The organism is Pectobacterium versatile, assembly GCF_020166435.1.
Taxonomy (GTDB): domain Bacteria; phylum Pseudomonadota; class Gammaproteobacteria; order Enterobacterales; family Enterobacteriaceae; genus Pectobacterium; species Pectobacterium versatile.
The window spans coordinates 461,371-519,041 of record NZ_JAINZP010000001.1 but is presented as its reverse complement, the minus strand read 5'-3'; the positions used below and the strand labels follow the sequence as shown (position 1 = coordinate 519,041).

Annotated in this window: 43 protein-coding genes and 5 pseudogenes (1 of these 48 running past the window's edge); 28 read left to right on the top strand and 20 right to left on the bottom strand. The window is 48.6% G+C overall.

The features are described from left to right. The 5 genes from K7X24_RS02280 to K7X24_RS02260 form a co-directional block, all read left to right on the top strand. On the top strand, window positions 1–689 hold the 3' portion of the coding sequence (locus tag K7X24_RS02280; RefSeq protein WP_411961328.1) for a site-specific integrase. It extends 712 nt beyond the left edge of the window; only the last 689 of its 1,401 coding nucleotides appear in the window; the start codon falls outside the window, past its left edge; the stop codon is at window positions 687–689. After that, a complete protein-coding gene (locus tag K7X24_RS02275; RefSeq protein WP_224552648.1) occupies window positions 673–2,241 on the top strand; it encodes a site-specific integrase in 1,569 nt (522 codons plus the stop codon). Before K7X24_RS02280 ends, K7X24_RS02275 begins: the two co-directional genes overlap by 17 nt. Beyond that, the gene (locus K7X24_RS02270) at window positions 2,225–4,591 is read left to right on the top strand and encodes a hypothetical protein (RefSeq protein ID WP_224552646.1); all 2,367 of its coding nucleotides are present in this window, start codon (window positions 2,225–2,227) and stop codon (window positions 4,589–4,591) included. The genes K7X24_RS02275 and K7X24_RS02270 overlap by 17 nt, the downstream gene beginning before the upstream one ends. Next, window positions 4,591–5,022, top strand: a complete 432-nt coding sequence (locus K7X24_RS02265) for a hypothetical protein (protein WP_224552644.1) — start codon at window positions 4,591–4,593, stop codon at window positions 5,020–5,022. The genes K7X24_RS02270 and K7X24_RS02265 overlap by 1 nt, the downstream gene beginning before the upstream one ends. 68 nt (window positions 5,023–5,090) lie before the next feature. After that, the gene (locus tag K7X24_RS02260) at window positions 5,091–5,792 is read left to right on the top strand and encodes a hypothetical protein (protein ID WP_224552642.1); all 702 of its coding nucleotides are present in this window, start codon (window positions 5,091–5,093) and stop codon (window positions 5,790–5,792) included. A gap of 96 nt (window positions 5,793–5,888) precedes the next feature. Here K7X24_RS02260 and K7X24_RS02255 read toward each other — a convergent pair whose 3' ends face one another. Beyond that, entirely contained in the window at window positions 5,889–6,563 is a 675-nt protein-coding gene (locus K7X24_RS02255) for a hypothetical protein (RefSeq protein WP_224552640.1), read from the bottom strand. Window positions 6,564–6,854: 291 nt separating this feature from the next. On the opposite strand from K7X24_RS02255, the gene K7X24_RS22130 reads away from it, so the two are divergent. After that, window positions 6,855–7,064: a type II toxin-antitoxin system MqsA family antitoxin gene (locus K7X24_RS22130; protein WP_052238992.1), complete on the top strand. Its 210-nt coding sequence runs from the start codon at window positions 6,855–6,857 to the stop codon at window positions 7,062–7,064. An 84-nt stretch (window positions 7,065–7,148) separates the two neighbouring features. Here K7X24_RS22130 and K7X24_RS02245 read toward each other — a convergent pair. From K7X24_RS02245 to K7X24_RS02230, 4 genes and pseudogenes are all read right to left on the bottom strand, one after another. Then, window positions 7,149–7,343 (bottom strand): annotated as a pseudogene (locus K7X24_RS02245) (DNA helicase UvrD); the annotation flags it as partial. Window positions 7,344–7,430: 87 nt separating this feature from the next. Further along, the gene (locus K7X24_RS02240) at window positions 7,431–8,858 is read right to left on the bottom strand and encodes a hypothetical protein (protein WP_224552638.1); all 1,428 of its coding nucleotides are present in this window, start codon (window positions 8,856–8,858) and stop codon (window positions 7,431–7,433) included. Beyond that, window positions 8,855–13,807 carry an AAA domain-containing protein gene (locus K7X24_RS02235; protein WP_224552835.1) on the bottom strand — a complete coding sequence of 1,651 codons (4,953 nt, stop codon included), beginning with the start codon at window positions 13,805–13,807 and terminating at the stop codon, window positions 8,855–8,857. The genes K7X24_RS02240 and K7X24_RS02235 overlap by 4 nt, the downstream gene beginning before the upstream one ends. Window positions 13,808–14,029: 222 nt before the next feature. Continuing rightward, on the bottom strand, window positions 14,030–14,995 hold the full coding sequence (locus K7X24_RS02230; protein ID WP_224552637.1) for an SMEK domain-containing protein: 966 nt from the start codon (window positions 14,993–14,995) through the stop codon (window positions 14,030–14,032). A gap of 834 nt (window positions 14,996–15,829) precedes the next feature. On the opposite strand from K7X24_RS02230, the pseudogene K7X24_RS02225 reads away from it, so the two are divergent. Beyond that, a pseudogene (locus K7X24_RS02225) lies at window positions 15,830–16,248 on the top strand (transposase); the annotation flags it as partial. Here the strand turns inward: K7X24_RS02225 and K7X24_RS22125 are convergent. Further along, a pseudogene (locus K7X24_RS22125) lies at window positions 16,245–16,340 on the bottom strand (Tn3 family transposase); the annotation flags it as partial. The pseudogenes K7X24_RS02225 and K7X24_RS22125 overlap by 4 nt on opposite strands. 128 nt (window positions 16,341–16,468) lie before the next feature. Further along, on the bottom strand, window positions 16,469–17,734 hold the full coding sequence (locus tag K7X24_RS02215; RefSeq protein ID WP_224552633.1) for a 4-aminobutyrate--2-oxoglutarate transaminase: 1,266 nt from the start codon (window positions 17,732–17,734) through the stop codon (window positions 16,469–16,471). A 585-nt stretch (window positions 17,735–18,319) separates the two neighbouring features. Between K7X24_RS02215 and K7X24_RS02210 the strand changes: the two genes are divergently transcribed. The 6 genes from K7X24_RS02210 (at window position 18,320) to K7X24_RS02185 (ending at window position 23,639) form a co-directional block, all read left to right on the top strand. Further along, entirely contained in the window at window positions 18,320–19,126 is an 807-nt protein-coding gene (locus K7X24_RS02210; protein ID WP_224552631.1) for an SDR family oxidoreductase, read from the top strand. 153 nt (window positions 19,127–19,279) lie between these two features. Then, window positions 19,280–20,095: a TauD/TfdA family dioxygenase gene (locus K7X24_RS02205; RefSeq protein ID WP_224552629.1), complete on the top strand. Its 816-nt coding sequence runs from the start codon at window positions 19,280–19,282 to the stop codon at window positions 20,093–20,095. A gap of 13 nt (window positions 20,096–20,108) precedes the next feature. After that, window positions 20,109–21,158 (top strand): sulfotransferase family protein, encoded by a 1,050-nt coding sequence (locus K7X24_RS02200; protein WP_224552627.1) that lies wholly within the window; start codon window positions 20,109–20,111, stop codon window positions 21,156–21,158. Then, complete coding sequence (locus K7X24_RS02195; RefSeq protein ID WP_203471146.1) at window positions 21,142–22,386, top strand: aspartate aminotransferase family protein; 1,245 nt, start codon at window positions 21,142–21,144, stop codon at window positions 22,384–22,386. Before K7X24_RS02200 ends, K7X24_RS02195 begins: the two co-directional genes overlap by 17 nt. A gap of 54 nt (window positions 22,387–22,440) precedes the next feature. Beyond that, window positions 22,441–23,094: a 2OG-Fe(II) oxygenase gene (locus tag K7X24_RS02190; RefSeq protein WP_224552625.1), complete on the top strand. Its 654-nt coding sequence runs from the start codon at window positions 22,441–22,443 to the stop codon at window positions 23,092–23,094. Continuing rightward, window positions 23,091–23,639 carry an AAA family ATPase gene (locus tag K7X24_RS02185; RefSeq protein WP_119880331.1) on the top strand — a complete coding sequence of 183 codons (549 nt, stop codon included), beginning with the start codon at window positions 23,091–23,093 and terminating at the stop codon, window positions 23,637–23,639. The genes K7X24_RS02190 and K7X24_RS02185 overlap by 4 nt, the downstream gene beginning before the upstream one ends. 47 nt (window positions 23,640–23,686) lie before the next feature. Here the strand turns inward: K7X24_RS02185 and K7X24_RS02180 are convergent, their stop codons facing one another. After that, entirely contained in the window at window positions 23,687–23,935 is a 249-nt protein-coding gene (locus K7X24_RS02180; protein WP_010300843.1) for a GlsB/YeaQ/YmgE family stress response membrane protein, read from the bottom strand. A 347-nt stretch (window positions 23,936–24,282) separates the two neighbouring features. Between K7X24_RS02180 and K7X24_RS02175 the strand changes: the two genes are divergently transcribed. Beyond that, window positions 24,283–24,930, top strand: a complete 648-nt coding sequence (locus tag K7X24_RS02175) for a hypothetical protein (RefSeq protein ID WP_224552623.1) — start codon at window positions 24,283–24,285, stop codon at window positions 24,928–24,930. On the opposite strand, the gene K7X24_RS02170 is transcribed toward K7X24_RS02175, so the two are convergent. Both K7X24_RS02170 and K7X24_RS02165 read right to left on the bottom strand, forming a co-directional pair. Beyond that, window positions 24,896–25,477, bottom strand: coding sequence for a biosynthetic peptidoglycan transglycosylase (locus K7X24_RS02170; protein WP_224552621.1), 582 nt, complete (start codon window positions 25,475–25,477; stop codon window positions 24,896–24,898). The genes K7X24_RS02175 and K7X24_RS02170 overlap by 35 nt on opposite strands. Before the next feature lie 149 nt (window positions 25,478–25,626). Further along, window positions 25,627–26,250 carry a transcriptional regulator gene (locus K7X24_RS02165; protein WP_224552619.1) on the bottom strand — a complete coding sequence of 208 codons (624 nt, stop codon included), beginning with the start codon at window positions 26,248–26,250 and terminating at the stop codon, window positions 25,627–25,629. Window positions 26,251–26,472: 222 nt separating this feature from the next. On the opposite strand from K7X24_RS02165, the gene K7X24_RS02160 reads away from it, so the two are divergent. Genes K7X24_RS02160 through K7X24_RS02150 form a run of 3 tightly spaced genes read left to right on the top strand, consistent with a single transcriptional unit; the run spans window position 26,473 to window position 29,559 of the window. Further along, on the top strand, window positions 26,473–27,447 hold the full coding sequence (locus K7X24_RS02160) for a threo-3-hydroxy-L-aspartate ammonia-lyase (RefSeq protein ID WP_224552617.1): 975 nt from the start codon (window positions 26,473–26,475) through the stop codon (window positions 27,445–27,447). A 10-nt stretch (window positions 27,448–27,457) separates the two neighbouring features. Further along, window positions 27,458–28,399 carry an ornithine cyclodeaminase family protein gene (locus K7X24_RS02155; protein ID WP_224552615.1) on the top strand — a complete coding sequence of 314 codons (942 nt, stop codon included), beginning with the start codon at window positions 27,458–27,460 and terminating at the stop codon, window positions 28,397–28,399. Beyond that, on the top strand, window positions 28,396–29,559 hold the full coding sequence (locus K7X24_RS02150; RefSeq protein ID WP_224552613.1) for a DSD1 family PLP-dependent enzyme: 1,164 nt from the start codon (window positions 28,396–28,398) through the stop codon (window positions 29,557–29,559). Before K7X24_RS02155 ends, K7X24_RS02150 begins: the two co-directional genes overlap by 4 nt. 104 nt (window positions 29,560–29,663) lie before the next feature. Here the strand turns inward: K7X24_RS02150 and K7X24_RS02145 are convergent, their stop codons facing one another. Both K7X24_RS02145 and K7X24_RS02140 read right to left on the bottom strand, forming a co-directional pair. Beyond that, window positions 29,664–30,131, bottom strand: coding sequence for an OsmC family protein (locus K7X24_RS02145; RefSeq protein ID WP_224552611.1), 468 nt, complete (start codon window positions 30,129–30,131; stop codon window positions 29,664–29,666). 44 nt (window positions 30,132–30,175) lie between these two features. Then, window positions 30,176–30,721, bottom strand: a complete 546-nt coding sequence (locus tag K7X24_RS02140) for a MarR family winged helix-turn-helix transcriptional regulator (RefSeq protein WP_224552609.1) — start codon at window positions 30,719–30,721, stop codon at window positions 30,176–30,178. 62 nt (window positions 30,722–30,783) lie between these two features. Here K7X24_RS02140 and K7X24_RS02135 point away from each other — a divergent pair, with 62 nt between their 5' ends. Continuing rightward, entirely contained in the window at window positions 30,784–31,656 is an 873-nt protein-coding gene (locus K7X24_RS02135; RefSeq protein WP_224552607.1) for an EamA family transporter, read from the top strand. A 214-nt stretch (window positions 31,657–31,870) separates the two neighbouring features. Here the strand turns inward: K7X24_RS02135 and K7X24_RS02130 are convergent, their stop codons facing one another. The 5 genes from K7X24_RS02130 to K7X24_RS02110 all read right to left on the bottom strand — a co-directional run bounded on the left by K7X24_RS02130 (window position 31,871) and on the right by K7X24_RS02110 (window position 39,691). Further along, a complete protein-coding gene (locus K7X24_RS02130) occupies window positions 31,871–32,668 on the bottom strand; it encodes a hypothetical protein (protein WP_224552605.1) in 798 nt (265 codons plus the stop codon). A 280-nt stretch (window positions 32,669–32,948) separates the two neighbouring features. After that, window positions 32,949–33,626 carry a respiratory nitrate reductase subunit gamma gene (narI, locus tag K7X24_RS02125; protein ID WP_048257273.1) on the bottom strand — a complete coding sequence of 226 codons (678 nt, stop codon included), beginning with the start codon at window positions 33,624–33,626 and terminating at the stop codon, window positions 32,949–32,951. A gap of 26 nt (window positions 33,627–33,652) precedes the next feature. Next, window positions 33,653–34,372: a nitrate reductase molybdenum cofactor assembly chaperone gene (narJ, locus tag K7X24_RS02120; RefSeq protein ID WP_039471805.1), complete on the bottom strand. Its 720-nt coding sequence runs from the start codon at window positions 34,370–34,372 to the stop codon at window positions 33,653–33,655. Beyond that, window positions 34,365–35,930 (bottom strand): nitrate reductase subunit beta, encoded by a 1,566-nt coding sequence (gene narH / locus K7X24_RS02115; RefSeq protein ID WP_039471803.1) that lies wholly within the window; start codon window positions 35,928–35,930, stop codon window positions 34,365–34,367. The genes narJ and narH overlap by 8 nt, the downstream gene beginning before the upstream one ends. Beyond that, window positions 35,930–39,691 (bottom strand): nitrate reductase subunit alpha, encoded by a 3,762-nt coding sequence (locus tag K7X24_RS02110; protein ID WP_224552603.1) that lies wholly within the window; start codon window positions 39,689–39,691, stop codon window positions 35,930–35,932. The genes narH and K7X24_RS02110 overlap by 1 nt, the downstream gene beginning before the upstream one ends. A gap of 414 nt (window positions 39,692–40,105) precedes the next feature. On the opposite strand from K7X24_RS02110, the gene K7X24_RS02105 reads away from it, so the two are divergent. Continuing rightward, window positions 40,106–40,324 carry a hypothetical protein gene (locus tag K7X24_RS02105; protein ID WP_224552601.1) on the top strand — a complete coding sequence of 73 codons (219 nt, stop codon included), beginning with the start codon at window positions 40,106–40,108 and terminating at the stop codon, window positions 40,322–40,324. Between the two features lie 52 nt (window positions 40,325–40,376). On the opposite strand, the gene K7X24_RS02100 is transcribed toward K7X24_RS02105, so the two are convergent. Further along, entirely contained in the window at window positions 40,377–41,765 is a 1,389-nt protein-coding gene (locus K7X24_RS02100; RefSeq protein WP_103861084.1) for a NarK family nitrate/nitrite MFS transporter, read from the bottom strand. Between the two features lie 336 nt (window positions 41,766–42,101). On the opposite strand from K7X24_RS02100, the gene narX reads away from it, so the two are divergent. The 4 genes from narX to K7X24_RS02080 all read left to right on the top strand — a co-directional run bounded on the left by narX (window position 42,102) and on the right by K7X24_RS02080 (window position 47,431). Next, window positions 42,102–43,910, top strand: a complete 1,809-nt coding sequence (gene narX, locus K7X24_RS02095; protein WP_224552833.1) for a nitrate/nitrite two-component system sensor histidine kinase NarX — start codon at window positions 42,102–42,104, stop codon at window positions 43,908–43,910. Continuing rightward, window positions 43,903–44,553 (top strand): two-component system response regulator NarL, encoded by a 651-nt coding sequence (narL, locus tag K7X24_RS02090; protein WP_011093590.1) that lies wholly within the window; start codon window positions 43,903–43,905, stop codon window positions 44,551–44,553. Before narX ends, narL begins: the two co-directional genes overlap by 8 nt. A gap of 262 nt (window positions 44,554–44,815) precedes the next feature. Next, a complete protein-coding gene (locus K7X24_RS02085; protein ID WP_224552599.1) occupies window positions 44,816–46,093 on the top strand; it encodes an acyltransferase family protein in 1,278 nt (425 codons plus the stop codon). A 297-nt stretch (window positions 46,094–46,390) separates the two neighbouring features. Then, complete coding sequence (locus tag K7X24_RS02080; protein WP_224552597.1) at window positions 46,391–47,431, top strand: DUF481 domain-containing protein; 1,041 nt, start codon at window positions 46,391–46,393, stop codon at window positions 47,429–47,431. A 78-nt stretch (window positions 47,432–47,509) separates the two neighbouring features. Here K7X24_RS02080 and K7X24_RS02075 read toward each other — a convergent pair whose 3' ends face one another. Continuing rightward, window positions 47,510–48,193, bottom strand: a complete 684-nt coding sequence (locus tag K7X24_RS02075) for a gamma-glutamylcyclotransferase (RefSeq protein WP_103860557.1) — start codon at window positions 48,191–48,193, stop codon at window positions 47,510–47,512. Window positions 48,194–48,801: 608 nt separating this feature from the next. On the opposite strand from K7X24_RS02075, the pseudogene K7X24_RS02070 reads away from it, so the two are divergent. The 5 genes and pseudogenes from K7X24_RS02070 to dauA all read left to right on the top strand — a co-directional run. Beyond that, window positions 48,802–49,002, top strand: a pseudogene (locus K7X24_RS02070) (resolvase); the annotation flags it as partial. Window positions 49,003–49,045: 43 nt separating this feature from the next. Then, window positions 49,046–52,792, top strand: a complete 3,747-nt coding sequence (locus K7X24_RS02065; protein ID WP_224552595.1) for a putative adhesin — start codon at window positions 49,046–49,048, stop codon at window positions 52,790–52,792. 349 nt (window positions 52,793–53,141) lie between these two features. After that, window positions 53,142–53,945 carry a siderophore-interacting protein gene (locus tag K7X24_RS02060; protein WP_224552593.1) on the top strand — a complete coding sequence of 268 codons (804 nt, stop codon included), beginning with the start codon at window positions 53,142–53,144 and terminating at the stop codon, window positions 53,943–53,945. 347 nt (window positions 53,946–54,292) lie between these two features. Next, the gene (gene chaA, locus K7X24_RS02055) at window positions 54,293–55,387 is read left to right on the top strand and encodes a sodium-potassium/proton antiporter ChaA (RefSeq protein ID WP_224552591.1); all 1,095 of its coding nucleotides are present in this window, start codon (window positions 54,293–54,295) and stop codon (window positions 55,385–55,387) included. A gap of 163 nt (window positions 55,388–55,550) precedes the next feature. Then, a complete protein-coding gene (gene dauA, locus K7X24_RS02050; protein WP_224552589.1) occupies window positions 55,551–57,254 on the top strand; it encodes a C4-dicarboxylic acid transporter DauA in 1,704 nt (567 codons plus the stop codon). 38 nt (window positions 57,255–57,292) lie between these two features. Here the strand turns inward: dauA and K7X24_RS22120 are convergent. Beyond that, window positions 57,293–57,481, bottom strand: a pseudogene (locus tag K7X24_RS22120) (hypothetical protein); the annotation flags it as partial. Window positions 57,482–57,671 lie beyond the last annotated feature (190 nt).

The following is a 57,671-nucleotide window of genomic DNA, read 5'->3' as shown; positions in this document are numbered from 1 at the left end:
AATTATTGTTGTTAGAGTGTCGCTCTATAAAGTCAAATATAAAAGGTGATAAGTTTAGTTTGATCATAACTATTGCTGATGACGGATGTGATCCCAGAAGGAATTCGCCTTCACTGAAGAATGTTTGGGCGAATCGCGTATTAGAACTTGAACGGCAGGATTATAGTTTCCTTAAGATTTACATAGAAAGAATTCGACCTAGAAATGACAGCCACAACTTTATATTTACATCATTTCAAGGGATGGCGAAACCATTGTCCTATACTTCGATTCATTCAATATTTTCAAAAATTGATGATGCATTTGATAAAAATCATCCTGACTATAAATCACAACTATATTTTGACGCAATACAACGCTTAACTCCACACGTGACTCGGCACACTTGGGCTTACCTGACTCTAAAGCGGCTATATTATACAAAGTATTCAGAAAGGAAATTAACAGAAAAATACCCTCATTACCCTCCTATTGACTTACCTGTTGCAGGATTGATGGAAGAAGCTAAATCTGAATTACGCTTGATGGGTGGATGGAGTTCGACCAGTCAAATGCCTGACTTTTATGCAAAAAGATTTCTTTCCGAACAGGCTAATACAGCAAATACCCAACGCATTACTCAGGATGATATTGATATGAATGAAATTTTCAACGTTATGATGGAGGGGTGTAATGACGAAACCGAATAAAGGCGATATTGTTCCTGACAATAGAACACCAACCTACTCTTCCGAGTTGACTAATTTCATTCGTGAACTACAAATTCCCAATAAGATTTTTCTAAAGACAGCAAGGGAATTTGACGATGGCTATATCACCAATGCAGTAAATAAATGGACTTTCGATTATTCTGGTAGTCGTCGTTATCTATGCTTTAATCAGGATGATACATCAAACAAATTAACCAAGTATTTTTGCTTTAAGTATGCATCAACAAGATTTCCAACACATATACCCTTGCTTCTTCTTGGCTGGAAATATGCTATTGATTACTGTAAAGAGAATGGTGGTTTTTCTATTACAGGGCTGCGCAGTTATCTTGGGACTGAAAATATCAGTATAAACACCTTTTATTCCGTATTGTTCGGTCTAAAAATACTCTGCGCAGAAGAATTTCCCGGTTTCACCATCGACGATTACGAAGACCTTGAATTCATCCCGCGCCCGCATTCCAACTCCTGGGGAATCTATCAGGAAATTGATAATGTCTTAGATCCACTTGAAAAAAGCATGATCAGTAAAAGTCTGTTCGAAATGGGTTCTGACATACACGATGGTAAGCTTTACCAGCTAAAAGCTTTACGCGATGCTGCCATACTTGGGTTGACTTATGTCACTGGCGCTCGCCCGGTTCAACTGGCTAAACTTGCAGTAAGGGATTTCCGCCTTGATACCCGCAGCCTCAATACCGGACTAATTCGCTATAGTATTCTCCTGCCCTATGCGAAGCAGCGTCGTGTAACAACTGAACGATTGTTTTTAGCGATCCCACCGGAAATTGGTGGACTTATTATGCATTATATTGAACGTACTCAACTTGCACCAGACGACAAGTTATTTGAGATGGGCAGTTCCGCACCTGAATTTGTTTCTAATGCTATCAACTGCGCCATACTTACTTTCAGTCCGCCAGATTATCAGGCTGCTGTTGCACGCGGCGAGGCCGCAATTCCAATAATAACGCCCACTGATTTGCGTCATAACGTTGGTCACTCTCTGGCTATGCAAGGTGCAAGCGCTGAGGAAATAGCCCATATACTTGGGCATTCCTCATTGGTGGCCGCAAAGCACTATATTTTAGCTACACCAGCGCTGGCATTGATCAGAGCCAAAGCACTCGGTGTTAATCCTGTCTGGCAAAATATGGTCGCCATGATGCTGACAGGAAAACTGACATCTGCTCAAGAGTGGCAAGGTTACCGAGTGACAGGAGTGGTTGGTGACCAGTTCCATTATGATATAGGTGGTTGTTCTAGAACTGATGGTGAGTGCCCTTTCTTCGAGGTGCGTTGTTGCTATAGTTGCTTGTATTACCGCCCTTTTACAGATGGCGATCATCAGGCTGTCTTGGAGAGTGTAATCAAAGAAGTCGACGAGTTAATTGCTATTTCAGATAGCGTTGGCGACGCGCGTAACCCACTGATTTCCGTTCATGAAACCACGCAATTTGAGATCCAGTCTGTTATTGCTCGTTGCCGTTTTCATCAGAAAAAAAGGGTATATGATGAAAAAACACTATGAGCAATTTCAAACGTTCATTACCGATCAACAAACCTGGTTTGAACAACATCTGGCGGCTGATTTCGCCCAATCATGGGACGACTCTGCCTGGGCATGTGGTACCAAAGGCAGCGGCTGGTTGAGGGGAAATGGTAAAAACTCGTTGCGATTTGATGAAATCAGTCGTTTCAAAGGCATTGAAGGTTTCCATACAATTGACAATGCTTATATCAAATTCATGAAGTCCATGCTGGTACTTGTATACCAAAGGAGAAATCAAAACATCTCCCCTGCTGTGGCTATAGCAACCTTGATGATTTTAAAGCGCTGGTACCACGCATTGGTGGAAACTACCGGACAAACTCACCCAGTCTATTTGACTACAGACGTTATTCGCCGTGCAATGGATATCCTCAGTGCCGCATCAACACCCGGCGATCCTAATACGGCTAATTACAAAGGTCGCAGTGTCAGTCTTCAAAAGCTTATAAACCATCAGGCATTTACCCTCGTTACTTTGCAATATGTTTCTGATAATCAATATACCAACCAAACGAACTTGACCCGTAAAGCTCAGGAAACCATTGCGCTAAAACGCCAAGATAAACTGGCTGATATGGCTACTGAGGGTGAGGATTCATTGATTACGATTCGTGGTTTCTTAAACATTGTTGCTTTAATCCATCGAGTAGAAAGCGATGCTGAGAAGATCGCTCTGAATTGTTTGTTATTACTCATTATTACTGGTTTTCGTTCTGTTGAAGCATTCAATCTCAGACAGGATGCACTGGTCAAGCGTCAGATTGACGACCCTGCGGTACGCAAACGACTTAAGTCTAAGGGACTTCCTGATTATTTCCTCGGTATACGCTATGTCGGTGTTAAAGGTGCAGGAGAACGCACGCACTGGGTAGAGCCGCTAGCTGTACCGCTGGTTGAGAACATATTCAAAGTGGTCAAAAAGCTGACCACGCCGATGCGTCGCCGTCTGATCTATTTGCGGGAAAAAGCGTTTAGCGATTACTTGCCAATAGGCATCAACGCCCTGTCTGATGAATTAATTGAGTTGGATAATGTGGTCGAGCATATGATTCAAACCACATCAAGTTCTCGAGGCCGTGGTGGGCGGCGGGAGCACGCCTCAAAAGCTTTGGCAAGTCGTGGCATTCTGCCTACAAAAAAAGTATTGGGACCGCAGCACTCAAAATCCATTTATTTTGCAAAAACTCATCTTAATCATTTCATAAAAACCGAATTCGGTATAACCGATGTTAACGTGCCTTGCACTCACGCCTGGCAAGAGAGTGGAAAAAAATACACAGTCAATTATGAAGATTTACTATTTTTACATGTAAAAGGCTCATTAGCATTACGACGCACTTTACTATTAATAGCTGTGCCCATACCGCTCAATAACCAGGTAATGAGTAAATTCTTGGGTAATTCTGATCCTGCTGGATCTGTATTCAGTAAATACAAATTACTAGAAGATGACGGCACTCCTACACAAATGCGTACCCATATTCCCCGGCATAATATTAATACCTTCCTCGCTATTGCGGAGGTTTCTGATCATTTACAGGCTATGCTGATGGGACGCGTAGATATTACGCAAAACCGTCATTACCAACACCTGGCACTTGCTGAACGTAGAAAAGCGGCTTCACTGATTGGCTTTCAGTCAACATCCACAGCATTAGCCACTGAACCTCATTCCCCCTCAGTTACAACGCCGCTGGATATCGTAAAACACACGGGACATATGGTGGTCACAGAAAGTATGTCGCTTGATAACAACATTAAAACCAACCTACACACCTTTGATGATCGCAATGATGTAGCTGGGTTTATAGAGGCGTCATTTACTGATGGCTTATTTGAGGATATTGCCGCAGCTTTTGAAGAAATCAGTAACAATGAAGGCCCAGAACAAGCAACCGAGATGGTGGAAAGACATGCTGTGCTACATCCCCTGAAATTCGGTTCCTGTACGCGTGCAGTTAATCTCTGGGGGTGTCCTTATCGGCTGAAATGCCAGAGTGTGGCGTTTTGCGAGCATTTCACCCTTACAGGACGCATTGATGAGCTGCCCAATCTCTTCGCGAAAAAACAGGCACTACTGCAATCACACGCAAAACTGACTCAACTTGCTAAACACCAGGCGGATTACCAGTCCAAACTGGCTCAGATCGAGCAAAGTTTGCAACATCTGGATGCTATCCAATCACAATGGTTGAGTCGCGCTGAAGCACGACGGTTAGTCTCAACAGAATATGTTCTGTCAGGAGAGATAAAAGTTGAAGGAGAAATCAAGACATTGGCACAGCTTTTTGCTTTAGAGCACAAAAAACTGACTAGGGGGAACCTCTGATGCGCGGAAAGGAACTGGACACACTGATTGAACACGAACTACAACTGATGATGATTGAAGGCTTTGATAAATCCCCTATTTCTGCCAAAGCTTTGCATACCCGCCTTAAGGAAAAGGGTATTCTCAACGGAGGTTTAAGCACACTGAGCAGCTTGGAGCGAAAACGGCTGATCGCAGCCTATGTTGATCAGCAACTCAATCCACTGAACTTACGCCCTAAAGAAAAACAACAATATGTCAACCGAAAAACTCGGCAGGCACTGTTGGCTAGAAATCAGCAGTTGCAGACGGAAATCAGCGAGCTACGCGATCAACTGACACAAAATACAGTTGCCTTAATTGCAATTGTTAAAGCGGTAAAAGTTAATACGGCAATTCCTGTAGAAAGTTTGCTTGCACCTCATGTGATCAGAGAGCTACATAAGTCGTAACGAAGCCCCTGTCGATGGCCATTTTCTAAATCTGTGTCAATCGGATAGATTCTTACTAGGTGATTTTTATGTGGGATATTTTTCTTAAAGTGTTGCAGCTGTTGCCAGTTCCCCTAGTCACGCTGATTGTTGCCAATATTATTCCTTATCTGTCTTACAGGCAGAATGCCGATAAAAATAAAGTAGCGCTGATGGATACAGTGGCCCGAGAGCTGGACAGAGAGCAGCCTTGTGCCTACCTGGTCGAGTCCTGCGTGGCTCGCCTGCACAACATCCGTCCCCTTTCCTGGGCATTTCTACGGGTGGTGCTGCCGTGCAACCATTCGCTGGAAATTATTCGATTGGTTTCATCCGGGCGGCGAGTCCTTGATCTGTTTGAGGTGTCGGTGGCCAGTGGCCGTCCGGTGGTGCAGTATGCTGCTGCATTAAGCGACTCGTCACGACGTAGGAATACGATGTTTGCATGCTTTTTGTTAAGTGTGTGTTTTCTCGCCCTCCTGACGTATACAGAATGGCAACTGCGGAACCTGTTGTTTGAAAGCAGTTTGCGGGATAACGTCAGTGCCGCAGTGTATGGAGAGGTAATGTATAAGCTGCTGCAGATGCTGTTGTGGGTCGCGGCCGTCTTCGTCTTTACATTTCAGGGGGTGATCCTCAAACGCGCTGATAAACGGCTGTCACAGGTCAGGATGCTAATTGCCTCCAATTTCTCAGCTCCTACCCTAGACAATGAGCAGGAGTCTGAAAATACAGGAGCTACTGACTTATAAGCCAATTACAGCCTCGGCCATTAAGCATGAGCTCTGGCAGTATGTGTGGCACGATAAAACTGTCAGCTCAAGTCTGGGCAGCAAACCCACTCTTCATTATGCTGCGTCTTGTGTTCCGTAGATACGAGCTAATCGATGGATCTCAGCCCATAGTTCCTTGCCCGGGTTATACCTAAGGATCTCTGCGACAGTGAAAGTACGGCCATGGGGTGAAATGCCATTGAGTACGTTATTCCGTTCTTCCATGAAGAATGAATACTGCATTCTGTCACTGAAGTTCTTCAATAGAGGTAATATTTCAGAGACGCCACGGAGCACACCTTTTTCCGATATTCGTTCGTCATCAGTGAATTGGAACGCTGGGTAATAAAATTCACCGTCAATCTCGAGGGCCAGTAACTGGTGAGAATCTTTCCAATTTTTGACTGTGGTTTTAGTTCGCCCCAGAATCTCGGCCGCCTCAGCAGAGTTATACACGCCACCATCTTTTTTCAGCGTTTCAAGAAAAAGTGCTTTGCTGTATAACCGACGCTGCTGCTGTCGTTTTTCTTTTGTCATACTGCTTATGGTGCGGTTTTTCATATACTGTAAAATGACATCAAGGGCAAAAACCGCATCCGTCTCGGCCATGCTTGCTGTATCCACCTGTGTGTTACCTGCCCGAATATCTTCAGCCACTTCCTTGATAAATTTTTGCAAACGTTCAGCTGGTATCCCTCTATCTGGGTAACAGTTACAAGCACTCGCCTTTTGTTTACTCGCCGCTGCCATCGTCGCCCCTTCTTTTCGATTTTACTGACTAATAAATACGACAAATCGAAAACATATGCAACTTTTACTCAAAACTTACCCTCATGAGCGTTATGACATTTTGCCAGTAGAGACTATTGCTGCGATGTTAATATCCAAAGCTAACAATGCATTATACCCAAAAAATCTCAAAGTGAGTTGTCGATGAACAGTCCCCAATTGTTCGCCAAGATTTTGCACATGAGCAAAGTTAATCTGACCCAGTTCTATGTTAGGCTTTTATTCGACGAGTGATAATTTGGGATAAATGATATGAAGTGCCCTAGTTGTGGCGGTGCCGAGCTGGTATCTATGGTTAAAGGTGTGCCTTACACTTTTCGGGAACATACTGTCGAAATAGAGATTCAAGGTGATCACTGCCCTGAGTGTGGAGAAGCTGTACTCAACAAAGAAGAATCAGAGGAGCTGCGAGCCAAAATAAGAAAAGCTCGTGATGAGATAATATTGAAGCACACCACATAACTGAATAGCACAGACGTGTTTTGCTTGTCTGACCACCTTCGCAAACAACCAGGAGATGGCTTCAAAAATACAGAGATTACTAACTCAGAGCTTGAACCGCCGCAGTTGGGCTTCAGGGACAAAATAAATATTGCCACGTGCCCGCGAGCACGCAACATAAAGCTTATTGCGGGATGACGGTGGCAGTGCCTGTAACCCCTGCTTATTCAAGAGTCGCCAGTTCTCTGTACCCATCACGATGCAGACGTCATTGAAATGGTCTAGGCCCTTACTAGCCCCTCAAATCACCACCTCCCGAGGGAGGTGGTTTAAGGCTGAAAACAAAAGGGCAATCAATTGCCCTTTTTAATCAGTCTGCAACGATTTTTAAACCATTGCCGAAATTGCGCCACAGTCATGAGGCTTATCAAAACCAGTGGTGCCTTTGACATATTCAGTAATCAGAGCACCAATAATCTTAACTGCCTCTTTGTTCGTTGTGATGAAGCCCAGTGGCATCGTCACAGGCAATGTTTCGGGTTGAGAAATATGATAGATAACAGCAGATAACTCATCCTCAAGATGAAGGATCTCAACATTACCATCTAACAGTCCTTCAACTAGCCCTTTAGCGCACTCGTGGAATTGCCCAAGTTCATGCTTCCACTGTCTGGCAACCCGGGCATCAGCTGCATCTTGGACGGGTACGTATAGCACCGGTTTATACAGGCGCTTATCCTTCGTAGCCGACCTGTTAAGAAAATCGCTCATGCTTGAGATAAATCGGACGTTCTTTGACCAGTAGGGATCTGATGGTGCTATCCAGACAAACGGGCTACCGCCATAATCGGTTTTGTCTCTGATACGCTGATTGAGCACCGGTGCCAGAGCTTTCTGCAGCTTTTCCCAGTTGTTTTTAGAATAAACCGGGCCTAAAAAAGTCGTCCTGCCTGAGCCTGAGTATTCTTCAAGTGCTTGCATATCATTGATAAATAATGGATTTATATGATTCGTTTTAGAGTCAAACAGCTTAAGCGTAAGGTCATCATTGAGGGATACCATGGCTTTAAAAATGCTCATGGTATTGTTATGTCGTGATAACCTGGCTATCTCAACAGCCATTAACTCATGAACACATTCCGAACTGTTTAACTGTTCATAGTCTTCACGCTCGACAGCCTTACCATCGTTATCCATTTTAAATTCGGTTGTTAAACGGAGTGGTATTTGCCGCAGCTTATTAACAGAATTAACGGTATAGATAGAAGGTTGTTCTTTTCCGCCCTGAGCCTGCAGGTGAGACAGGTAACCTTTATCCAGGATTTGATTAAACTGGTACTGAAAGTGCTTCTCAACCAGTTTCTCACTTTGAGAAATGTTGTTGTCATCAACCTTTAATGTTAACCCTCCCCTCCAGTGGTCCTGAAAAGTCTGGTTGCTGAAGCAGCTAAATGTGGCTAAATCAAAGGATAAGGTACCGCCACTGTCCTGGATAGTTGAAAGGTGCGGTATCTCGCCAACCTCTGAAAAATAGCCATTTGATTTGTCGGTTAAGGTCAGTCTGCCATCTGAGGAGAGCGTCAATTCGCCACGCTGCACAAGATCGGAAATCGCCTCCTCCGTCTCACGGTGGGTCAGGCCGAAATAGGCTGCTATTTGTGCTTTGCTCATCGAGGCTACATGAACAAGCCTCAGCACAAACTCCCGGATGAATGGCAGCCCTTTCTGGGAAACATAGGAAAACTGAATGTTAAACCTCTGTGCGGGCAGCAGGAAGTCAACCTCGTGGTAGGTTACTTTGTTATCAGATATCATTTCCTTTTGCCTCCCTGCTGAGCGGAGAGGAACCTGTATCCAGCTTCCTGACCTCGTTCAGCCATATAATTTACAACGGAGCCTAATGGCAGTTCTTTATTGTTTCCCTTCCAGATATCGGCATTACCCACAATCAACAGGCGATCCATTGCGCGTGACATCGCGACATTTATACGGTTTGGAGCGCGTAAGAAACCTGGGCTATGCTGCTTATCCGAACGCGTCAGTGACAGGATGATGATCCGGTTTTCCTTGCCCTGATAACTGTCAACAGTGTCAATTTTAACAATGTCCTTAAATCCCTCGCTCCAGATTTCCTGATTGAATTTCTGACGGAGCAGCCGCTTTTGTTCGGCATACATACATATCACGCCGATAGCGGCTTCATCTTTGTTAACGAGCTTTGAAAGCTGAGCGACAAATTCTTCATTCTCTGACACCTGTTTAAGGACAGAAATAATCTCGTCAGCTTCACATCGGTTGTAAATGCTTGTTCCGCGATCTTCAAGATGATGTGCACGGTGGCCCAGATTAGCAGTATCAAGCCAGGTTACGACGCTACGTAACGCTTCAGGTGCGTGCTGATAGACATCCGGAATTGCCCGTTCTCCATTCAGAAGCTTCCTGTCATAGAACGTCTTCGATACGAGATCGCCAATCGGTGGAGCCATGCGATACTGGGTAAGCAGAGCTGCACTCGCTTGCGCACCATAAGCAGAGTTGAAGGCACGGGCAAAGTCACTTCGTAATACCTCGTCAATCTCAGTGCGAGAGTTATTGATACCCAACTTCCTCGCTAATGCCGCCTTGTGGGCATCTGAGTACAACGGGGGAAGCTGTAGGTGGTCACCCACCAATAGGACGCGTCGGGCCGACTGCATTGCAATGGCCAGTTCACTTGCAATCGAGCGCGCTGCTTCATCAATGATCACCCAGTCGTAGATATTCTCCTGAATGCCAATGTGCCCCTGTCCAATACCAACGCATGTGCCAGCCACTAACTGCCTGGAGCGCGAATAAAACTCGTCCAGGTTCACTCGCTCTCCCGACATAGCATCCTGCATATCACGGGATATTTTAGCTAATGCCTTTACTCGTCTTGCCTCATCAGGTCTGACGCCATAATCCGTACACAGCCTGGAAATCAGAATGTCTTTTGCTGCAGAGACCTTCGCGCCTTTATCCAGGTTAATCCCATATTCCTGACTCAGCCTGGATCGGATGGAAAAATCGAGTTCGACTGCAATATCTTTCAGTTCACCGATCTCTGTTGAATCCGTTAAATCGTTAACCTGATAGAGCAATTTCTCAAGGTGATCGATTTGCCTGAACAACCTGAGCTCAGCAAGTACAACGCCCGAAATAAATCCCGGATCCAGACCAATAGCTTCACTCAACGCTTCAACACGATACTTAATTTCAGCATTGAACAGTTCGCGCTTCTCCGTTGTGATTGCGTTTGAATACACATCTTTCAGGCCAGGGGAAACGGCCCCTTCCCGGTTGCTGAACCTGACGACGTCCAACTCTGTACCAAGCCGGGTACAGTGCTTTCTGATGCGCTCGGCCGCTGTATTCACAGCCTCGTGTGACTGGCTGACCAGTAAAATGCGTTTGGTATTCTGTTTCTCAATCAGGTAGTGGACAAAGGCCGCGATGAACTCGGTTTTACCGGTCCCCGGTGGCCCCTGAAGCAGGGAGAGAGGGCCATTATTGACCAGTTTGTTAAACGCCTTTCTTTGCTGCTCATTCAGACTGATCTTGTTTCCGTGCTGGTCTTCACGGTCATATCTGGCAAAATCGGCATCGCTGAGAGTGATACCATAATTTTGAGCCACCTGTTTGCAGGACGGGTCGAACAGGTCAATTAAGTCAGGCAGCACACTTTCTCGATCGAGGAGACGTTCCAGTGCGCGTTTACGCTTCTGATAAGACGCCCGATCCTGCTTTGTACGGAAGAAGACAATATCAGAATCCTTCAGCCTGTAGGCTGCTGAACGCACTTTGACCAGACGGATCTCTTTGAGCTCTGACTTCTTAAGTGACACCTCACCTATAAATCGCTCAACACCTTCCTGATCGACCTGTAAGGCTTCGACTTCATCACTACTTCTGAAAGCGCCGAGTGGATCAATGTCTGCAGAGTAAGGAAGAAGTAGCTCTCCATGAGCATCTGCAACCGGGACCACCTCCCCGCTGACTTCAATGTTTGGATAGGATTCTGTTTCAGTATCCAGAATGGCGCGCCACAGCTTCACCGTCGGGATTTCCAGCACTTCTCTTAAAGCAGGCTCAAGCGCCTGCTTATCCAGTCTTGCAAAGGCATCTTTTAGCTGAAGCGTAAGCGGATCCTGTTCCTGAACGTCTTCAGATGCGGTAATCAACTCGATCGCCCGCGCAAAAGATTCTTCTTCATTAAGCAATACTGTCAACGCCGACATATCCTGCGGACTGCCGGGAATAATCCTGATGCCAGTACCAATTTCGAACTGGCTTTCATCAATATCTTGCTTACGAATGGTTGTGCGAGCCCATGGCCTGAAGCCATGAATCAGCGTTTTCTGCTCTTTGTGGAACACTGCAGTGAAACCGCCACCTATCCCGGTGAAAGTTACTTTTACTTCAGTTGGGACTTTAGGATTTGGCTCAACTTTGACATACAGATGCCCGTTATCTGGCAGGACCGAGATGATTTCATCTGCATTTCCTGCTGTTATCTCTATCAGGGCTTGTTCTGACGTTAGGTCATTACTGTCTATCGCTTTTTTAAACCGCCCTAAATCCTTAAACCCAAAAACCGGATCTTCCAGCTCAGCCCGGATGGCATTCGCAATAGTCGGATAAATGTCTGATTCCTGCCCCCATGACAAACCTAACAACTCGCAAGACATCTTCATCACTGCATAGTTGTCGCGTTCAAAGGAAGTACAATTATCGATGTATTCAGGGCTGTAGTTGTGGTTTTTAGTTTCGTCACCAGACGGTGAAAAATCGGGGATATCGATGAGGAAAAGCGAACGACTCTGTGTCCCAAGCATCACATTGCCAGGATGGATGTCCCCGTGAGAAACACCCAGTCCGTGCAAGTGCTCAACGGCGGCGACAAACTTATCAATGAGGTCGACTTTTTCATCATCCGGAACCAACATTTTATCCCAGGTTTCTCCCTGTACCTGATCCGTGACCATGTACAGACTTGATGATTTGGATGCAATACCGAATTCACGAATTTCAGGCAGATACGTTGGTTTAACTAAAGAAAGCTGCTCAACCTGTTTTAAAAACTTCATAACCTGGAAGTTTACTGACGGATCGTCTCCCTGCCCCCCCACGTTCAGCCAAGCCTTCACGACCCTTCCACCCGAGATATAGACTTCTTTGTCGGATGTTTCTACCAGAAAGTCATCGTCTTCCCGGTACTGACGAGAGTGGTTGATAGCATGCCGGTAAGGGTCAAGCTCAGTATCATCAAATGTTGGGATAGCCTTGCCCGCAGGTTCGGCCTGTTTCAGGACATCAAAGAATTCAGTCGCGGAAGCAAATTTTGCAGCAACGGCATCCAGTAATACATATGAATACCAGTTTTGGCTGCTTAGCATACTGTCCTGTACTGTCTCCAGACTCTTTGGCGACATGCGCTTACCGCTTAACAAGTGCCAGGCTACAAGGCCCAGGGCATGAACATCCTGCCGAAAAGGCGTAAGCTCGCCCTCATCAAGCATGTCTTTTACCTCGATTGCACCTACGGATAAGAGCTTACGGTAATCGCCGACTGTTCCGGCTGGCCGGTGGTATGCCGAAATAAAGTTCGAAAGGGCAACTTCTTTTGAAGGTGAAATCCACAGGCTGTGATCGGCGATATCCCTGTGCGCAATTTTCATCTCATGGAGATCGCTAAACTTCGCGATGAGCAGTTTAACCACATTCAAGCGGTCAATATCAGAAAACGCCTTGCCATATTTTCCGATAAATTCGTTAAACCGGACATGACCCGGCGGAAGCTCATAGACTTCGCTGTACTCGGCCGTCACCTCGTCTTTCTGAAAACTCGTCAGAGACCTCAGGCAGTGGTTATACAGGTCACGGTTCTGGTGATTGATGTGCTGTAACACTTCACGCTCACGTGAAACGATCTGAGCTCGTCCTTCCGGGGTGTTCGCTTTCGTTCCCGCGATATTCCTAAAATCCCACACTCTGAGTAGCGCTTCGTTGTTCGCTGATATCTCAGATTTTGCTAGGTATTCCCGATACACCTTTTTAGGATGTTCGAAAATCATATCCTTAGCTTCGTAGCCATTAACTCTCAGGGCTTTTGGCGCCGTCTGAGGCCCCAGGAACAGGTTATCAAAAAGAGGAAAATCCTTGTTAAGAACCTCGGAGCCTCGGTGCGGCTTGAAGTAGCTATTGAATGTCCTGCGATCGGCAAACTTCAGAAAATCTTTTAACGATATCGTATGATGGAGTTGTTCCTCCGGCAGCGCGCTGAAGTCCGCATTGCCGGTCATCACAACAAAGAAATGAACAATCGGGGTATAGCCTTTGTTCGTAAAACGGTCTACCAGACGCTTGAGTTTGTTGTCCAGCATGAATTTTTTGCCACGGGTCACGCTTACGGGCGAGCGCCCCATGTTTTTGTCACCCTTATACCAGGTATCTCCGCGCGCGGTTACAGGCTGATGGTTCCAGTCTTTCAGTTCAACAATGATGACGTTGCAGTGCGTCACAATGACTAAATCGAATTCACCCTCTTTTTTTGCCTCAACAAATCGAAAACCTGCATAACCTTTCCAGGGGAACATTCCAGTGCCGGTAAAACCATAGTTTTGTAACTGCTCGCTAATTGAGCCGCCACGGACAGGCTTGTCAGGCTTAGATATGTTGACTGAAAAAGCAGCCTTTATTTTCTCTATAGCCAATACTTCCTGCTCTTGTAAGCCACCATCCCACATTTCTACTTCCAACGGATTTCCCCTTAGATTTCAGTCTAAATTTGCTTAGAAAGTCAGGCTATTTATTCTGGTCAATAACGGACGAATCGGACTCAGTGCTCTATATAACTCGTATTTCTCGCTACCAATGACCTTCTTTACTTTACTATCAATTACAAAATGTAAGACTATTAGCACAATGCACTTTACTGGTAAATTAATCAGAAAAAACTTCATATAGTTTTAAATCATACTAAAATTGCAGTTGAGAATTGCATCTTTGACAGTATCCCAACCCGAATTTTCATTCAAGTAGTCTCTAGTCATGGCTAATATATCAGTGTCTTCTAACTCACTGGAATAGAATACCGAAACTTCTCTTTCATCTTCATCATACCAAGCTAGATTTTTAATTTTAAGAGAATCAATCATTATCCAAAATTCACAACGCCCATGATAATCTAAATCTGACAGAAAAACAGAAGTTGCGACTCTGTAAGATGTATAATTCTTGTAACCTAATTTTAGAACTCGTAGTAAGATCCAGCGCTCGTCGTTGCTAATTGATGCCAATGTGTTTTTTAATTTAATAAGATCGGATCTGATGACTGCGTGGTGTTCAGATTCATAATTAAAGTAATTAACAAAATTTGATATATCTTCAGATGGATCTGCTGAGGTTGATTGACGATCAGCAAATATGCTGACATTATTTATGTCTACAAACTGACCAGGGAAATGTCTTTTTGAGTATGCGAGTAATTTGTAAAACCTCTCATCTTCAAGTAAAGTAATATCTCGAGCAAGGTCTTGTAGGTTCATTATAGTGATAGTAAAGCCTATTCGTTGGCATGTTCCCTTTTGTTGATTGGATGTAATTAACATCCAGATTTCTCTATAAAGCCCCTCTTTATCATGCTTATGAACTTTATCCAAGGTTTCATTATATTTTGTAGAGGATGCTGTTCCCGTTATTTGCACCCCAATACCAGAGAATTCATCACCAATATCAATTCCTGGGTAATTTTTCATATCGGCATTTAAATTTGAGAAATTTCTTCCGTACGTTAAATTTAAGATTGGTATAATAACGGTCTCAATAACTTGATTTGTGTTTCCATATCCAGATGAGTTTTCCGCTTGAACCTTTGTGCTTAATATGCTGAAGGCGTCAATTATAGCTCTGTTATCTATTTCACGTTGTAACATTATAACCCCATGTTATCATATTTAATATATATGCCTAAAAGAGAAAATACTATCATTTTAATCCATACTCTAATTTCAATATTTTTTCTACTCTACGAAATGGATTATATAGAATGTTGTTTCATATCACAAAATGTTACGCCTCATTGAGAAAGAGCCAATTTTAAATGAACTTCAATTTTAAGGGATATACTCCATTAGCTTCTTTACCCGACAGATACCCCCTCGGATAAATCCAGCCAGCCCTGACAACACTATCGCCATCAGAGACATTAGTTTCGATTAAGTATCACCTTGTCTAAATGTTACCTAAATTCATGAATTATTCAAGAAGACAATCAGATAAGACCTAAAGATTGATGTGCTTGGTTATGCAACTACGATAGGAAATGGTTCATGAACTGAAGTGGAGTAAGATGTCAGGAAATGCTCATAAGAGGCGCAGTCCCTGTTAGTTCATGAAATTTTCTGGAAGTGAATTCATCTTTATATTAAAAATATTTATTTAAAGCAAATAGATATGCCACCTGTGACTTATGAACTGGATTTCCGCACAACATAAGTTAAATCAACTACAGTGATAAATAACTTCATATCCCACCATCGCTTTCAGGGTTTGAGGGTCAATGGAACAAAAACGTACGTTAAGCAGATAATTCATTGTTTAAATTGAAATTTAATTCTCTCAAATCTTCGTTTAAAATATCATCGGATAGCGTGAACGTATAATGCCCCAGCATATTGATATACCCGTGCATCAGTGGGGATGTCCACTCCCCCTAAAATGAGACAGCTATAATTAGATTTTCTGCCTTTACATTTGCAGAGGTCAAAATGAAAAAAGCACGTTTTACTGAAACTCAGATCGTCAATATCCTGAAGCTTGCTGATTCTGATCTGAAAGTTGAAGAAATCTGCCGTCAGAACGAAATAAGTAATGCGACTTATTACAATTGGAAATCTAAGTATGGCGGCATGGAGGCTAATGATGTTAAACGATTAAAAGAACTTGAAGATGGAAATGCCCGACTGAAAAAACTCTTTGCTGAAGTCAGTCTGGAAAATCATGCCATAAAGGAGCTTTTTGCAAAAAAGGGCTGGTAGTAACCGAGAAAAAATCCTGCGCCGGCCTATTAACGGCCTCAGGTCTGTCGGTTATTACGGCTTGTAAACTGGCCTCTTTATCACGCGCATCTTTTTATCGGCGCAGAGCTGACTGGCGGGAAAAAGATAAGGCCGTGATTGATGCTATTACAATGCCGTGAAATCCAGAGTACTGATCTGAGACGAAGTTGTACCAGGTGATACCACGTCCGGAACCAAAATATTTTCTGTTAGGACTGGAAGTTTGTTCATTTTGTGACACCGTCACTAAAAATACTGTACTCAGCACTTTACCCATTGTGGGATTGGTGACATTCAGGCGTCAACTGTTTTGGCTGTCTTGCCACTTTCTGTTGCATAGTCTCTCTTCTATCGTATTAATACGCGCGTCAGGATGCTCATGGCCTTGCTGAACTGATCGTCAGGAACCGTTAGTGGGTACAGGAAACGAATTACATTGCCATTCACGCCGCAGGTCAGCAGCAGCAGGCCTGCCTCCAACGCGCTTTTCTGGAGTTGACGGGTAATTTCTGCCGACGGTTTACCGGTGTACGGATCGGTAAACTCTGCCGCCACCATCGACCCTTGTGCACGAATCGCTATCAGAGCTGGGCACTGCGCCTTGATATTCTCCAGCGTCTCCACTAGCGTGGCCCCCAGACGCTGTGCACGCTGGCACAATTTCTCTTCTTCAATCACATCCAATACCGCCAGCGCAGAGGCCACAGCCAGCGGGTTGCCTGCATAGGTGCCACCCAATCCCCCCGGCGATGGCGCATCCATCACCTCGGCACGCCCAACAACGCCGGAGATAGGGAAACCGCCGCCCAGACTTTTCGCCATGGTGATCAGATCTGCTTTCTCCGCGTAATATTCCATCGCAAACAGCTTACCGGTACGGGCAAAGCCGGTCTGAACTTCGTCGGCAATCAGCAGAATACCGTGCTCATCGCACAGCTTACGCAGCCCGCTGATAAAAGCGGGTGGCGCGACATGAAACCCCCCTTCACCCTGTACGGGTTCCAGCAGAATCGCGGCAACCTGATCGGCGGCGATGTCGGTATGCATCAGGCGTTCGACGCTTTCCAGTGCCTGTTCGACGGTGATGCCTTGCTTCTCATTCGGATAAAGCGCGTGAAAAATAGAACCGGGGAACGGGCCGAACCCTGTGGAATACGGTGCCACTTTGCCCGTCAGCGTCATAGTCAGCAGCGTGCGGCCGTGGAACGCTGCGTTGAAGGCGATCACACCCGGGCGCTTGGTGTACGCACGAGCGATTTTCACCGCGTTTTCTACCGCTTCAGCGCCGGTGGTAAAGAACGTGGTCTTTGCCGCACCTTCAATGGGTGCCAGCGCGTTGATGCGCTCGGCCAACGTGACATAACTGCCGTAAGGCACAATCTGGTAGGCCGTGTGGGTAAAGCGATCCAACTGCTCGCGCACCGCCGCGACAATCTTCGGGTGGCGGTGGCCAGTATTCAGTACCGCAATCCCGGCAGCAAAATCGATAAATTCCCGCCCTTCAACATCCCACAGGGTGCTGTTTTCCGCACGCTCGGCATAGAAATCACACATGACACCCACACCACGCGGTGTGGCGGCCAGACGGCGTTGATTCAGTTCGCTATTCTTCATGGTCTGCTCCAGTATCCCAAATACATCTGTTATTAGTTGAAGATGATGAGTTGAACGATGACAGGTGATGATGCCATTTAGACGTGAAATGGTTCTATAATCCAGTGCCAGTTTTGAATATTAGAAGGATCCACTTTTTCACCCACTCCTGACTGACTTATTGCTTCAGCGGCTAGCAGAGAACTTCTCGGTGCATTGCCACAGGCATTCATCTACCCTCGCCACGCGGTCTGGCACAGCAGCTATACCCGTCATATTTCAAGTTGCCTGTGCGTTGGCTGCACTCACTTACCTAAGTAAGCTTATCGGGATTCTTTACCTTACTACCTTCCTTAAACTCTAATTATTTAGGGTATAGCGCTGATTAGCGTTATACCAAATGGGTTTTATTTAAGAAATTAATGAGGACTTAATCACAACTCAACACATCTTATTTATTCATGACAGAATATAGCTAGAATTTTTTATCAATATCTATTTAAATTCACTGCTGTTGTTAGTGCGCCCCTTCATACTTTAAGTTACAGGTACATTATTAAACAATAAAACTTTATTCTGCAGATTGCATTATTTAGGTTACATCTAATGGATATAGAATATAAGGGAATACGTATGGATACGCCGCACTTCTTTGATCTGTCTGGAAAAACGGCCCTCATCACCGGAGGATCGCGTGGATTAGGGCTACAAATTGCTGAAGCACTCGGCGCACAAGGGGCTCACATAATCCTCTCAGCGCGCCACGCCGATGAATTGCAGACAGCACAGTCACACCTCTCCTCATTGGGTATTCGTGCCGAATGGATTGCCGCCGACAATGCGCAGGATCGCGATATTGAGCGCCTCGCCGAGGAAGCCATCGCCAAGACAGGCCAGATAGATATTCTCGTCAATAATGCTGGTATCGCTCTCGGTGCACCAGCTGAAGATCATTCCGTTGATGACTGGGATCGCGTAATGAATCTGAATATCCGTAGCCTATTTTTACTCACGCAGAAAATCGGCAAATACAGCATGATCCCCCGCCGCTATGGCAAAATTATCAACGTGGCGTCGCTGGCAGGTTTACAGGGCAATCTGCCCGGTTGGTTGGAAGGCATCGCGTACAGCACCAGCAAAGGTGCCGTAGTGAACTTTACTCGTGCATTGGCGGGTGAATGGGGTGAATTTAATATCACCGTCAATGCGCTCGCCCCCGGTTTTTTCCCTTCCGCCATGACACAGAATTTGCTAAATCGCCTTGGTGTTGATGCACTGGCGCAAAAATCACCGTTGCGGCGTATTGGGGATGCTCAAGACTTAAAAGGTGCAGCGATCCTATTTGCTTCCGATGCCAGTAAATATATTACGGGTCAAATACTTTCCATTGACGGAGGCATGAGCGCCATATAATACCTCTCACATCATTATTAGCTATTTAATCATTCCAAATTAACGAGGCTCATGGAGGAGGCGCGTAATACAGCCAATAGGCATGCAACTTGAAGTATGACGGATATAAATTCATGTGCGTTTTCAGTCGAGCTAATTACAGGAGTAATAGCGATGAAAAGTTGCTTTGATGGATGGTCACCACAAGTCATTGATAGTGAAGATAAGAAGGCAGTCATTGCGCATATCGAAAAATATCGCTTTGCCGTCGTTACCCGCGAATGGAAATACGATGATTCCGATTTCCAAAAAATGTCAGCGCTTTATTCATTGGGTGATATTTATCAGTCAGCCTTTAACCGTCAGGAACACAAAGAGGGCGTATCCACATCCGGGGTGAATCAGATTGGCGGGCTCTCACACGGCACGCATATGGTTTTCAACAGTACCTCACACCTTTCTCTTCATACCGATGGCTCTTATATCCCGATTGGAAGCATAAAAACATCGATCCTCCTTTGTAAACAACATGCAAGCCAAGGGGGTGGAACCGTCCTGTTTGATAGCGTATCCGCGTTTCAGAAGCTCCGGGCTGAGCACCCTGACTTAGCGAATATTCTGCTTGAAGAACAGATTTTCAGACGCCGTTCAACTGGGACACAATCCGGGACACAGTACGCCCATATCGGTCCAGTTTTTCGTCCCGATCGGGACGGCGGATATATTGGCGGGTTTACGCTGGATGTGACCGCAGACTGGGACTATTCACGCAATATCAATCCTCGCGTTGTCGAGGCCATCGAGTACATGTCGCAGTTGGCCGCTGAAGGTAGCCGCTATCACCTGACATTCCCTCTCTATCGCGGACAGGCCTTGATCATGCGTAACGATAAAATCTCTCACGGACGCCATGCCTATACGGACGATCCCGCCTCCCCAAGAACCCTGCTGCGAGGTATGTTCACCAGTGTCCCCACCCTGATCGCATAATCAAGGAGAGATCATGATCGATCGTTCAATGACGGAATCCGCGCTAGCGGCGCGTTGGGATGGCTGGCTGACGTGCCCGCAAGAGCACCTTCAAGCCCAGATGCGGGATGAGTTAACCGAGCTACCGATAAGTGAGAAAACGCTGGCAGCAATGCTGTCCTTCGTTCATGAATTCCGTCTCAACGGCGTAAACTGGAGCGTTCAGGGAATACGCGGAGACGAAGTTCAGGCGCAGCTACAGGATCTTCAACATGACGCGCCGCCTTATTTTGCGTGGTTCTGCGAAAAAATTGCCCTTGCTGAAAAATACAAATGGGTCGGCGGCAGCGTGGATGCGGATGTTCTGGCGGCACAAACCCGCTATCAGAAATTTGCCATCGTCTCTACGCCCAGAGCGGGTACCCACCTACTCCGCACGCTGTTAGGTTCCCACCCAAATATTGAAATGCACGGTGAAGCATTCAACCGCTTTGGCCAACATTTGCTGCCCTATTCCGTTAAAGACACCGCTATCGAAACGATCCTGCATCGCCACCTGTTCAGACCCTATTTTGAATATGTCGAAGCGGTCGGTTTTGTGCTGTTTCGGGATCTTGATACTAACTGGGGCGATGCGCCGATCTGGCCTGCCTTGCTGGCAATTCCCGACCTGAAACTGATCCTGCTGGAAAGAAGAAGCCGACTACAGCAATTCGTGTCGTTGAAGAAAAGCCTGCGCGACCGCATCTGGTACGTCGGCCAGCATGATAGTCGCCCGATTTCTCACGAAAAAATGGCCGTGTCGGTCGATGAGCTAACGGCGTTCATCGATAGCAATCTGGAAAATCAGGCCGCGTTTTATCAGGCTTTTCAGCACCATGACATCCTCACCCTTGACTACGAAGAAGTGATGTCAGCGCCCGATATGGCTTCCAGCACGGTGCTGTCTTTCCTGGGGATTTCCAATTCCAGGCTCTGTGCCGGTACAGGAAAAAAAGAGACCCGAACGATTGATTCGATCGTGAGTAACGTTGACGACATCAGAACCGCGCTGACAGGGACACAATATGAATCCTACCTCTAACCCATACTGGCCACCTTATACGGCTCTCACTGAAAAAGACGAGCGCCCGATTATTCACCGTGGCGAAGGTGTTTATCTTTATGATGAACGCGGGCAGCGCTACTTTGACGGGATGTCGGGCTGTTATAACCATTGCCTGGGGCACTCTCACCCTGAATTCATTGCCGCCCTGCAACAGCAATTATCCACGCTGATTCATGCCTGCAATATCTATTCAAACACCCAACTCCCCGGCGAACTGGCCGAAAAACTCACCGCTAAGCTACTCGGTACAGGCCTTCACAAGACGTTCATCGTCGGGAGCGGCAGCGAAGGTGTCGAAAGCGCACTCAAAATGGCCTGGCAATATCAGGTCAACCGTTCCCGCCCAGCGCGAACGAAAATCGTAGCGATTAACGGCGCGTACCACGGCTGTACGCTCGGCGCGATGATGGCGACAAGGCGCCCTTTTATCAACGAGGGTATTTTACCGTCTCTGCTCGACAGCAATACGATCACGATGCCCCCACCTGAACACCTCAGCGATATTCGCGGCTGGGAAACGCTGTTGGAAGAGCAGGAATCGACCATCGCCGCCGTTATTATTGAACCGATCATGGCAATGGAAGGCACCCGATTGCTGCCTGAGGGCTTCCTGCAACAGCTTTCGCAGTTAACAAAAAAACACGACATTCCGCTGATCTGTGACGAAGTTTACTGCGGCGTTGGCCGCGCAGGGGCGTTCTGTGAATCGGTCTCACAAGGCGCACAGCCTGACATTGTCATTTTCAGCAAGTGTCTGGGCGGTGGCGTTCCCATTACCGCCGTGCTTGCCACGGAGGCGATTACCGACAGCTTCAAAGGGCAAATGCCGCCGTTTTTCCGCCACGGTCATACGCAATCCGGCAACCTGCTGGGCTGCCGCGCGGCGCTGTTTGTCATGGATTATCTGGATGCGCATCACCTCTACGATGATGTCACGGCAAAAGGAAGGACGATCCTCCAGCTCGCTAAGCAGCATTTCCCTCAAACCGAGGGGCTGATCAGCCTGCAAGGTAAAGGGCTGATGCTATCGATGACGTTTGAGTCCCTCGAACAGTGTGGCCGTGCGCAGGCGGCGATACGCCAACATGGCGTCATCGTTGGCGCAGCGGGTCCGTACTTAAAACTGGCACCCGCTTTCACGATTTCAGCCAACGAAACAGAGGAACTGATTCAACGTATGACTACCGCACTGGGAAGCCTCTGATGGGCGTTAACCGCCACTATCCGTCAGGTGTGATTAATAACAGGGAGTGAAAAAATGTCCGACTATTTTGATCTTGAACGCATCATCCACGGCAAACGGCATGAAACCCCTTTCCAGTGGGGAGAATTAACCCAAATATGGCGCAACCGTGATGTCGCCTCAACGCTTGCTCACGAGTTCCCGACCGACGGGTTTAACTATCGTGAACGTAACGGCGGCTACTTTTATCGTCGTACCCTTATTCCTTTAGCCTCCGGCAAGGTGAGCGACACCACGACGCTGTCCGACGCCTGGCTGGGAATGTGCAACGACTTGGTTTCTGACGACTTTACTACCGCCCTGTCCGCCTTCTGCGGTGCCGACCTTTCCGAATTCAAAATGGAAGCGGTGGCCTTTCGCGCCGGCCGGGACACGCACTACCTTCCCCATGTCGACGCATCCCTGAAACGCGGATTCCGCCTGATTATCTATTTTAACGCCGAATGGGAAGAAAGCTGGGGCGGTGCCTTTCAGATCCTCAACCCAGAGAATCATGCTGACGTCTGCCATTCCGTTCTTCCGATTATGGGCAACGCCAGCGTCATCATCCGCAACGGGTTTTATGAAACCTGGCATGCGGTCATGCCGCTAACCGGCATCTCCGTCAAAACACGTAATGCACTGAATATCACGTATTACGAACCCGGCACGACGAGTACAGCGCAGTGAAGAAGCTTATTTTTCTCTACGGGCCGCCTGCGGTGGGGAAACTCACTATCAGTCGCCTGCTGGCAGAAAAAATGGGGGCAACGCTATTTCATAATCATCTGACGTATGATTTAGCGATGGCGGTGCTCCCGCCGGATAGTGCATTTAGCACGCTCCGGCGCTTCGCCTGTCAGCTCAGGCTCTACGCCATCACGCTGCTTTTTGCAGAGGATGAGCGTGATCTGATCACGACCTTCTGCTATGAGGGAAGCAAAGACGACGAGTACATTGAGGCGATAAAGACACTGTGCGCGGAACGTGGCGTTACGCCATTTTTCGTTCAACTCTGTAGCGACGAAGCGCACCTCTTAAATCGCGTAGAAAACGCTGATCGACATCAGTTCGGTAAGGTGAATACGCAGGAGAAACTCAAAGAAATTCTGAGGAATTACGACTACGCCGACACGATCGATGCAACCCATCATCGTTCACTGCACACCTCTGCGCTGGCGCCTCACGAAGCCGCAGAACAGCTAATCGACTGGTTTTATTCATCTTCATATTGACGCAACAGAAAGCACGTTGCCCCTGAACAGGGGCAACGGATACAAAATTAATCCCGAATCTTGCGGTATACCCACAGCACGACAATCGCGCCGACAACCGCCACCACAAAACTGCCGAAATTAAAGCCATCGACCCGGCCGAACCCAAAGAAAACGCTGATATAGCCGCCCACAACCGCACCGACAATCCCGAGCAACACCGTCAGGATAAAACCGCCGCCGTCTTTACCGGGCATAATCCACTTAGCCAAAATCCCCGCAATCAAGCCAAAAATAATCCAGGACAGAATACCCATACCTACTCCTCGCGTTTTCGTTTCACCACACCCGACGATGCCGCTCATCGGCAAATCGGGCAGTTAAGCAAGTATAGGTTAGGATTGAGGAAGTTGTTGGTGGAGTAACGGGATGATTGAGCGTGCATATCGTTTGTTGGTGAAATCATGTTCAACCACATTTTTAGATAATCGCTTATCCAACGCCCGACAACACATAAAACTTTAATACGGTATGTTAAGGCTCAATATCACTGAAAAAGTACGCAAACCAGTTGTTAATTTTTATAGACTTGCTTGGTATCAAGCTAGTTAAATGCCGAGGAAAATTGTATAGTAAGGGATCAAATAAGATAAGGTATACAGGGATGACTCCTACTGTAGCATTGGCGATCACTATACTGGCAGCATTTCTAGCTCATCATTTCACAACCAAAAGATTTAAAAACGAGCTAAAAATAAAAAAAGAAGAGAAAATAATTAATGATGCAAAGGAACTTGTAAGAGATTTTGAAAAAAAACTCTTAGGCAGAATACATTTAACTAGAGATTATCTATACGCACTAAAAAAAGCAAAGCACGACAATGAAGAATTAGATGATTCGCTAAGAAAAAATTATAGGGCGATGATACGAGAATGGAATTTAAACTTCGATTACACAGCCACTGTAACCCTTAGAGATAAAGTGCTTAAAAACAGAAATACATTTAATATACTACAAGGAAAATTGAGAAGCCATCATGTATTTCTCGCAAAAAATGCAGATAATCCTCAGAATGTAAAATATGATAAAATTGATATGCAATTGAAAGAATTAGAACTACTTCAAAATGAATGTTATTTAATAATGAGCAATATAAATAACAATATAGATGACAGATGGATGTCCATATTTGAACATGAGAGCATAACTTCAAGAATCACATCACATATTTTTGATTATGTATTCAAAACACTAATTCTATACACAGTAGTTAATTTTATTTTATTTTTTCGAGAATTAATTTCCCTTTAACTGAAGCAACATCCTCTATGTACTTCATCCGAGTGTTCACACGACAAGCCCAAGAGGTAGTAATTTCTCTTGGTGCAGGCCTTTTTAGTAAGGCTGCAATGAAATAACAATCCATAGAAGAAAGATCATTTTTTTCTTTATCTTTAAAAAATACCTTCATCACGTCATTAATGCCAATCAACCCTGTGCCAAAATAAGCACATGATAAATACGCGTTTAATATTTCAAACTTATCATATTTACGTTCAATTAATACGGCCAGTATAGCCTCTCTAATTTTCCTCGTTATTGTCACTTCATATCTGCCAGAAATGACTCTCACCAACTGCATTGTAATGGTACTTGCTCCTCCGTGGAATTTTACAGCTGCTCTAGCGATAGACTTAATGCTTACCCCATAATGAGAGAAAAAACATTTATCTTCTGCGCATATAACGGCAAGAGAAATACGTTCACAGTTAATATGAACATCTTGGTGAGATTTAATTGATTTAGATATTTTTTTATAATCACAAAAAAAATCAGAAAAAAATTTCTTAATTTTCACTCTACAATGCCTTTTCTCTTCATCCTGACAGTTTCGCGCCCACGAACATTCCAAATAACCATTGTTTCCCCTAAATTTTTGCTGCCACTATGATTAATCCTACCATTTTCCGCCACACTTTAATCGGTTAGTGCGCAACACAAATCGTCCTAATCCTTCGCATACAAATACACCGATGCCCGCGATACGCCGAGGTGCTGGGCGATAGTTTCCATCGATTTTTTGACTTCCAGCAGGCCGTTGTCTTTCAGTTCCTGAAGCAGGATTTTTCTGTCCTGCGCTTTTAACGCCCGTGGCGTGGTGGCAAGCCGGGCAGCGAAGTGATCGATGTGTTGTCTGATCGCCGCCGCACCGTTGGGTTCCAGATGTTCGGTCACCGAGTCAGAAGCGAGCTGGGTGAACTGCGCCAGCGCATTTTGCATGCCGCGAAACAGCGTCATATCAACATTCAGGCACAGTGCGGCGACGTATTCACCTTCTGCATTTTTGATGCCGACCGAGGTGCTTTTTACCGGACGTCCGTCGGCAAACTGGTTGGCGTAGTTCGCCAGAATGTTAGGAAATTCGGGCGAGGCAATGCGGGCAAGGCCCAGTTCCGTTGCAGGCGCGCCCACCTCCCTGCCGGAGAGGTTATTGTGAATGGAAAGTATCGCGTGTTCTGGATTTTTCAGATCGTGCACAACCACTTCACAGAATGGCGCGAACGTTTCGCTCAACCCTTTCGCGATGGCATCTAACTGCGTCAGCAGAAGGCCTTCTCCAGATGTAGACATCTTATCTCCAATCACAACACCGTTTTCTGCCGCAGAGTGTATCACACGCCAGCAGCTCGCCCTCTTTCAACTGCGCATGACACTTATCACGCCATCGAGAATCTAAAAATAAATCATATTAGACAATTTATCTAATTTTATATATTTTGTTTATCAGGTATTCGACAGTATCGGAACCAACGATTCCGGTATTCATAATCACTAACATCGGATTATCCAGATATGAGCGACTTACGCCTCCCAACCTACGACGATGTGGTAGCCGCAGCGGAACGTATTGATGGCTATGCCAATAAAACGCCAGTGATGACATCGCGCACGGTCAATGACGCATTCGGTGCAGAGCTTTTCTTCAAGTGTGAAAACTTGCAACGCATGGGCGCATTCAAGTTTCGCGGTGCGATGAACGCACTGTTGCAGTTCTCGGACGAGCAGAAAGCCGCTGGCGTGGTCACCTTTTCTTCCGGTAATCATGCGCAGGCGATTGCGCAGGCCGCCAAATTACTCGGCATTCCAGCAACGATTGTCATGCCACACGATGCCCCGGCGGCAAAGGTCGCAGCCACGCGCGGTTACGGCGGAAACGTGGTGGAATACAACCGATATACCGAAGATCGTGAGCAGATCGGCAACGATCTGGCGAAAAAGTATGGCCTGACGCTCATTCCCCCTTACGACCACCCGCATGTTATTGCTGGGCAAGGCACCGCCGCGAAAGAGTTGCTGGAAGAAACCGGTGAACTGGACGCCCTGTTCGTCTGTCTGGGCGGCGGTGGATTGCTGTCAGGCTGTGCGCTTGCCACACGTCAGCTATCCCCACACTGCAAAATTTATGGCGTCGAGCCTCTCGCGGGCAACGACGGACAGCAATCTTTCCGCAGCGGCAACATTGTGCATATCGATACGCCCAAAACCATCGCCGATGGCGCGCAGACCCAGCATTTGGGCAACTATACCTTCCCTCTGATTCGCCAGAATGTCGACGATATCCTGACCGTGACGGATGACGACCTGATTGACGCAATGCGGTTTTACGCCGAACGCATGAAGATCGTCGTTGAACCGACGGGGTGCCTCAGCTTTGCGGCGGCACGTAATCTCAGGGAATCGCTACGCGGTAAACGCATCGGCATTATTATCAGCGGCGGGAACGTTGATATCACCCGCTACGGCGCATTTCTGACTGGCAATGCCTAAGGAAAAAACGATGATCTTTATTTCTGAAGCGGAATCAGCGGAACTCATCAACCATGAGCTGGCTTATGACGCCGTGCGTGAAGCCCTGCTCGCCGCTAGCGAACCGGAAGCACGCAGCTTTCCGGTGGTACACGGGCAAGGCTCCGATCCGGTCAACACCTTCAGTATCAAGGCCTCAGCAACCGGTGAACTCGCGGGACTAAAAGTCGGTTCGTTCTGGCCGGGAAATCCCGCTAACGGGCTACCCCGCCATAATTCCCTCATTCTGCTGTTCGATCAGCAAATCGGGAAAATCGCTGTCGCGATTGAAGCCGGAAAGGTGAATGCTTTTCGTACCGCCGCCGCCAACGCCGTTGCAGCCGATTTACTGGCAAGACCTGATGCCTCAGTCCTGGCCGTGTTCGGAACCGGTCATCAGGCCCGCTATGAGTGCGCCGCGCTGGCAAGAATACGACCAATTCGTACCGTGCTAATTGTCGGACGCGATAGCAGCAAATCCGCAGACATGGCGCGAGAGCTCCAGGCTGCCGGGTTGGATGCGCAAATCAGCGATGCCGAAAGCGCGTGCCGCGCAGCGGATATCATCGTAACCGCTACGCCCTCACGCGCGCCGCTGTTTAACGCCGAATGGGTTAACGCCGGAACGCACGTTGTCAGCATGGGATCGGACGCCGTCGGCAAGCAGGAATTGCCGCCCGAGCTGTTTACCACAGGCCGCCTGTTTTGCGATCTGCCTTCCCAGTCCCGAATGATTGGTGACTTCCAGCATGCGCCAGCCCATGTGACGCTGACCGCCATTGGCGATGTGATTAGCGCAAACGCAGCAGGACGACAAACGCCGGACGATATCACCGTGTTTGACAGCTCTGGCTTGTCCATTCAGGACTTATATATTGGCCAGCGTATTCTTGCCGCCTGGCAACAGGCTAAACGAAATGAAGGTGCACAATGAACAAGAGTGAATGGCTTAACGCGCTGGAAACGCCCTTTTTGCTGATTGATGAGTTCCGCTTTCAACGCAATATCGACAGGCTTTATCAGCGTACGGAAAAATTAGGCAGCCAGATTCGACCGCACCTCAAAACGCTACGCTCGATTGAAGCTGGTCGCTATCTACTCAAAGACGCCGCTTCACCCGCGACAGTTTCGACGCTGGCAGAAGCAGAGGCCTTTGCCAACGCGGGTTACACCAACCTGCTCTACGCCGTGGGGATCGCCCCGCACAAGCTGCCACGCATCGCCAACCTCATCCACAAAGGTGTGAATATTCATATTCTTCTCGATAGCGCAGAGCAGGCACGCGCGGTGACCGATTTCGCACTCGCCAATAGCGTGACGTTTTCGGTGTTTATCGAGATTGACTGTGACGGACATCGCGGCGGTATTCCGCCGGAAAGCGACGCGTTGCTTGAATTGGCAAAGCAGATCGACGGCAACGGTGCAACGCTTACCGGCCTGCTGGCGCATGCGGGAGAATCCTACGCCTGCCGCACGGACGAGGCGATCAGAGCCGCCGCGCGTGCCGAGTGCAAAGCCATCAATACCGCCGGACAGCGTGTACGGGCACTGGGAATTGCCTGCCCCGTACTCAGCGTCGGTGCCACGCCAACGGCGCACTTTGCCGAGGATTTAACCGGTGTTACCGAAGTCAGGGCGGGCGTGTTCACCACGTTCGATCTGGTGATGAAAAATGTCGGTGTCTGTTCGCTGGATGATATCGCGCTGTCGGTCGTCAGCACCGTGATTGGGCATAATCGCGAAAAAGGCTGGGTGTTTATCGATGCGGGTTGGATGGCGCTCTCCCGCGATCGCGGCACCGCATCTCAGGCAAAAGATTACGGTTACGGGCTGGTTTGCGACCTGGACGGCCGCCCTTACGACGATCTCTGCGTAACAATCACCAATCAGGAACACGGCATTATCGCACTACCCGCCGACAGTGGGCTTTCTGTGGATGATTTCCCAGTCGGCACCCGACTGCGGATATTGCCTAACCACGCCTGTGCGACAGCTGCGATGCATCAGCACTATCAGGTTTTAAAATCAAACAAGCAGGTGCTGAAATCACACACGCATGAGCAAGAAACCTGGCAACGTATTACCGGCTGGTGATGATTTGCTGAACATCATCGATCATACCGCCCGATCTGAACGCGTCGGGCGGACATTTTTTGTGCTACTCGCGGTTATCTTTCCGCGTCGACAACCCGTTCGGCTCAGCCTAACGTCGGCTCGCAGTTCACAGGAAAATTCACTGAGTGAGCGATGTAACAGGCATCGTGCGCCAGTTCGTGCAATTTGGCATATTGCTCGGCAGTAGGCTGCTTCTCACCACTGAATGTCACCTGCGGACGCAGTGTAACGTCCAACATCGCCATTTTTCCCGCCGCATTTACTCCCATCGTCCCTACCGCGTGGTCCTGATAATCATCCACGCAGAAGCGTTTTTTAGCCGCAATGGAAAGAAACCACAGCATATGGCAGCTGGACAGTGAGGCTACCAGCGCTTCTTCGGGATCGACCGCATCCTCCAGCGAAAAAGGCAACGGAACGACATGGGGTGACGACGAGGCGCGCAGCGTAATACCACCGTCAAACTGCCACTGATGCAGTCGACTGTAGCGGTTATCAATAAAATCTTGCCCATCGCGTTGCCAGCAGATTGAAGCATGGTATTCAGACATCGTTCAGTTCCTTTGTAGTAACAGATTCAGGTTAGCGCAGTGGCTTAATTTGTCTCTTTAGGCTCAACTCTGCCTGCGTGACTCTCCAGCCCGCGCAATAGCGCAGCAAGGTTAGCATCAAGAGAAGCCAGAACCTCGGCAGGCAGCACCGATAACACCTGACGCTCATTCTCAATGTGTGCTTCAACCGCGCGGTTAATCAGTTCAAGCCCCGTGCTAGTGAGTTGCACGAGCATACTGCGTGCATCCTGTTCGTTCTGCACGCGTTCGATAAACCCGCGGGTTTCAAGGCGTTTGAGTCGGTGAGTCATGGTACCTGACGTTACCATCAGCGCGGAGAACAGCTCCGTCGGGCTAAGGCAATGCGGCGCACCTGCACGCCGCAGCGTAGCCAGCATATCAAACTCCCAACTGCTCAGTTCAAATCTGGAGAAACAGGCTTCCAGCCGCAGTTCGATGAACGCGGCACATCGTCTGAGGCGTCCAATCGGCCCCATGGGGCTGGCATCCAGATCGGGCCGCTCGCGCCGCCACTGTTCAAGGATGGCATCTACCGCATCATATTCGCGTTCGCTGGTTTGATTTTTCATTTATCTTGACTTCAAGGTAATTAATCAACACTATCATGATATCTTGAATTGAAGGTAAAGTCATGAACACTACATCCTCACCACACTATTGGCGTGACGTCATACTCACGGCGCTGGCTCCCGCGATTTGGGGATCTACCTACATCGTGACATCAGAAATTCTGCCACCGGATCGCCCCTTTACGGCGGCGCTTATCCGCGTGCTGCCTGCGGGTCTACTGCTGCTCTTATTCACTCGCCGCTTCCCCGCCCGGCGAGACTGGTGGCGCGTGCTTGTGCTCGGCGCTTTGAATATCGGCGTTTTTCAGGCACTGCTGTTTGTCGCGGCTTATCGCTTGCCTGGTGGGCTGGCGGCGGTACTTGGTGCGATCCAACCGCTGCTGGTTATGGTATTGGTCTGGGCCGTGGATCATCGCGCGCCCAGACTGGCTACGCTGTGGTCGGCGATAATCGGTGTGGTCGGCATGGCTATTTTACTGCTGTCGCCGCAGACGACATTTGAGCCCGTGGGCGTCGCGGCCGCGCTGCTGGGTGCGGTCTGTATGGCGACGGGAGTCTGGTTAACACGTCGCTGGCAACTTGATTTACCCGTGCTGCCGCTGACCGGCTGGCAACTCTTCCTCGGCGGATTGATGCTGGCTCCCGTGGCGTGGGTAGTCGATGCTCCTCTGCCTGCGTTAACGCTGTCGCAATACGCCGCCTATATCTATCTCTGCTTGGCTGGTGCTGTGATCTCTTATGGGCTGTGGTTTCGTGGCATAACCCGTCTGCCGACAATTGCCGTTGCGTCATTGGGATTATTGAGTCCGCTGACCGCCGTGGTACTGGGTTGGGTGTTACTTTCACAGTCGATGACCGGTACGGCGTTTCTGGGTTTGGCAACCGTATTAGCCAGCGTCTTCGCCGTGCAATGGACGACGGCGCGAGGTAAATAATCAGTAAAATAACCGACGATAATTGCTATCGTCGGCTACCTTAAACATCCGGTGCTAATATCTTACTGCAACCGATTTTCTGATACCGGAAATTTATGCTCATGATAGCTGACCGAGCAATATTCAGTATTTTCGGACGCTGCGCGTTAAGTTCATTTTTAAGCGATTGTAATGTGCAGAGCCGAAAAACATCTGAGTCTACCGATTGATGTTGTTAGTCTATTCCCAAATTTTCTTTTATTTCCTCTGGGAGAAAAACTAACATGCCATTAGCCAGAATCATTCCATCAAGTTTGATTTGATCGTCTGATGCAGGATTTTCACATGCTATATAATCATCATAAAATTTATTAAGGGTTTTTATAGCGATGAATAACGGATCGTTTTTTGCCCCCTCCTTAATTCCAAAAGAAGACTTACATAATTTTTTGGCTATTTTTGCGTTTGCGGCAGCAACAGCAACACTTTCAGGAATATTATCTTTATTAAACTCATCAAAATATCTAGAGAATCCCTCCTGCCTTTGATAACCAGGGGCTGACATCCCATCATAAATAATGTTGCATGCAAAATTGTATCGGCAACAGTTCCAATGTAATTCTCTGTCTTCTGCCGTTATTTTTTGTATTCTCTGCTCGTCAACTGTCAATACAAAGGCGTTTGATTTTGAAAAATTTTCATTATTTTCAAAAACTTCCCCAGACAATCCAAAACTCTCCCAGTCAGTATCTCCCGTTTTCATTGCTGCCATACCAAATTTAACTTGCAATATCTGAAGCTCTTTTTTGGATGTACTATCCAAATTTTTATCTTTATTTAATATTTTTTCCACTTTATTGAGAGATTCAAACACCTCATTATTCAGCTCATCCTTTCTTTTTTTATCTATTTTACGATCACTAAATATTTCTTTTTCTATTTTTAATAATGTATTATTAATTCCTTTTATAACATCTGAAATATTATAATTGCTTGTATAACTAGACATTGAACTGGTTGCGTTAATTTTCAAAATACGCTCCTTAATAAATACCCACTAATGAAGTGGAATAGGTATAGAGGTGCACTGTCAGGGCGCCCGCATGAACGCACTCTAAACAACTTGCTCAGCTGAGCAAAAAGAATACAAACCAAGCCATCCAGCCGACAAAAAAATTGAACGTCAACAGTAAATTGGTGTTGGCCAGAGGTCGTCTGAGGTTCACGAGTATTGAAACAAGCCTTGGATAGTGGATGCACAGGTATGATGAGTATACGGCGGCATTATGATAACGCCGCCATTTTTATCATATCTAGCGACGGTTACGTACTAACTGGTAGCGACGCGTCAGATACTCGACCGGTGCGCTCCAGATGTGAACCAGACGGCAGAACGGGAACAGAACGAACAGCGTCAGACCCAACACGATGTGCAGCTTAAAGATCAGCGCAACACCCGCCAGATGCTCAGATGCTCCACCCTGGAAGAACGCCACGCTCTGCGCCCAACCGACCAGTTTTAGCATTTCACTGCCGTCCATATGCTGTGCAGAGAACGGGATGGTCAGTAGACCCAAACCCGCCTGAATCACCAGCAGAGACAGAATGAGAATGTCGCCAACGCTGGACGTGGCACGAATGCGTGGGTTAGTCAGACGGCGTTTTAACAGCAGCACGCCACCGACAAACGTCAGCAGACCTGCCGCACCACCGCCGAACATCGCCATTTTCTGTTTTACATCCATTGGCAGGAAGGCTTCGTACATCCAGTGCGGCGTCAGCATACCGAGGAAGTGCCCAGCAAATACGCCCAGAATCCCCAGATGGAACAGGTTAGACGCCAGACGCATCCCTTTCTTATCCAGCATTTGGCTCGAACCTGCGCGCCAGCTGTACTGGCCGTAGTCATAACGCAACCAGCTGCCAATCAGGAAAATCGCCATCGCCAAGTAGGGATAGATGTCAAAAAAGAACACATTACTGAAGTTGATAAATGAAGAGTTCGTGATTGCACTCATTAGCGTTGCCCTCCCGCCGATGTCGCGTCAAGATTCAGATATTGCGGCACCACCGCGCCAGCGAAGCGGCGTTGGTGTTGCGTTTGTTGGGCCGATGCGCAGCCTTCTTCGCCAAGGAACTTAACCTGTTCCTCTTCCCACACGGCATCCAGCGCCTGCGGCGTGTCGTCACGCGCTTCGTCAGCCACCTGATGTGTGACATCGTCACTTTTCAGGTCACTACCGGACAACGCCAACAGCAGATCGAACAGCGTGGCATAGCTGCTGTCACGCTGCTGCAAACGCGCGCCAATCAACGCCAGAATCGGCGCGATGTCGAGTAAACCCGCGCGACTCTGCGCGGGCTCCAGACGAGAAAGGTACTCAAGATACAGCGGCAGGTAGTCCGGCAGCTCACGGCAATCCAGCGCCAGACCGGCATCCTGATATTGCTGCATGAGATCGACCATCGCCTGACCACGGTCGCGAGACTCACCGTGAACGTGTTCGAACAGCAGCAGCGAGGTCGCCCGACCGCGGTCAAACAGGCCGCTATATTCCGCCTGTTTGTCCAACAGATCCTGCGCACACAGCGTATTAATGAACTGCATGAGCTGATGACTCTCACGCAGCGGTAAAGCATCAGCCTGCTCTACCGCTTCGATCAACTCAGCCCGGTTTTCCCACAGCTCGCTATCGGGATAGTCCAGCAGGCGGGCAATAATCCGCAGGCTAATCATGGTTCGTCTCCCGCATGATTTTGCTGTTCATATCGCGCGTTTTGCTGCTGACATCGATGGCATCAATACGTTTGCTGTTGAACAGATTGAATTTGGTATCGCTGCCGTGGCAGCCATCGCCAAAGCTGAAGCCGCAGCCTTTGCTTTCTGGGAATGCTTCACGCGCCAGTTCACGATGGCTTGATGGAATCACGAAACGGTCTTCGTAGTTCGCAATTGCCAGATAGCGGTACATTTCCTGCGCCTGCGCTTCAGTCAGCCCAACTTGCTCCAGCGCGCTGGTATCGATTTTGCCTTCTACGGTTTCTGCACGTTTGTAGTGACGCATCGCCAGCATACGTTTCAGCGCCAGCAATACGGGCTCGGTATCGCCTGCGGTCAGCAGGTTCGCCAGATATTGCACCGGGATACGCAGGCTTTCGACGTCCGGCAATACGCCAGTGTGCGCCAATTGACCCGCATCCGCGGCAGACTGAATCGGTGACAACGGTGGCACGTACCACACCATCGGCAGCGTGCGGTATTCTGGGTGCAGCGGCAGCGCCAGCTTCCAGTCCATCGCCATTTTGTACACCGGCGACTGTTGTGCCGCTTCAATGACGCTGTTTGGAATGCCATCTTTCAGCGCTTGTTCAATGACTTTCGGGTCGTGCGGGTCAAGGAACACATCCAGTTGGCTCTGGTACAGATCTTTCTCGTTTTCCACAGAGGCCGCTTGCTCGATGCGGTCTGCATCATAGAGCAACACGCCCAGATAGCGGATACGTCCGACGCAGGTTTCTGAACAGAGCGTCGGTTGACCGCTTTCGATACGCGGGTAGCAGAAAATACATTTTTCTGATTTGCCGCTCTTCCAGTTGAAGTAGATTTTCTTGTACGGGCAACCGGTCAAGCACATACGCCAGCCGCGACACTTGTCCTGATCGATCAGGACGATGCCGTCTTCGCCGCGTTTGTAGATCGCGCCGCTCGGACAGGTTGCCACACACGCAGGGTTCAAGCAGTGCTCACACAGACGCGGCAAATACATCATGAACGTGTTTTCGAACTGGCCGTACATCTCTTTCTGCATGTTGTCGAAGTTTTTATCCTTCGAACGCACGCTGAATTCACCACCCAGATCGTCTTCCCAGTTCGGGCCGTTCTCGATTTTCTTCATCCGCTGACCGGTAATCAGCGAGCGCGGACGGGCGACAGGCTGGTGCTTACCTTCCGGCGCTTTACGCAGATTCTGGTAGTCGTAGTCGAACGGCTCATAGTAGTCGTCGATTTCCGGTACATCTGGGTTAGCGAAGATTTTGGACAACACGCTGATACGGTTACCCATACGCGGTTCGAGCTTGCCGCTGATTTTACGGATCCAGCCGCCCTTCCATTTTTCCTGATCTTCCCAGGCATGGGGATAACCCACGCCCGGTTTGGTTTCGACGTTATTGAACCAGGCGTATTCCATCCCTTCACGGCTGGTCCAGACGTTTTTACAGCTAACGGAGCAGGTGTGACAGCCGATGCATTTGTCCAGATTCAGCACCATGCCCACTTGTGAACGAATTTTCATCAGGCTTTCTCCTGCTGTACCGCTTTCTGTACATAGTCCTGGCCTTCATCATCCAGCCAGTCGATGCGTTTCATTTTACGAACCACGACGAACTCATCACGGTTTGACCCGACGGTGCCGTAGTAGTTAAAACCATAAGCCAATTGGGCATAGCCACCGATCATATGGGTCGGTTTCGGCGTGATACGGGTTACCGAGTTGTGAATACCGCCGCGCTGCTGGGTAATTTCCGATCCCGGCAGGTTAATAATGCGTTCCTGCGCGTGGTACATCATGGTCATTCCCGCTGGCACACGCTGGCTGACAACCGCACGCGCCGTCAGCGCACCGTTGGCGTTAAACGCTTCTACCCAGTCGTTATCCGCAATACCCAAATCGCTGGCATCGTCTTCGCTCAGCCAGATAATCGGGCCGCCGCGACCCAGCGTCAGCATCAACAGGTTGTCGCTGTACGTGGAGTGAATGCCCCATTTCTGGTGTGGCGTCAGGAAGTTCAGCGGTTTTTCCGGGTTGCCGTTAGGTTTCTTATTCATCACCGGCTCAGCCGCACGGGTATCAACCGGCGGACGGTATACCAACAGGCTTTCACCGAAGGCACGCATCCACTCATGATCTTGATACAGCTGCTGGCGACCGGACAGCGTACGCCACGGAATCAGCTCATGAACGTTGGTATAACAGGCGTTATAGGAAACGTGTTCGTCTTCCAGACCAGACCAGGTCGGGCTGGAGATAATCTTGCGCGGCTGCGCCTGAATATCACGGAAGCGAATTTTCTCGTCTTCTTTATTCAGTGCCAGATGCGTGTGATCACGACCGGTGAATTTGCTCAGCGCTTCCCACGCCTTCACGGCCACCTGACCATTGGTTTCCGGGGCCAGAGACAGAATCACTTCTGCCGCATCGATCGCCGTTTCAATCTTCGGACGACCTGCCGCCGCACCGTCAGCCTTGGTGTAGTTCAGTTTTTTCAGGAAATCGACTTCGGTCTGTGTGTTCCAACCGATGCCTTTACCGCCGTTGCCCAGCTTGTCCATCAACGGACCAAGCGAGGTGAAACGTTCGTACAGGTTCGGGTAATCGCGCTCCACCATCATCAGGTGGGGTGCAGTTTTGCCCGGAATCAGATCGCATTCGCCTTTTTTCCAGTCATCCACGCCGAACGGCTGCGCCATTTCTGCCGGGGAATCGTGTTGGATTGGCAAGGTAACCAGGTCGGTTTCCTGACCAAGGTGTCCCTGACAGACGCGGGAGAAGGTTTTCGCGATGCCTTTGTAGATTTCCCAGTCGCTTTTGGAATCCCACGCCGGATCGACAGCCGCAGATAGCGGGTGAATAAACGGATGCATATCCGAGGTATTCATATCGTCTTTTTCATACCAGGTTGCCGTTGGCAGGACGATGTCGGAATACAGGCAGGTGCTGGACATACGGAAATCAAGCGTCACCACCAGATCCAGTTTGCCTTCAACGCCTTGATCGCGCCATTCCACTTCTTCCGGCTTCACACTGCCCGCCGTGCCCAGATCTTGCCCTTGAATACCGTGCTCCGTACCCAGCAGGTACTTCAGCATGTATTCGTGGCCTTTACCGGAGGAACCCAGCAGGTTAGAACGCCAGATGAACAGGTTGCGCGGGTAGTTTTGCGGACTATCCGGCTGTTCAGCGGCAAATTTAATTTCGCCTGATTTCAATGCGGCAATGGTATATTCCTGCGGCGTAACACCGGCAGCACGCGCTTTTTCTGCGATATCCAGCGGGTTAACGTTCAACTGCGGTGCAGATGGCAACCAGCCCATACGTTCGGCACGCACGTTGAAGTCAATCATGCTGCCAGTAAAGCGGGATTTATCCGCCAGCGGTGACAGCAGTTCCTGCGGCGCGACGGTTTCATAACGCCACTGGCTGGAATGGTTATAGAAGAACGACGTACTGTTCATGTGACGAGGCGGACGCTGCCAGTCCAGACCAAACGCCAACGGCGTCCAACCGGTTTGCGGACGCAGTTTTTCTTGTCCGACGTAGTGCGCCCAACCACCACCGCTCTGACCGACACAGCCGCAGAAAATCAGCATGTTGATAATGCCGCGGTAGTTCATGTCCATGTGGTACCAGTGGTTGATACCGGCACCGACGATGATCATCGAACGACCGTGCGTTTTATCGGCGTTATCCGCGAATTCACGCGCAATGCGGATGATGTTCTGACGAGAAACACCAGTAATTTTCTCAGCCCAGGCTGGGCTATACGCTTTCACATCGTCGTAATCACGCGCGCAGTTCTCATCGCCCAGACCACGATCCAGACCGTAGTTCGCCATCGTCAGGTCATACACGCAGGCAACCAGCGCTTCGCTACCGCCAGCCAGTGTCAGACGCTTAACCGGCAGTTTGTGCAGCAGGATTTCTTCTAGCGCAACGTTGTTGAAATGTTCGCTGACCGCGCCGCCAAAATACGGGAAGCCGACATCAACCACATCGTCGTGCGACCCCAGCAGGCTCAAGCGCAGCTTCACTTCTTCGCCGCTCACGCCGTCGCGTTGTTCCAGGTTCCATTTGCCCTGATCGCCCCAACGGTAGCCGATCGATCCTTGCGGAGCCGTCAGGTTGCCGCTTTCATCGTCAATCGCGATGGTTTTCCACTGCGGGTTGTTGTCTTGGCCGAGGTTGTCCACCAGATCGGAAGCACGCAGCATACGACCCGCCGCGTAGTAGCCATCTTCACGCGGTTCCAGCAGCACCAGCATCGGTAAGTCAGTGTATTGACGAACGTACTCGCTGAAATACTGGCTCGGTTTGTCGAGGTGGAACTCTTTCAGAATAACGTGGCCCATTGCCAGCGCCATCGCGCTGTCGGTACCTTGTTTCGGGTTCAGCCAGTGGTCGCACAGCTTGGCGATTTCAGCGTAGTCCGGCGTAACCGCAACGGTTTTGGTGCCTTTGTAGCGGACTTCCGTAAAGAAGTGGGCATCTGGCGTACGGGTTTGCGGAACGTTAGAGCCCCAGGCAATGATGTAAGAGGAGTTATACCAGTCTGCCGATTCCGGTACGTCAGTCTGCTCACCCCAGGTCATTGGTGACGCAGGTGGTAAGTCACAGTACCAGTCATAGAAGCTCAGGCACACGCCGCCGAGCAGAGAAAGGTAACGCGCACCCGCCGCGTAGGACACCATCGACATTGCAGGAATCGGTGAGAAACCGATAACGCGGTCTGGGCCATAGGTTTTGGCGGTGTAAACGTTAGAGGCAGCGATCAGCTCGTTAACTTCGTTCCAGTCAGAACGAACGAAACCACCACGGCCACGAATTTGTTTGTAGTATTTGGTTTTTTCGGGGTCATTGACGATGGACGCCCAGGCATCAACCGGATCGCTGTACGTCAGTTTCGCTTCACGCCATAGCTTCATCAGGCGCTTACGCATCATCGGGTATTTCAGGCGGTTGGCGCTGTAAAGATACCAGGAGTAGCTGGCACCGCGCGGGCAGCCGCGAGGTTCATGGTTAGGCAGGTCCGGGCGGGTACGCGGGTAGTCAGTCTGCTGCGTTTCCCACGTCACCAGACCGTTTTTCACATAAATCTTCCAGCTACATGAACCGGTACAGTTTACCCCGTGGGTAGAACGTACGATTTTGTCATGCTGCCAGCGACTGCGATAGCCGTCTTCCCAGTCACGATTGGTATTGAGGGTCTGGCCATGACCATCAGAAAACGGTTCGGCCAGTTGTTTGAAGTAACGTAACCGGTCAAGGAATTTGCTCATCCGGACTCTCCTGCTGCGAAGCCTGCTGGCCCCTGTCGTTATGAAATGCTCGTAGCAGACATCTGTTTTTGCTTACGACACATCGCTCAAGTTGGCGCTAGGGTATCCAGCAACCGCGTTGTCAAACTTGATAACGATCAAGAGTGTCACCCTGTGAAAAACGGAGTACATCGCCAACTACCACCAAAGAATTATTATGAAAAAATTACGTAATTAAATGATTTTAAAAGATAAAAATAAAACCATTCGTTTTGTGCTTATACTGAATTCATACACACGACTATTTAGAGGTAGTAGTCGAAAGGCGACGGGAAATTGTGCGCAAAAGAGAGATTACCTATTAGTTCTCTGTCCTTATTTTTCTGGCGTAAAAATGATGCTGAGGAGAGATCGGACTTAGGATGAGCCGCAGGGATGCGGCGAAAGCTTGCGCCACGTCGGGAACGTGTCGCAAGCGATCCGCAAAGTCCGATACCGACGAAGGCACCGCGTCAGCGGCATAATTTCCGCCGAAAGCCTGGGGTCACGGGGCGAGCGGCGATTGAGCCGCCCCGTGTCGGGCGCGTGCTACTGAGTAGCATGAACATGACGGTATTACCGCGCACGAAATCGTCTCTTAGCCAGCATAAATAAAAATGTGGCTAAGAGACACCCAGCCAAAGGGAGGAACGAGGAGGTTCAACGCTTAGCGTTGCTTTCTGGCATAGAACAGCCAGGTCACCAATACGCACACCACGTAGCACACCACAAACACCTTCATCGCGCCGGTAGGTGAACCCGTTAACTCAAGCGACATCCCAAAGGCTTGGGGAATGAAGAAACCGCCGATAGCGCCAATGGCCGAAATAAAGCCCAGAGCCGCTGCAGTATCCGTGGCTGCTGCACGCTGTGCGTCAGAATCATTGCCGCCTTCCGATTTAACGCGATCTGCCGTTAATTTGCGGAAAATCACGGCGATCATCTGGAACGTGGATCCACTACCCAGACCGGCCGTCAGGAACAGCATCATGAAGATGCCAAAGAACATCCCGAATGAACCCGCAGAGTTCGCACTCGGCAGAGACAGGAACAACAACACCGAGAAAATCGACATCAGGATGAAGTTAATCAGCGTAACTTTTACACCGCCAAAGCGGTCAGACAGCATTCCGCCAACCGGACGCGCCAACGCCCCCAGCAGCGGCCCAAAGAACGCATAGTACAGAATCACGATGTCTGGGAACTGCGTTCTGGACAGCATGCCGAAGCCTGCTGAAAAACCGATAAATGAGCCAAATGTGGACAGATACAGGAAGCTGAGTACCCACAGGTGCATTTGCTTCAAAACCGGCAACTGCTTGCGTATCGACGCATTGGCAGTCGACAAATCGTTCATACCAAACCAGGCAGCGGTTGCAGCAATAACCAAAAATGGTACCCACATCCAGGCGGCATGATGCAGCCAAATCTGGTTGCCATCAGGTTGCACAACGCCATTGCCGGAGAATCCCAGAATCGGCAGGAAAATCACCACTGGTACCAGCAACTGCATCACGCTCACGCCGAGGTTGCCCAGTCCGCCGTTAATGCCTAACGCACTGCCCTGACGTGATTTCGGGAAGAAGAAGCTGATGTTCGCCATGCTGGACGCGAAATTAGCGCCCGCGAAGCCACACATCAGAGAAATTGTGACGAAAACGCTGTAAGGCGTCTGCGGATTTTGTACGGCAAACCCGAGCCAGATACACGGGATAACCAGAATGATGGTACTTAACGTCGTCCAACGGCGACCGCCAACCATGGGGATAACGAAGGAATAAGGGACGCGCAACAGCGCGCCGGAGACGGAAGGCAGCGCAGTAAGCAAAAATAACTGGTCTGTGGTAAAACTAAATCCGACCTTGTTTAGGTTAACGGCTACGGTACTGAAAATCATCCAGACACAAAACGACAACAGCAGGCAGGGCACAGAGATCCAAAGATTACGCTGTGCTATCCGTTGTCCGCCAGATTGCCAGAATTTTGTATCTTCAGGGTTCCATTCCCTTATCAGCGTGCTTTGCGATACTTTTTCGGGTGATGAAGGCTGCGTCATAAAAACCTCGATAAATAAAAACGCGATAGAATTAAGGCGCAACATTAGGGATTACACCGCAGGCAAAGTTGATGCAAATCAACGCGCTGTCAGGTAAAAAAATCGTGTAAAAATAACCACACTCCTTAATGAGTAATAAAAATAGAAAAATAAGCAACGATAATTCAAGCTGTTATATCTCTATTTTTTCTTACTGTCATATCCCCTTTCAAGACATGGATATTCGGTGGTACTCACTAGTGGGTATGGGGTTATCATGTAGGATCGGGAAAAATGCCAAAAGGGTTATCCTTCTCGGTACTGGTTTTCTACTCCTCCAGCAGAGGTCGCTTTATTATGTTGAAACGTTTCCTGCTGCCGCTGTCGCTCGTCAATCAGGTTGCCTTATTGATGCTGCTACTCGGTTTGCTGGGTATTGCAGGTATGTCGGTTTCCAGTTGGATGTCTCAAAGCATCCAAGGGAACGCGCACGCCATTAATAAAGCGGGTTCGCTGCGTATGCAGAGTTACCGCCTGCTCTCAATGGTGCCGCTCTCTGTCGAGAATGAAATTTACCTGCGAGAACTGGAAGAAGACGAAATCAGCAGTGACCTACAGCAGGCAGTACGTCGGGAAGGGCTGAGTGAGCAATTCACTGCACTGCGCGTTTTCTGGTTGGAGAGCCTGCAACCACATCTAAGGCAGGCAACGAATTCTGCTGATGCCTCGGCGGATGTCGCCCGCTTTGTGAAACAGCTGGACGATCTGGTTTCCGCCATCGATCATAAAACCGAACAGCGGTTGAGGATGGTCACGCTGGTACAGCGCATCTTCATCGGCATCATGTTTATTCTGCTGGTCACCACGTTCTTTTACCTGCGTCGCCGCCTGTTGAGACCGTGGCAACGTCTGGTCTCGATGGGACAAGCTATTGGGCAAGGTGATTTCACCCAGCGCGTCGCCATCAACGGCCAAGATGAAATGAGTACGCTGGGACAGGTGCTGAACGGCATGTCGGACGAACTTTCCGCCATGTACCACAGTCTGGAACAACGCGTCGCCGAGAAAACAGCCGATCTGCAACAGAAAAACGATCTGCTTTCTTTCCTCTATCGCGCCAGTAGACGCCTGCATACCGGTGCACCGCTGTGCAGCCGACTGATGCCGATCCTGAACGAACTGCCGTCGTTGACTCCGCTGCGCAATATTCAACTGCGGCTTTATGAAGATAACAATCAGGAACAGTTTCACCAGTTTAGCGATTGCAGCCAGTCGCAGCCGGATCACTGCCCGGATAACAGCTGTCAGAGTTGCGGTATGCAGGTAAAGCGGGAAGAACTGTTGGGTGAACCTCACTGCTGGGATCTGCATGACAAGCACGGACAATATGGCGTCGTGTTAGCCACGCTGCCGGGCAATACCGTACTAAGCCGCGATCAAAACCAGTTACTGAATACCTTATTGGAACAGTTGACCAGCACGCTGGCGCTGGAGCGTCAATCCAACCATCAACAGCAGTTGATGCTGATGGAAGAACGCGCCACGATTGCCCGAGAGTTGCACGATTCTATCGCCCAGTCACTCTCCTGCCTGAAAATTCAGGTGAGCTGCCTGCAAATGCAGGGCGGCGATTTGCCACCCGCATCGCAGCAGCTGTTGACGGAAATGCGGGAAGAGTTGAATACCGCCTATCGCCAACTGCGTGAGCTGCTGACGACGTTCCGGTTGAAGCTGTCGGAATCCGGCTTACTTGCCGCGCTGCGAGCGTCGGTCGATGAATTCGGCAAGCGACTGGGTTATCCCATCGAATTACATTACCGCCTGCCGCCGCAGTCGGTCTCCGCTCATCAAGGCATTCACGTCCTGCAAATTGTGCGTGAAGCGCTGAGCAATATTTATAAACACGCGCAGGCCACACAGGTCGATATTACGCTGCAACTGCGTCAGGGTTACATTGAACTCAGCGTAGCCGACAACGGCATCGGTATTCCTGATGATGCTAGCCGCGCCAACCACTATGGACTTATTATCATGCGCGACCGTGCACGGGGTTTGCACGGCGAATGCATTGTTCGACGCCGGCCGTCGGGGGGCACTGAAGTCAATGTCAACTTCCTCTCCGAATACCGTCACCGGCTGCCATTAACAGGAGAAACTCATGATTAACGAAGATGCCGCCACCCTACTGCTGATTGACGACCATCCCATGTTGCGGAATGGTGTTAAGCAACTCATCAGCATGGACCCAGAATTACAGGTGGCCGGTGAAGCCAGTCACGGCGAACAGGGTGTCGAGCTAGCGGAACAGTTGGACCCGGATTTGATTCTGCTCGATTTGAACATGCCCGGCATGAATGGCTTGGAAACTTTGAATCGTCTGCGGGAAAAATCGCTGTCTGGTCGTATTGTCGTCTTTAGCGTATCCAACCATGAAGACGATGTTGTCAATGCCTTGAAAAATGGTGCCGATGGTTACCTACTGAAAGATATGGAGCCGGAAGATTTACTGGCTGCGCTGCATCAGGCTGCGTCAGGGAAAATGGTACTGAGTGAAACATTGACGCCAATTCTGGCCGCCAGCCTGCGCGAAAGCCGCCACAGCAGCGACCGAGATATTCAACTGCTCACGCCACGCGAACGCGATATTCTGAAATTGCTGGCTCAGGGATTATCCAATAAAGTGATTGCCCGTAAACTCACGATTACGGAAAGTACCGTCAAGGTGCACGTCAAACACCTGTTGAAAAAAATGAAGCTAAAATCACGGGTAGAAGCAGCCGTCTGGGTATTGCAAGAAAAAGTGATTTAATCAAACCGTAACAAAAAAACAGCAATTATCAGCGGTACGGATCAGGCGCTCAGGCGCCCTTCCCACCAAAACTATCCTCGCGCGAGCGAGGATGCCATCATAACAGGTGAAAATATCACCACCCCGCCCAACAAACTAAACGATTAATAAACGACACTGACATTTATAGCTATTATCTTAATTAATGTGATGTTGCTCTCGTCTAAACTAGTCCGTAATCGCATTTTTCGGCTTTTACACCGAGTTAACGTTGAGGAACAACATGAAGAAGGTTAATAAGGAGCGATTTATCGGCCTGGAATGGTTACGATTTTTGCTCGGCTGCTATGTGATGATTTATCACACCGTCCACGTTTATCCCCAGCGTGAGCGCATTCCTTTTTTGAGCGAACTCACCAGCATGGGGTTCTTCGCGACCAGCACGTTCTTTGTCCTGTCTGGTTTTTTGCTAGCACATGTGTACATTAAGGACGGGCGTCTGCGTGAGCCTGTTCGCCAGTTCTGGGCCAAACGCTTCTTTAATCTTTATCCTATCCATATCATTGCTCTGCTGTCTTCTATTGCCGTTGTCACACTCATGCAGTGGCTGGCCGTGCCACCGGAAGGACAGGTCGCCAGCGCGCGCTTCGTCATTTATGACACCAACGATCCTACGGCCGATCCCGAAACGCTGCGCCATTACATGACAAATGCTCAGTTGGCGTTCAACGGGGTATTGCAGGTTCTGATGTTGCAGGCATGGAACCCTTATTTCCTGACCTTCAATGCCCCGCTGTGGTCGCTTTCTACGCTGTTCTTTTTCTATCTGGCATTCCCATTGTTAGCTCCGCGTCTGTTAAACAGCCGTCATCCGTGGCTGTGGATGGGGATCGTCTGTTTGCTGTATTTGCTGCCGCCGATTTGGGTTATTTGGCAGCAGCAGTTCGGCATGCCATACACCGGATTATTACAGCGTGGGCCGATTTTCCGTTTACCAGAATTCCTGGCTGGGATTTTAGGCTATGCGCTGTTCCGCCATTATCGTCAGAAAGATCGTTCACCGCTGACCAAAGGCCAATGCTACGCGGTCGCCTTCTTTATTGGTGTCAATTTCCTTGTCGCCACTTGGTTGTTCACAAAAGGTGAGGCCTATTGGTACTTCCTGCTGCACAACGGTTTGCTCCTGCCGGCTCAGGTTGGTCTGGTCTGTCTCAGTGCGCTGGCGCGTGAACCTGACAGTGAATGGCTGCGGCACTGGTCGCCCCGACTGGGAGCAGCCTCGCTCTCCATCTTTGCGCTGCATGTTCCACTCTTCAATCTGTTCCGCACGTTGGAACAACTGGTGCGCGGTAACCCGATGGCCTGCTTCAGCGATTGGGATCAGTGTATTGCCGCTGCAGGTCAGGTACAGCTATCCATGACGGGCTACATCATTTTCCTGCTCAGCACCGTGACGCTCTGCGTTCTTTTCCAGGAACGAATCGTGTTCCGCGCAAGGACGCTCCTAATCGCACGTTTCCTTAGCAACAACAGCGCATCCCGCACGCAGCGCACCGCATAGCGCCATCTATCGCACACGCTCTCTGGCCTTAAACCGCCAAGGCCAGAGAGAATCATCTCCCATACGATCAATTCTCTTCCCTCCGACCCAAAACGTGACAGATATCGCGTTATAGCTGTTAATCATCAATAGCTCCTTTTATAACTATTTACATTCTAACCAATTTTCGTTTTCGGGTAGAGCATCGCTCCGATTCCTGTTAATGTTTGCCGCTCCGGACTAAACCGGTTCGTTATCAACGGCTGTGCGTCTTTGACGGACATCTCAATACCTGTCACCACGGTTTACTTGGCAATAATGACACTATCCAAACACGCAATATCCTCCCTCAGCCTGGTTATCGCTCTCTCCGCTGGCATAACACAGAGCCGCGCTGACACCATTTGGTTGACCAATGGCGACCAGCTCACAGGGAAAATCACGCTGCTTGACGGCGGAAAACTCTTTATCAACACCGACTATGCAGGCTCTATTTCTGTTGCCTGGGACAAGGTGAAAACCTTTGAATCCGACCATGGTCTGGTGATTCAAGGCGAACGCTACGAAAAAGGCGTACTGTATCCGACGATCAAAGCAGGCGAAAACCGAGCCATCGTCGCGAACCCGTCGCTGGCTAACGAAGCCGCTGGCCCGCAAACATTGCCGCTTTCCGAAATCACGTCCATCGTCGCGCAGAAGCCGCTGGTGACCGATTTAGCCTGGAAAGGCAACATTGACGCCGGCATGTCGCACAAGAAAAGCTCGACAGAAACCGACAACTACGATGTGACGCTGAACACCAAAGCGCGCCACGATACGTGGCGACACAACCTTGATGCCAGCTACCATTTGGCAAAAGAGGATAAAGTCGAGAGCACCAAGAATGCGGCTGGCGAATATGCACTGGATAAGTTCGTGGATGAGAACTGGTTCTGGCAGGGTCGTTATCAGTACAAACGCGACTGGATTGAAAGCATTAAAATCAACCGCTCTTTCGGTCTCGGTCCCGGTTATCAGTTCTGGGATAACGATTTAGGCGCGTTCTCACTGACGTCGCTGGTCAACTCCCAAACCTTCGTCTACCGCGATCAGGGCGATGATGACTTCTACTCCGGTGCGATTAAGTGGGCGTACAACCGCTACCTGTTCAGCAAATCGGTTGAAGCCTTCACCAACGGTGAATTGGGGCGTTCATTTGACGGCACCGCGCCAATTTATCTAAAAGCGGATGCGGGCCTGCGCTTCAAGCTGACCGACTGGTCTTCTATGAGTATGAAAGTGTCACGTACCCGTATCGAAAATAATCAAGGGAATGTTGACGACACGCTGTACACCATGGGTGTTGGCGTCGGCTGGTAAGTCAGTTGCTTCACATTGTCTCAAGGTGAACGGCGATCTCGTCGTTCACCTCAATGCTCCCGCTCACCGCTGTCACTATTAGCAACTCCCTGCTGCCGCAGAACATGACTGTTGCAGGATTCGCACCCGCTGCGCCAGTTCGCTCACGCTTTCATCTTCCGTTCCGTGATTCTTCAGCTCTTGCTCAAGCGCAAACAGATATTGCGCATTGGTGCCGAGCGGACCGCTCGCGCGCGCAATCAGCGGTGCAACGCTCTGAATGCAGGTATCATTTTCGTTGAGAGGATGTTCCGGTTCGGAAACAAACACCAGCGCCGTCAGCGGTGCGCCGTTCTTACGATGCAGTTCACACCAGAGCGGACGATAGCAGCCCGTCAGCATTTCACGCTTCCACAACAGCTCCAGGTCTTCACGCAATGAGGTTTCCGGCAGACGGAAAGCCAGTCCCGTCGTTTGCCCACCGGGCTTCAGCGCCAGCATCCGCCCCGGTTGCGTTAGTGTGCCGCGGCCGATGGTGAGGCGCAGACAAAAGGCACGCTGCCACCCCGCCAACGTGGCCAGACAGGTTTCTTCGGCATCAAAAACCGGATTCCACATGAGCGAACCATAGCCAAATACCCAGACAGGACAGCTATTTGGCCGGAGCGCCAGCGTCCTATCCAACGAGTCAGCCCGCTGTTGCGGGGTGAGCAGTAAGGTTTCTTCAATACAACCAAAAGACGTTCTACAATCTGCTTTCTGCAAAAAATCGCGTGTTAACACTACTGACTACCCCCAACCTTACTCTTTTGCTGCTCGTCAGACCGGCTCTCGCCCTGCGTGTAAAAACCTAACTGCTTCATCTGCTTAACTTTACAACACTATCAACCCTGAAGTTATTCATTTATGGCTTTGCGATCAAATTTGATACTAGTCACAAAAACTGAAAAAGTTCGTGATAATGTTTCAGTCACACAAGATTCAGCTTTTGTACCCTAAATAATTCGAATTTCATGACAAAACGTTAACGTTTTGAACAGCGCTTGCGCTGATCCCGAAGGGGTGAGGCACACGCAAGTGTGCCGAGTAACGCAGCCAACGCACAGGCAACTTGAAGTATGACGGGTATATCAACTAATCGGCAACTCACCGTCAGACTTGACGTATTCCTGACACAAACCTCATTTTTGTGACGTCAGGAGCCTACCGAAAATCGTACGTTTACCGCTTACACACCAGCGCTCGCAGAATATGGGGTCAGTTTGGATATCGAAACGCGTGGGCTTCAGACAATGCTTAGCCGACATCGGTGTATTTTAATTTTACCTAGACCAGCTTTCCGGTCTGCTGAAAGCGTTCAGCTCGTGATCTTTTGGCTTGTCAGCGACAAAAAACAGGTACATACGCTGAGTAAATACTGAGGTAAACAAACCGATCATGAACGACATCAGAAAATCCTGTACTACAGGCAGGCTAAGAAATTGAGTATCCACGAAACGGCGGATGCCACGGGATATAGTCCATCGCAGGTTTACTGCATCCATTTGTTTTATAGAGAAAAAGGGGCTTTTCTGATAGAAAAAATATTCTAACCTGATAGAAGAAGGTAACAATTAGCCAATTCAAGTGAAAATTATGTTACCTCCTAATTCAATTACTGGCTCCTCATTGGTCAGCAGAACACCGATAGCTGAGAGTAGTTCAAATCCGCAAGAGCAGGATATCTGGTTTGACGCCATCGACCACGTTGAAATAGAAGATAGCTGGTTTGACGCCTGTGGCCGTCATCAGCCTGACCGAAAATCTGCTGGCGAAGCCGCCGATTCCCGAGTCCCGTTCACGGAAGACTGCCTTCGCGGTGTTCAGCAGCTTATCCGTGCCCTAGGGGAATACGGGGAGAGCAAAATGCTGTCTGCCTGCCTTTCGAAAATACTTCCTGGTCTCCCAACCAGTCTCGTTATCGCAGCAGACAGTCTGTATACCGCGATTACCGAGCGAAGAAATATTGATGCCGCAGCACTGCACGCCCTCGGAGTAGCATCATGGTACCTACCTAATAATATTAATATCGTTTCCCGTCTGGCAGCTTTTATCTGGGATACAGTTGCTGACTGGACTAATGAAACTTTCCTGCAACAGTTTCTGGGCAACGGGGAAAATCACACTTCCACTCACCTGTTTACAGCCCTAGCGATTACGGCCATTGTGGCCAAGCGTTGGATGAAAGACGAGGGGCCTCCACAGCGTGCTCCACTGAAAGTTCCGGCCTTTATGGCTAATGTTTTTATTCGCGCTAGCTATTATTGGACTGAGCTGGAAAATATGGCGCATAGTCCTCTGTCCCTCAGAGAAATGTCGGAAAATACCGAACCATCCCGACGCGTTCCCGCTTTTGAAGTCGATACCCTAGTGGAAATGACCGGAGATATATGCGATGTCGCAGCTCCCTGCTCTTCCCCCGCACTACGGCTCACCACATTTTCGTCAAATTCAACGGCCACTCCTGAGGCTTACACCCAGGCGATGATACAGAACAGGCCCGCGCTCAGAAAAAACGCCCCTCTCTCTGTCCCTGAGCAAGCGCATTTTCTGGCTGTGAACAAACTCCGGCAGGAAAGTGGTCTTTCAGACCTATTGTACTGTGCGACTCAGAAAACTGAAACCTGCCAGCACACAAGCGAAAAGGTCGTAACTGCCACTCACTTTAATACGAAATGTGACGGCATTGCTTATCCTGAACCACTCAGGAAAGCGGCTGAGAGCATACATGTACACACCGATATATCAGAAACACAGGGCTTCTCATCAGTAACAAGCCGAGGTGGCGAAGATACGTTACTGCCCTTGGTGGTGACGACAGTCGCTGTACCAGTGGCAACGTCATATATACAGGCCCTGAAAAGTAAAACGACCATTGCAATTGGAATCACTGCGGCTGCGAGCTTGACTGGGGCAGCCATTGGGGGAACACTGTTGTGGGCTAACCGGAAATCAGTAGAAAAAGAAATAAATAAGCGGGGAGCCGAATCTCCTGATACTACAGTCCCGCATGATGTAGAAATAATGTTTCCTTACGATAAAGATAAAACTCACGAGAGCTTTCAGCAGAGAGGTGATTATACTGAAATTATGTCTAAAAGACATATAAGCATCGAAAATGACGGCATTATAAACGAGCTGAATAATTCATTCAGTGGATTAAAAAATTACACAATGAAAAATGAAAAATATAAATCACTAGATGATTATGACTTAATAAGTTGCTTTTTAGCTGTTCAAAACATTGTATTAGCAGGAACAGAAGAATTGAATAAATACCCTAGGCTGGGTAATTTTTCATTGAACAAAGTGACAATAATTATTAATGAGAACATTGAAGATGGAATTAATTTTGACATCTATAATATGGTTACAGCAGAGACTCCCCCAGTAGAATTAGCTCCATTTTTAGAGAAAAGAGGAAATTCACCTGATGAAATGAAATTTTATGATACTTATCATAATTACAAAAAAGCAATTTCCGGATATTCTTCCGGAATGAGGGAAAACATACCTTTAGTTCTATCCCAAATCCGCATAGCTTCGGAGGAGCTATATGCAACATATAAATCAGATGAGTCAAAATTTTCACGAAGAGAAGAACTGAAGCTAGAGTTGCATCATTTAAACAAATTACTTAATAATAGCATCGATATTGAATTTAGACCTTTATGTATAAAATCCATTGCTGTAGAAGGGAGTTATTACCCTCCTTATGAAGAAATTTTTGCTGGACGTTTACTTGAAAGTGTAGTATATGACCTGCAAAATATTCCCAAAATGTATGACGTAACTTATGATGCTGCATACCAGGCACGAAAATCTCTTTTGGCTTACGCTTTATATATTCTCGGGATAAGTTCATTGGAACGTTTTAACAGCTCAAGACTTAACAAAAGAGACAGCCACGGCAACAGACTAATGAATAATCAAGACATATATGAATATCTTATTCATAAAATGATAAAGTTCACATCAATACCTGGAAATAGCATATTGCATGAAGTTGCTCAGCATTTTTGTTATTCTCTAGGCGTGGGGATGGGGTTATCCCCTAATCCGGGAGTGAGTGTAAATATAAATGAAAATAAAGAAAAACCATTAGGGGAATTTACCCTGCGAGATAAAACTCAATCACTCGCGTATTATTTAAAACAAGACATAGAAATAGAGAAAAAAAAACCACAGGAAAAACTTTATAAGCTAGTTAGTAGCTTAGTCTTAATCGAGTTAATTTTAAGCATTTCAAAAATCTCAAGTTCGAGAGTTAGGATTAGACATCTCCCAAGACAAAGCATCATATTTAACACTAATAACAACCTTAATAGAGAATCAAATACTAAAGGAAATGGCGATAAAATAAAAAAGCCAAGAAGAGGAGATTTCAGTAATGAAGAAGATTATAAAGATGCTTTAAACAATTATAGAGAATATTCTAGACAGAGATACAATCATGTAGGAATGACTGAAATTCAGACTCGCACAGAGATAGCAAAAAATAAATTATCGGAGCTTGACAAAATACAAAAAATAGATGTAATTGAAGAAAATCATGGACCATTTAAAGTATGGACTGAGAAAAAAAATAGAGCTAGTACACTAGTATTGAGCTCTCACGGGTGGTATACACCATATGACAATGATCTTTCACTTAATTCAATACCTAAAGGGAAAAAAATTATTTTTTTGGGTCCAGACAAAGAAAAGTTACTTGAAGCTCAAAAAGAATTTGGAAAATCGGCCACCGAATCATTATTTATGCCCGGTAGATATCCAGAAATATATACTCGTATAAGTTCAGATGGTATTGAGACTCTGAATGCAAAACGGGGTGTTACTGATATAGAAAAGGTGAAAAATTATAGAATAAAAAATTATGAGCGAACTCCAGATATAGAATATATTGCTGCGGTAAAAGATAATAGAATTTATTCTAGCCAGGATTTCAAAGTGGATTTCTCAGCAGTCAATGATCTTGCAGGAGAAAAAAAATTAAGCGACATAATTAAATTAACAAAACCAGGTCAGCCTCTAGAAGGTTATAATACTATTACTTTTTATGCATGTCGAGAATATAAGGGCACAGGGGGAATAGGACCAGCACTAGGAGGGGGCCATACAATAAAATTTACAGACACACCTTTATCTGAGCAAAAAAGGAACGTAAGAACTATCCCAGCAAACGTTACGTTTTCTGACTCTGTGAATTTTGACGGTCTTTTTATTACTGACAAATACACTGTAAAAATCGGTAGGTGGTATGGAGATGAGTTGCCTACGCTTAATTATACTGTGGATGTGGCAGGAGTAACACCTTACGAAAAGGAATCATCTTCTGAATAATCACACAAATGGCGGCTACAGATAAAAACCGCTAAGACACTGAAAATAATTAATCTTAATGACAGTTGCTGTTGCATTTTTCCCCGTTAGTCTAGCAGCATATCGATCTGACTGGCGATTATATCTAGAAAAGCAGCCGGACACTGGTTTCAGGTAAGTACCCTCGCCAGAGGCCAGCTAACGTTGAAAAGGTCAAAAACAGCCTTAACGTATAATAACTTTGGATATCCAAACTGCCCCCAATATCGACAGCGGCAAGACAATAACGCCCAAAAACCAAATAATAATAATTATCATCTCATGTTATTATCATCCTTAATTTGGAATCGACTATCCACGGAGACACTGAATGGCAACGCCGCGTCAGCCTGTTTTAGTTCAGGTTAAACAGATCCACGATATTTCCCCTCATTTACGCTGCATTACGTTCCATCACGACGCGCTGCGCGATTATCCCGCCGAGCGATATGGCGCGCACATCAAGCTCTTTCTGCCTCAGACTGGACAGCAAAAGCCTGCTCTGCCCACAATCGGTGAACGCGGCCCAATCTGGCCAGAAGGCGAAGCCCGCCCCATCGTTCGCACCTATAGCGTTCGCGCGGTACGCCCAGAAGATGCAGAGCTGGATATGGTTTTCGCGCTGCATGAACATGCTGGACCTGCCGTCAGTTTTGCCCGCCATGCCCAACCCGGCGATTGGGTTGGTATTTCGCAACCCGGAGGCCCGTTCCCAATGTTGTCACCAGCCGCCGCTTATTATCTGGCCGCCGACCCGTCGTCGCTCCCCGCGCTCATCGCGCTGCTAGAAAATTTACCTGATGACGCATTGGGGCATGCTGTTATCCGTGTCGACAGCGAGGCTGATAAACTTGATATCGCTAGACCAGCGCAGCTTCAGTTGCACTGGATTGTCGGTGGAACAGACGCGACAGACACGCTATTGCAGCATTTCCAGGCACTGCCGACGGCTGAAAATGCATTTTACTGGTTAGCGGGTGAGGATCGTATCGTGGTTCAGCTTCGTCGCCACGTGCGTCGCGAACGTGGGTGTGAGCGAAATCAGTTATATGCGGTACCTTACTGGCGAGAAGGGTTAAATGAAGAGGATTACCATCATAAACGCCACGATATCATGGACAATCCTGATGAATAACCACAAAAAAAACATTTGATATTATCATGATAGGGAGAAGACGTGCAGATTCTCCCTTTTCATTCAAATTTAAGCTCAAAGCGTAAAAATCCGTAAAAAAAAATGCATCACCACGACAATCTGTTATCATATTGTTCGTTTTATTACGTTATAACTACCTTTTAGTAACCTTTTGCTGTTTATTGTTGTTCTACGTCTTTAATAAATGGTTTATGCATTAATAAAGGGGTTCATGACCTCAATAAACTGCCTTATGCCCTAAATAACTCGAGTTGTCAGTGCGCTGACTTGAAGTATGACGGGGATATTTTGCCGTATTATTCCTCTGGATAAGGAGAACTCCCGCAATGAAGTCTCATGCTGAGGTGGTCAAAACGCGCCATCATGAATACTCACTCATTTTTCCTGTTATTGCGCTGGCCGTACTCTATATGTGGGGCAACTCACAAGATTTTGTCGCGATTCTTGGTATCAACGCCCTCGCGCTAGCCGGAATACTTTTCAGTGCGTTTAGCGTGGTACGTCATGCTGACGTACTTGCACATCGATTGGGTGAACCCTACGGTTCACTGATCCTCAGCTTGTCCGTCGTGATTCTTGAAGTCAGCCTGATTTCGGCGCTGATGGCAACCGGTGACGCTGGGCCAGACCTGATGCGTGACACCCTCTATTCCATCATTGTGATTGTCACCGGCGGTCTGGTGGGGTTTGCACTTTTGCTAGGTGGCCGTAAGTTTGCCACACAATATGTAAACCTGAGCGGTATCAAACAATATCTAATGGCGATTTTCCCATTAGCCGTGATTGTGCTGGTTTTCCCCAGCGCCTTGCCTGACGGTAACTTTAGCGTCGGTCAATCACTAATTGTTGCCGCTATTTCCGCGGCGATGTACGGTGTTTTTTTGTTGATCCAAACCCGCACGCACCAAAGCCTGTTTGTCTATGAGCATGAAGACGAAGGCGACGATCCGCACCATGGTAAACCGTCCGCGCACAGTTCACTGTGGCACACTGGCTGGCTTCTGGTTCACCTGATTGCCGTTATCGCGGTGACCAAGATGAACTCAATGCCGCTGGAAACACTGCTGACCGAAATGAACGCGCCGACGCAGTTTACAGGCTTCCTGGTCGCGCTGTTAATCCTCTCTCCTGAAGGCCTGGGAGCAATTCGCGCCGTTCTGAAAAATCAGGTACAGCGCGCAATGAACCTGTTTTTCGGTTCCGTGCTGGCAACGATTTCACTGACGGTTCCTACCGTCACGATCATCGCCATGTTGACTGGCCGCACGCTGAACTTCGGTCTAGATATGCCACACATCGTCGTGATGCTGTCGGTACTGGTGCTGTGCCACATTACATTCTCCACGGGTAGAACTAACGTGTTGAGCGGCAGCGCGCACCTGGCACTCTTTGCAGCCTATTTGATCACCATTACGTTGTAATCCCTCTGCCGACGCGGTTTTCACCGCGTCGGTCTCACCAGGCTTCACTTCTCTTGATGTATATCTGGATCTTCTGGGCGCGTCCGGCGTATCGTAAGGCTGTCGTCGACGGACCGGCAGGCCCGCCATGTTGATTTGCTTCCTTACTTTGGTTTCTGCTTAGATGAAAACGCACGGAATTAACGGCATCAGGCCGTTCAGCGCGCTGATCGATGCGTGCTGGCGCGAAAAATATACGCTGCAACGTTTTACGCACGACATTATCGCTGGCATTACTGTCGGCATCATCGCTATACCACTTGCGATGGCACTGGCAATTGCCAGTGGTGTTCCTCCGCAGTACGGGCTGTATACCTCTGCCATTGCTGGGATCGTCATCGCCATCAGCGGCGGCTCACGCTACAGCGTATCGGGCCCGACGGCTGCCTTCGTCGTCATTTTGTATCCGGTGTCGCAACAGTTCGGATTATCCGGCCTGCTGGTCGCCACCTTGCTGTCGGGCGTATTTCTGCTGCTGATGGGGCTCTGCCGCGTTGGCCGTCTGATTGAATATATTCCGCTCTCCGTGACGCTGGGGTTTACCTCCGGGATCGCTATCACCATCGGTACTATGCAAATCAAGGATTTCTTCGGCTTGCAGATGGCAGTAGTACCCGAGCATTACGTCGAAAAAGTGTCGGCGTTGGCGCAATCGCTGCCGACCCTGCATCTTGCTGATACGCTGATTGGCGCAACAACGCTTTTGGTTCTCATCGTCTGGCCCAAACTCGGTATTCGCTTGCCCGGTCACTTGCCTGCGCTACTGGCAGGCGTCGCGGTAATGGGGATCATGTCGCTGCTTGGTGAAAATGTGGCCACAATCGGTTCCCGGTTCAGCTATATGCTGGCAGACGGTTCGCAGGGGCAAGGGATTCCACCTATCCTGCCGCAGCTCATTCTGCCATGGGATATTCCGTCGCCGGATGGGAAGACGATGACGCTGGACTGGCAAAGCATTTCCGCTCTGCTGCCTGCGGCATTCTCGATGGCGATGCTGGGGGCGATTGAGTCGCTGCTGTGCGCCGTCGTGCTGGACGGGATGACGGGCAAAAAACACAATTCTAATGCAGAACTGATGGGTCAGGGATTCGGTAACATCATCGCACCGTTCTTTGGCGGCATTACTGCAACCGCTGCGATTGCCCGCTCCGCTGCCAACGTGCGTGCAGGAGCAAACTCGCCGATCTCCGCGGTGATTCATGCGTTGCTGGTATTACTGGCGTTGCTGATACTGGCGCCGTGGCTGTCTTATTTGCCGCTGGCAGCAATGGCGTCGCTGTTGCTGATCGTCGCCTGGAATATGAGTGAAGCGCACAAAGTGGTGGATTTGCTACGCCACGGGCCGAAAGACGACATTATCGTAATGCTGCTCTGTATGTCGCTGACCGTGCTGTTCGATATGGTGATCGCGATTACCGTCGGCATCGTGCTGGCATCCCTGCTCTTCATGCGTCGCATCGCACAGATGACCCGCCTGAGCGAGCTACCGGACACAAAAATCCCAGACCATCTGGTGCTGCGCGTTAACGGCCCGCTGTTTTTCGCCGCGGCAGAGCGCATCTTCAACGAACTGACCGTACGTAGCGAAGGCTATCAAAATATCATCTTACAGTGGGATGCCGTGCCGGTACTGGACGCTGGCGGCCTCAATGCGTTCCTGCGTTTTAGCGAAACGCTGCCCGAAGGCAAACAACTCATCATCACCGACATTCCTTTCCAGCCGCTAAAAACGCTGGCAAGGGCGAAGGTTCATCCGATTGAAGGACGACTCAGTTTCTACGGTTCATTAGCACAGGCGATTGAGGCGACGGCGGTGCGTTCAGCGTAACGGAAACAGAATAGAAATAGCATGCAGGCCACGCCGTGCTAATGCTGCACGGCTGGCATGTTGAGTCGGACGGACAGGCGCTCGTCCCGCAGCGTTAAATCCAGCGCTGCATCACATTCGCTGCTAATGGCGTTCAGTTGCTCGTTCGTCAGTGAGTAAGGCAGTTAACCCTGCTGACGAGCCAGCGTAATCAGCCTGATAATATTGATTTCGTCACTCACCTGAGAAGGTCAAATTCGTCGGGAACGAATTTGACCAGCCAACGGCTGGCCTTCGGTGAGAGGCAGGTTTGAACCCAGCTTGCAGCATGGGGCGAAGCACACGCATGTGTGCCGAGTAGTGTAGCCAACGTACATGCAACTTGAAGTATAACGAGTATAGTTGTTAATTCAGGTATATTGTCACGCTTCGCCCCCT

Excerpts from the sequence above, each read along its gene's own strand:
- narJ (WP_039471805.1), bottom strand. The coding sequence starts at position 34,372 with ATGATTAGCCTGCGGATTATTGCCCGCCTGCTGGACTATCCCGATAGC.
- K7X24_RS02135 (WP_224552607.1), top strand. The coding sequence starts at position 30,784 with ATGAACACTACATCCTCACCACACTATTGGCGTGACGTCATACTCACG.
- K7X24_RS02180 (WP_010300843.1), bottom strand. The coding sequence starts at position 23,935 with ATGGGTATTCTGTCCTGGATTATTTTTGGCTTGATTGCGGGGATTTTG.
- narX (WP_224552833.1), top strand. The coding sequence starts at position 42,102 with ATGTTGAAACGTTTCCTGCTGCCGCTGTCGCTCGTCAATCAGGTTGCC.
- K7X24_RS02160 (WP_224552617.1), top strand. The coding sequence starts at position 26,473 with ATGAGCGACTTACGCCTCCCAACCTACGACGATGTGGTAGCCGCAGCG.
- K7X24_RS02175 (WP_224552623.1), top strand. The coding sequence starts at position 24,283 with ATGACTCCTACTGTAGCATTGGCGATCACTATACTGGCAGCATTTCTA.
- K7X24_RS02270 (WP_224552646.1), top strand. The coding sequence starts at position 2,225 with ATGAAAAAACACTATGAGCAATTTCAAACGTTCATTACCGATCAACAA.
- K7X24_RS02140 (WP_224552609.1), bottom strand. The coding sequence starts at position 30,721 with ATGAAAAATCAAACCAGCGAACGCGAATATGATGCGGTAGATGCCATC.
- K7X24_RS02190 (WP_224552625.1), top strand. The coding sequence starts at position 22,441 with ATGTCCGACTATTTTGATCTTGAACGCATCATCCACGGCAAACGGCAT.
- K7X24_RS02205 (WP_224552629.1), top strand. The coding sequence starts at position 19,280 with ATGAAAAGTTGCTTTGATGGATGGTCACCACAAGTCATTGATAGTGAA.
- K7X24_RS02230 (WP_224552637.1), bottom strand. The coding sequence starts at position 14,995 with ATGTTACAACGTGAAATAGATAACAGAGCTATAATTGACGCCTTCAGC.
- K7X24_RS02195 (WP_203471146.1), top strand. The coding sequence starts at position 21,142 with ATGAATCCTACCTCTAACCCATACTGGCCACCTTATACGGCTCTCACT.
- K7X24_RS02165 (WP_224552619.1), bottom strand. The coding sequence starts at position 26,250 with ATGTCTACATCTGGAGAAGGCCTTCTGCTGACGCAGTTAGATGCCATC.
- K7X24_RS02105 (WP_224552601.1), top strand. The coding sequence starts at position 40,106 with ATGCGGCGAAAGCTTGCGCCACGTCGGGAACGTGTCGCAAGCGATCCG.
- K7X24_RS02155 (WP_224552615.1), top strand. The coding sequence starts at position 27,458 with ATGATCTTTATTTCTGAAGCGGAATCAGCGGAACTCATCAACCATGAG.
- chaA (WP_224552591.1), top strand. The coding sequence starts at position 54,293 with ATGAAGTCTCATGCTGAGGTGGTCAAAACGCGCCATCATGAATACTCA.
- K7X24_RS02240 (WP_224552638.1), bottom strand. The coding sequence starts at position 8,858 with ATGATATCTGATAACAAAGTAACCTACCACGAGGTTGACTTCCTGCTG.
- narL (WP_011093590.1), top strand. The coding sequence starts at position 43,903 with ATGATTAACGAAGATGCCGCCACCCTACTGCTGATTGACGACCATCCC.
- K7X24_RS02065 (WP_224552595.1), top strand. The coding sequence starts at position 49,046 with ATGTTACCTCCTAATTCAATTACTGGCTCCTCATTGGTCAGCAGAACA.
- K7X24_RS02145 (WP_224552611.1), bottom strand. The coding sequence starts at position 30,131 with ATGTCTGAATACCATGCTTCAATCTGCTGGCAACGCGATGGGCAAGAT.
- narH (WP_039471803.1), bottom strand. The coding sequence starts at position 35,930 with ATGAAAATTCGTTCACAAGTGGGCATGGTGCTGAATCTGGACAAATGC.
- K7X24_RS02110 (WP_224552603.1), bottom strand. The coding sequence starts at position 39,691 with ATGAGCAAATTCCTTGACCGGTTACGTTACTTCAAACAACTGGCCGAA.
- K7X24_RS02275 (WP_224552648.1), top strand. The coding sequence starts at position 673 with ATGACGAAACCGAATAAAGGCGATATTGTTCCTGACAATAGAACACCA.
- dauA (WP_224552589.1), top strand. The coding sequence starts at position 55,551 with ATGAAAACGCACGGAATTAACGGCATCAGGCCGTTCAGCGCGCTGATC.
- K7X24_RS22130 (WP_052238992.1), top strand. The coding sequence starts at position 6,855 with ATGAAGTGCCCTAGTTGTGGCGGTGCCGAGCTGGTATCTATGGTTAAA.
- K7X24_RS02260 (WP_224552642.1), top strand. The coding sequence starts at position 5,091 with ATGTGGGATATTTTTCTTAAAGTGTTGCAGCTGTTGCCAGTTCCCCTA.
- K7X24_RS02085 (WP_224552599.1), top strand. The coding sequence starts at position 44,816 with ATGAAGAAGGTTAATAAGGAGCGATTTATCGGCCTGGAATGGTTACGA.
- K7X24_RS02100 (WP_103861084.1), bottom strand. The coding sequence starts at position 41,765 with ATGACGCAGCCTTCATCACCCGAAAAAGTATCGCAAAGCACGCTGATA.
- K7X24_RS02200 (WP_224552627.1), top strand. The coding sequence starts at position 20,109 with ATGATCGATCGTTCAATGACGGAATCCGCGCTAGCGGCGCGTTGGGAT.
- K7X24_RS02265 (WP_224552644.1), top strand. The coding sequence starts at position 4,591 with ATGCGCGGAAAGGAACTGGACACACTGATTGAACACGAACTACAACTG.
- K7X24_RS02150 (WP_224552613.1), top strand. The coding sequence starts at position 28,396 with ATGAACAAGAGTGAATGGCTTAACGCGCTGGAAACGCCCTTTTTGCTG.
- K7X24_RS02235 (WP_224552835.1), bottom strand. The coding sequence starts at position 13,807 with ATGTGGGATGGTGGCTTACAAGAGCAGGAAGTATTGGCTATAGAGAAA.
- K7X24_RS02210 (WP_224552631.1), top strand. The coding sequence starts at position 18,320 with ATGGATATAGAATATAAGGGAATACGTATGGATACGCCGCACTTCTTT.
- K7X24_RS02060 (WP_224552593.1), top strand. The coding sequence starts at position 53,142 with ATGGCAACGCCGCGTCAGCCTGTTTTAGTTCAGGTTAAACAGATCCAC.
- K7X24_RS02255 (WP_224552640.1), bottom strand. The coding sequence starts at position 6,563 with ATGGCAGCGGCGAGTAAACAAAAGGCGAGTGCTTGTAACTGTTACCCA.
- K7X24_RS02215 (WP_224552633.1), bottom strand. The coding sequence starts at position 17,734 with ATGAAGAATAGCGAACTGAATCAACGCCGTCTGGCCGCCACACCGCGT.
- K7X24_RS02080 (WP_224552597.1), top strand. The coding sequence starts at position 46,391 with ATGACACTATCCAAACACGCAATATCCTCCCTCAGCCTGGTTATCGCT.